Origin of the sequence: Paraburkholderia strydomiana (assembly GCF_046030495.1) — a bacterium.
Lineage (GTDB): Bacteria > Pseudomonadota > Gammaproteobacteria > Burkholderiales > Burkholderiaceae > Paraburkholderia > Paraburkholderia strydomiana_A.
This window is the reverse complement of the sequence record NZ_JAQQCJ010000007.1, coordinates 1-57,671: the sequence shown is the minus strand read 5'-3', so window position 1 is coordinate 57,671 and position 57,671 is coordinate 1. Positions and strand designations below refer to the sequence as shown.

The following is a 57,671-nucleotide window of genomic DNA, read 5'->3' as shown; positions in this document are numbered from 1 at the left end:
GACCGCTTCATCGACGCGTTGCATGAAGACGCGGACGCGCTCGGCATCCAGCGGCCCGATCTCGAACCGCGCGCCACCGACTTCATTCCGCAGATGCTCGACATGATCGGGACGCTCGAAGCGAACGGCTACGCGTACCAGGCGAGCGACGGCGACGTCAACTACGCGGTGCGCAAATTCGCCGGCTACGGCAAGCTCTCGGGCAAGTCGCTCGAAGACCTGCGCGCGGGCGAACGCGTCGCGGCCAACGACGCGAAACAGGACCCGCTCGACTTCGTGTTGTGGAAGCAGGCGAAGCCTGACGAACCCGCCGACACCGGCTGGGAATCGAAGTACGGGCGCGGCCGTCCCGGCTGGCATATCGAGTGCTCGGCGATGGGCTGCACGCTGCTCGGCGATCAATTTGACATTCATGGCGGCGGCCAGGATCTGCAGTTTCCGCACCACGAAAACGAAATTGCGCAAAGTGAAGCCGCTACCGGTCAAACCTTCGTCAATTACTGGATGCACAACGGCTACGTACAGATCGACAATGAGAAGATGTCGAAGTCGTTGAACAATTTTTTTACGATTCGTGAAGTGCTGGCGCAGTACGATGCAGAGGTCGTGCGGTTTTTCATCGCACGCGCGCATTACCGCTCGCCGTTGAACTACAGCGACGTGCATATCGACGACGCCCGCAGCGCGCTCGCGCGTTTGTACACCGCGCTGAAGGACGTCACGCCGGACGCCGCGGAGCTCGACTGGAACGAAGCGCATGCGCAGCGTTTCCAGGCGGCAATGAACGACGACTTCAACACGCCGGTTGCAGTGTCGGTGTTGTTCGAGTTGGCAACTGAAGTGAACCGCACGCGCGACCCCGCGCTGGCCCGTCAATTGCGTGCGCTCGGCGCCGTGATCGGGCTGCTCGGCCGTGAGCCGCGCGCGTATCTGCAGCAGGCCGCGGGCACCGCAGCACAAGGCGCGCTCGAGCCCGCCGCGATCGAAGCGAAGATCGCCGCGCGCGTGGCCGCCAAGCAGGCGAAGGACTATGCGGCAGCAGACCGGATCCGGGCCGAATTGCTCGAGGCCGGCGTTGCACTTGAAGACAAACCCGGCGGGTTGACCGAGTGGCGGCGCGTGTGAGCGCACCTCGTACTTCCCTCTGATCGACTCGCCAGGCAGGAGGCAGGATGGCAACGGCCACGAAGACGCCGGCTAAACGAGCCGCGTCTCAGACAAACGCGGCAGCTGCGGCAAAGTCGACACGCACGTCGGCTCGCGCGGGCAGCGGCGCAGTACAGAAAGCATCGTCGAAAGCCACTGCGGTGGCGGCGAAGAGCGCAGCGGGCGTAGGAGCGTCAGCGAAGAAGGCCACGCTCAAGCGTGCGCTCAACGGGACGTCGGCGCACGCGCCTGTCGCAAAGCGCGCCAAGGCGTCGCGTGTAAAAGGCAATGGCGCATTGCCGGCCGAACTCGCCGGCGACGTGCAGGAACTCGCGCGCGACACCAACGCGGGCGAAGTCGTGCGCAAGACGCGCGCATCGGCGAGCGCCGGTGGCGAAGCGGCGAGTGCGAGCGATGCGGCGGTGCCCGTGCAGATCGGCGGCCTCACGCCCGAAGTCACGCGTCCGGCGTATTGGGACAAGGCGTGTGCGGACCTCGTCAAGCGCGACCGTATTCTGAAGAAGCTGATTCCGAAATTCGGCCCGGTGCATCTGCTGAGCCGTGGCGATCCGTTCGTCACGCTCGCGCGCTCGGTGGTGGGGCAGCAGATTTCGGTCGCGTCCGCCCAGGCGGTGTGGGCGAAAGTCGAGGGCGCGTGTCCGAAGCTCGTGCCGCAGCAGTTCATCAAGCTCGGTCAGGAGAAGCTGACCGCGTGCGGGTTGTCCAAACGCAAGGCCGAGTACGTGCTCGATCTCGCGCAGCATTTCGTGTCGGGTGCATTGCACGTCGGCAAGTGGATGTCGATGGAAGATGAGGCGGTGATCGCCGAGCTCACGCAGATTCGCGGCATCGGCCGCTGGACCGCGGAGATGTTCCTGATCTTCAATCTGTCGCGTCCCGATGTGCTGCCGCTCGACGACCTCGGCCTGATCCGCGCGATCAGCGTCAACTATTTCAGCGGCGAACCGGTCACGCGCAGCGAAGCGCGCGAGGTCGCGGCGAACTGGGAACCGTGGCGCACGGTCGCGACCTGGTATATGTGGCGTAGTCTCGATCCGTTGCCGGTCGACTACTGAACAACAAGAAACGAGGCTATCTCAAAAACTATCGATTGTTAGATTTCGATAGTTGCGAGATGGTTTTGACAGCGGCGAGCGCGGTTAGAATACGCGCTGCCGGTAAGTCCAAGGATTACAACCAATGAAGACCACCTTTCTGGATTTCGAACAGCCAATCGCTGAACTCGAAGCGAAGATCGAAGAATTGCGCTTCGTGCAGGACGATTCGGCCGTCGATATTTCGGAAGAGATCGAGCGGCTGTCCAAGAAGAGTCAACAGCTCACCAAAGATCTGTACGCGAACCTCACGCCGTGGCAGGTTTCGCAAATCGCCCGTCATCCGCAACGCCCATACACGTTCGATTACGTGAGCGAGCTGTTCACCGATTTCCACGAGCTGCATGGCGACCGCAACTATGCGGACGACCTGTCGATCGTCGGCGGCCTCGCGCGTTTCAACGGCCAGGCCTGCATGGTGATCGGCCATCAGAAGGGCCGCGACACGAAGGAGCGCGCGCTGCGCAACTTCGGCATGCCGCGCCCGGAAGGCTATCGCAAGGCCGAACGCCTGATGCGTCTGGCCGAAAAATTCAACCTGCCGATCTTCACGTTCATCGACACGCCGGGCGCGTATCCGGGCATCGGTGCGGAAGAACGCGGCCAGTCGGAAGCGATCGGCCGCAATCTGTATGTGATGGCCGAACTGAAGACGCCGCTGATCGCGACGATCATCGGTGAGGGCGGCTCGGGCGGCGCGCTGGCTATCGCTGTCGGCGATAGCGTGCTGATGCTGCAGTTCTCGACCTACTCGGTGATTTCGCCGGAAGGCTGCGCGTCGATTCTGTGGAAGAGCGCCGCGAAGGCGCCGGAAGCTGCGGAAGCGCTCGGCCTGACCGCGCATCGTCTGAAGGCGCTCGGTCTGATCGACAAGATCGTCAACGAGCCGCTCGGCGGCGCGCATCGCGACCCGAAGGGCATGGCCGCCATGCTGCGCCGCGCGCTCGCCGACTCGCTGCGCCAGTTCCAGGGCATGAGCATCAACGACCTGCGTCAACGCCGTTTCGAACGGTTGATGTCGTACGGCAAGTTCAAGGAAACGACGCCGGGTGCCTGAGCCCGCGCGCGTTCTCTTTCGTCCATCAGCGCTTCGCGCGCTAACGACGTGACTCCCATCGCCGCTTCGCCTGCCGAGCGCCTCGTTATCGAGGCAGTCGGCCTGGCGCTGTCCGCGCTTCCCGCAAGCGCGCGCATCGCGGTGGCATTCAGCGGCGGTGTCGATTCGAGCGTGCTGCTCGATGCCGCAGTGCGTGTCGCGGGCGCGTCGCGTTGTGTCGCGCTGCATGTGCATCACGGGCTGAGTCCTCATGCAGATGCGTGGCTCGCGCATTGCCAGGCGTTCGCGCAGGAACGCGGCGTCGAATTCGACGCGCGGCGCGTCGAGGTGTCGCGTGCTAGCGGCGTGAGCGTCGAGGCGGCGGCGCGCGATGCGCGTTATCGCGCGCTGGATGCGATGTGCGCGGCGCGCGGCATTCACACGCTCTGGCTCGCGCAACACGCCGACGATCAGGCGGAAACCGTCCTGCTGCAACTGCTACGCGGCGCGGGTCTCGCGGGCCTCGCGGCGATGGCGCCCGAGTTCACGGCGCCTGGCGCGTGCGCGGCGCGCGTGAGGTCGTTGCTACATCTGTTGCGCGCGCAACTCGAGCACTATGCGAGCGCGCGCGCCTTGCACTGGATCGATGACGAGTCGAATGCGGACACCCGCTACGCGCGCAATGCGTTGCGTCACGAGGTGACGCCGGCGCTGGCGGTCCACTTTCCCGGTTTTCGGGACGCGCTGGCGCGCACGGCCGCGCATGCTGCGTCCGCGCAGCGCCTGCTCGATGCGCTCGCGCGCATCGACATGGACGCGGTGTCCGCGGACGAAGGGCGCGCGCTGTCGCACGATGCGCTACTCGCGCTCGACGACGATCGTGCGCTCAATCTGATGCGTTACTGGATGCGCACGTTGGGTCTCGCGGCGGCATCGAGCGCGCGTCTGAGCGATGCGTTGCGCCAACTGCGCGAAGTGGACGCGGCGGCCGACGGGCATCGTCTGCGTGTCGATCATGCGGGCCAGGCGTTGCGCAGCTATCGCGGTCTCGTGTATTGGGAAGCGGGCGACAGCAGGGACGCCGCCGATGAAACCGCGCTCGCCGCGCGCGAGATCAGCGAACTCGCGTGGCAGGGCGAATCGATCTGGCGTTTGCTGCAATGGCGGGGCACGTTTGTGTTTGCGCTCGAGGAGCAGGGGACTGCAGAGGCAGGCTCGGATGCCAATGCGACACTCCCCCTCGACGTCCTGCGACGCGCTGTGCTGAGCGCCCGCTCGCGCAGCGGCGGCGAACGAATGCGCACGAGCGACGCGCCCGGCGCACCGACCCGAACGCTCAAGAACCTGTTCCAGGAACGCGGCATCCCGGCATGGAAGCGCGACGTGCCACTGCTCTATATCGGCGACGAACTGCTGTTCGTGCCTTGGCTCGGCGTGAATCGCGCAGCGTTGCCGGCCTCGGCCGACACCGGCGGAGCACGCATCAGAATCATTTGGCGCGAAGACCTGCTGATCGCCTGACCGGCCGGTCGGACTGCGCTGTGAAGCGAGCGACAATCCGGGAAATAGGGCGCAAATCCCCACGAAACAAGCGTTTGCAGCACTGATTTCGCGGCTTTCGATGGCCGCTGCGGCTTGTCTTTTTACGCCCAATCGGGTACGTTTACCTGCTTGCCCGACCCGATTTCGCCGTCGCTTTTGTCGCTATCGCCGGTTGCGAGCGTGATCCGTCGTTTCCCGTTAAGTCACTAGCGATCATTCCCGGGCAAACCCGCGCGTGTTGCACGCGCGCTGCATTTACGCCGCCACACACTTTGCCGTCGTTCACAAGACGTTGCGCTCCTGTGCTTTTGTGCGGTCATCTCCAGCGCGCCAGCGCGGTTTCTCTTCCAGTTCAGAACGACAATGGCACTCATCGTACATAAATACGGCGGCACCTCGATGGGCTCGGTCGAGCGCATCAAGAACGTCGCCAAGCGCGTCGCGAAATGGCATAAGGCCGGCCACAAGATGGTCGTCGTGCCGTCGGCGATGTCCGGCGAAACCAACCGCTTGCTCGGTCTCGCGAAAGAAATCACGGCTCAACCGAGCGCGCGCGAACTCGATATGATCGCCGCCACGGGCGAACAGGCCAGTTCGGGCCTGCTCGCCATTGCGTTGCAGGACGCCGGCGTCGACGCGGTCAGCTATGCAGGCTGGCAAGTGCCGATCAAAACGGATAGCGCGTTCACGAAAGCGCGCATCAGCGAAATCGACGGCGAGCGCGTGTTGCGCGACCTCGACGCAGGCAAGGTGGTGGTGATCACCGGCTTCCAGGGCATCGATCCGGACGGCCACATCACCACGCTCGGCCGCGGCGGTTCGGACACGTCGGCCGTCGCAGTCGCGGCGGCACTGAAAGCCGATGAGTGCCTGATTTATACCGACGTCGACGGCGTGTACACGACCGACCCGCGCGTGGTCGAAGAAGCGCGCCGGCTCGATCGCGTAACGTTCGAAGAAATGCTGGAAATGGCCAGCCTGGGTTCGAAGGTGCTGCAGATCCGTTCGGTGGAATTCGCCGGCAAATATCAGGTGAAGACGCGCGTGCTGTCGAGCCTGACCGATCCGCTGATGCCGCTCGACGCTGAAATGAAGTCGGGCACCCTGATTACTTTTGAAGAAGACGAGACCATGGAAAAAGCAGTCATCTCGGGTATCGCGTTCCAGCGCGACGAAGCTCGTATCGCCGTGATGGGTGTGCCCGACAAGCCGGGCATCGCCTATCAGATTCTCGGCCCGGTGGCGGACGCAAATATCGACGTCGACATGATCATCCAGAACCAGAGCGTCGAAGGCAAAACGGCGTTCACGTTCACGGTCGGCCGTGGCGACTATCAGCGCGCCATGGAGATCCTCACCGGCCAGGTGCAGGGTCATGTGCAAGCCGAAAAGGTGCTCGGCGATCCGAAGGTGTCGAAGGTGTCGGTGGTCGGCGTCGGTATGCGTTCGCATGTCGGCATCGCGAGCACGATGTTCCGCACGCTGTCGGAAGAGGGCATCAACATCCAGATGATCTCAACGTCCGAAATCAAGATTTCGGTGCTGATCGACGAGAAGTACATGGAACTCGCGGTGCGCGCGCTGCATAAGGCGTTTGATCTGGATCAGGCGTAAATGGTTTGAATAACGGGGCGCAACGAAGCGCCCCGTTTGCTCTGGCGCGACCAATGCGAATAAATTGCGTCGGCAATGACAAACCTGGCACAAAAAGTGTTCTTCAGACATTGACCTTCGACGTTCGGCCCGCTATTATCTTGGCTTCGTCGCACTGACTCCCTGTGCGACAGAAAGTTTGGGAGACGTGGCCGAGAGGTCGAAGGCACTCCCCTGCTAAGGGAGCATCTGGGCCAAAACCTGGATCGAGGGTTCGAATCCCTCCGTCTCCGCCAGCAATGGCGGCAAACCCCGCAGAGTCCAGGCTCTGCGGGGTTTTGTTTTTTCAGCTCGTAGTTCAGTGTGGATGCGCGTCGGCACTTGCTAAATGCTGGCGAAACAGCCGTGCTGTTTGTGTTTGCATCGACGATGCCTGTTTGTCGATGCCCATTGTCACAGCGACGAAAGCGCGATAAGTGCATCGCACGCATCGAGCACGCTTGAACGCCGCGCGTACTTCAATTACAACCCTGCCTCGTTTTCACCAGAATGCGCTCGCGTGTAACCAGACGTTACGTAGCCGCCGACGCTGCGATGTTGTGCATCAGTTATTACAAACGTGAAATACGCGGAACGCTGCCTTGCGTTATATTTCCGCCCACAGAACACATTCTTTCAAAGGGTGATCAATGAAGTCCGCTCGTTTAGTTCCACTTCTGCTCGGGGTATTGACGTTGGGTGCATCGGGTGCGGCAATGGCCTCAGGGCTCAACGTTGGGGTCAATATCGGCATTCCCGCGCCGGTCTACGTTGCGCCGGCGCCGATCTACGCACCGCCTCCGCCGCCTCCGCCGCCCGTCGTGTATCAGCCGGCTCCGGTGTACTACGGTGGCCCGTCGATCGTCGTCGGCTGGCATGGCGACCGCTACTGGGACGGCCGCCGCTACTGGGCGCGCGATGACTGGTATCGCCACCATCCGCCGGGCCACAGCGACTACGGCCACCATCACTACGACAATCATCGCGGCTGGCACTAAGCGGTCGAGCGCGATCAGGTTGGCGTCGTCGATTCAGGAAAAAACCGCCCGGCAGGGCGGTTTTTTTTATGCCTGTCACGCATGCACGCCCTGCTTGCGAATAGAGCGGCCGCGACGCGAGCTGCGCCCGCGTGTTGCAGCCTATACGTCATGCCGTGATATTCGTCGCGAAACCGTAGACGCCTTCAATATTCACTCGGCTGCCGCGGCCATCCCGCCCACCACCGCATTGAAGCCGCTATCGACGTGCACGATTTCGGCCGTCACGCCGGCCGCCAGATCCGACAGCAGGAACGCCGCGGTATTGCCGACCTGTTCGATCGTTACGTTGCGTCTGAGCGGCGCATTCTGCTCGACGAAGTCGAGAATCTTGCCGAAGCCCTTAATGCCGCTCGCGGCCAGCGTCCTGATCGGTCCCGCCGAAATGCCGTTCACGCGCACGCCCTTCGCGCCGAGCGACACCGCCAGATAACGCACGCTAGCTTCGAGCGAAGCCTTGGCGAGCCCCATCGTGTTGTAGTTCGGAATCGCGCGTTCGGCGCCGAGGTAGCTTAGCGTCAGCAACGACGCGTCCGGCGTGAACATCGACTGTGCGGCCCTGGCGAGCGCCGGGAAGCTGTACGCGGAGATGTCGTGCGCGATGCGGAAGTTTTCGCGCGTCATGCCGTCGAGGAAATCGCCGGCAATCGCTTCGCGCGGTGCAAAGCCGATCGAGTGAACGAGTCCGTCGAGGCCGTCCCAGTGTTCCTTGAGCGAAGCGAAGAGGGCGTCGATCTGTGCGTCCTCGGCGACGTCGCAGGGAAATACGAGGTTGCTGCCGAATTCGGTGGCGAATTCGGTGATGCGCGCCTTGAAGCGCTCGCCGACATAGGTGAAGGCCAACTCGGCGCCTTCGCGCCGGCAGGCTTGCGCGATGCCGTAGGCAATCGAGCGGTTCGACAGCAAGCCGGTTAGCAGGATGCGTTTGCCAGCGAGGAAGCCCATGACATCTCCTGAACGTTCGGCGCGCCGCGCACGCGAAGATCGCGCGCTCGGGATGCGCGGACCGCGCGGATTAATTGGGTAGAATTCTCTCACACTGCAATTGCCCACTGACCAACAAGGCCCCTATGACAATTGGCTCGCGACGGGTTCAAACGCCTCCTGCATTTCGATGCCGCGTGATTGACGAACCCTCGCACGGCCCCGCGCGTGCCGGGCTGGCAGTGGTGTGCCGTGCATGGCGTCCGGTGCGCGCCGTGGCGACAGCCTGCTTGTTTGCCATGGCTGGATTGCTCGCGGCGTCGCAGGCTCACGCGGCGCATGCGATCGCCCAATACGGCGAGCCGAAATACCCGGCCGGTTTCAAGCACTTCGACTACGTCAATCCGGATGCGCCGAAGGGCGGCACGCTGGTGCTGGCCAACCCGAGCCGTCTCACGAGCTTCGACAAGTTCAATCCGTTCACGCTGCGCGGCAATACGGCGCCCGGCGTGGACCTGCTGTTCGAAAGCCTGACTGTGGGCAGCAGCGATGAAGTCGCGTCCGCCTACGGGCTGCTCGCCGACGACATCAACGTCGCGTCGGACGGCATGTCGGTGACGTTTCACATCAATCCGCGCGCGCGTTTTTCCAACGGCGATCCGGTCACCGCCGACGACGTCAAGTTCTCGCTCGACACATTGAAGAGCCCGCAGGCCGCACCGCAATTCGCATCGATCTTCGGCGAGATCGAGCGCGCGGTGGTGGTCGATCCGCACACGGTCCGCTTCGAGTTTCGCCAGCGCAATCGCGAGTTGCCGCTGCTCGCGGGCGGCATGCCGGTGTTCTCCCGCAAGTGGGGATTGAAGGCGGACGGCAGCCGCATTCCGTTCGATCAGCTCGCATTCGAAAAGCCGATCTCCAGTGGCCCGTATCTGATCGAGCAGTACGACAACGGCCGCACCATCACCTATCGGCGCGACCCGAATTACTGGGGCGTGGATTTGCCGGTGCGCGTCGGCATGAACAACTTCGATCGCATCGTCTACAAGCTGTACTCGGATGCCACCGCGCGGCTCGAAGCGTTCAAGGCGGGCGAATACGATGCGCTGGTCGAATACGTCGCACGCAACTGGGTGCGGCGCGATGTCGGCAAGAAGTTCGATAGCGGCGAGCTGATCAAGCGTGAGTTCTCGCAGCACAACGGCACGGGCATGCAAGGCTTCATCCTGAACACGCGTCGGCCGTTGTTCCAGGACGTGCGCGTGCGCAAGGCGCTCGATCTCGCGCTCGACTTTCAGTGGCTGAACCGGCAACTGTTCTTCAATCAATACCGGCGTATCGACAGCTTCTTCGCCAATACGGATTTGCAGGCGAAGGGCCTGCCTTCGCCGGGCGAGCTGGCCTTGCTCGAGCCGTGGCGAGCGCAACTCGACCCCGCCGTATTCGGTCCGCCGCCGAAGCAGCCGGACACCGATGCACCGGGCTCGCTGCGCGCCAATCTGCTGCAGGCGCGCGAGCTGTTGCAGGAAGCCGGCTGGACCTATAGCGACGGCGCATTGCGTAACGCCAAAGGCGAGCCGTTCCAGTTCGAGATTCTCGACGACTCCGGCTCGGCTGCGTCGATGGAGCCGATCGTCGCGACTTTCATCCGCAATCTGCAGAAGCTCGGCATTACCGCGACGTTTCGTGTGTCGGACTACGCGGTCTATCAGAAGCGTCTGGACGCGTTCGACTTCGACGTCACCACACTGCGCATGCCGGACGTGCAGGTGCCGGGCTCGGAGCAGATCGAGCGCTTCGGCAGCAAGGCCGCCGATACCAAGGGCTCGGACAACGCGATCGGCTTGAAGTCGCCGGTGGTCGACGCCGTTCTGAACGCGCTCGTGCATGCGCAGACGCGCGAGCAACTGGTCGATGCGACGCATGCGCTCGACCGGCTGCTGATGCATGGCTACTATGTCGTGCCGCATTGGTACAGCGGCACGCATCGGGTGGCGTTCAAGCGCGGGCTCGCGTGGCCGAAGACGCTGCCGCTGTACTATGGCGCGGAAGGCTGGATCACGTCGATGTGGTGGCACGAGCAACCGCAGCCCCATGCGCAGCCTCAGCCGCAACCGCACTCGTAGCCACAACCGCAGCCGCGCCAGCGCGCCCCTCACTTATCGTCTTCGCACCGGAACGCCGCCTATGTGGAGCTACATTCTCAAACGCCTGTTGCTGATGATCCCGACCTTGCTCGGCGTACTGACGCTGACCTTCGTCGTGATCCAGTTCGTGCCGGGTGGCCCGGTCGAACAGATGCAGCACGAATTGCGCAAAGGCGCGGAGGGCGGCGCGCCGTTCGGTCTGCGCTCGCATAGCGGCGTCGACGCGCAACAGCTCGCGCAGCTGAAGCAACTGTACGGCTTCGACAAGCCGCCGCTCGAACGTTACGTGCTGATGCTCAAGCGCTTCTCGACCTTCGACCTCGGGCAGAGCTATTTCCGCCATCAAAGCGTCTGGTCGCTGATCGTGTCTAAGCTGCCGGTGTCGATCAGCATCGGCCTGTGGACCTTCTTCCTCACGTACCTCATATCGGTGCCGCTCGGCATCGCGAAGGCGGTGCGCAACGGCTCGCGCTTCGATATCGCGACGAGCCTCGTGGTGCTGATCGGCTACGCGATTCCGGGCTTCGTGCTTGGCGTGCTGCTGCTCGTGCTGTTCGGCGGCGGCACGTTCCTGCAAGTGTTTCCGCTGCGCAATCTCACCTCGGACAACTGGGCGCAGCTGAGTCTCGGCGGCAAGATCGTCGACTATCTGTGGCACATCACGTTGCCGATCACCGCGTCGGTGGTCGGCAGTTTCGCGGTCGTCACGATGTTGACGAAAAACGCTTTTCTCGACGAGATCCGCAAGCAATACGTGCTGACTGCGCGCGCCAAAGGTTTGTCGGAGAAGCGCGTGCTGTGGAAGCACGTGTTCCGCAATGCGCTGTTGCCGTTGATCGTGGGTTTTCCGGCAGCGTTCGTCGGCGCGTTCTTCACGGGCAGTCTGCTGATCGAAACGCTTTTTTCACTCGACGGGCTCGGGCTGCTCTCGTATGAATCGGTGGTGCGGCGCGACTATCCGGTCGTGCTCGGCACGCTGTATCTGTTCACGCTGATCGGCCTCGCGACCAAGCTGATCTCCGACCTCTGCTATGTGTGGGTCGATCCCCGCATCCAATTCGAACAACTGGAGCGCTGATGAATCGAGCCCGTCTTTCCGTCGACGCGGCGGCCCGCACGGAACCCGCGCGCGCGTTCGTGTCGCCGTCGCCCGCGCGCCGTGTGTGGCAGCGTTTTCGCCAGCAGCGCCTCGGCTACTGGAGTCTGATCGTGTTCGTGGTGGCGTTCGCGGCGAGCCTCGCAGGTCCGCTGTGGTCGAACGACAAGCCGCTGGTGGTGCGCTACGATGGCCACCTGTATTTCCCGATGTTCAAGACTTACGCGGAGACCGCCTTCGGCGGCGATTTTCCGACACCGGCGGATTATCTCGATCCGTATATCAAGCACCGCTTCGACGCGCCGGGCAACTTCGCGGTGTATCCGCCGAATCACTATTACTACGACACGCTGAATTACTTCTCGAAGGCGCCGAACCCTGCGCCGCCGTCGCGCGAGAACTGGCTCGGTACCGACGACCGCGGCCGGGACCTGTTCGCGCGGCTGCTCTACGGCTTCCGGGTGTCGGTGGAGTTCGGACTCGTGCTGACGCTGATCGGCACGGTACTCGGCATCGCCGCGGGCGCCGTGCAGGGTTACTTCGGAGGACGTATCGATATCGTCGGGCAGCGGTTGATCGAAATCTGGAGCGCGATGCCGGAGCTTTACCTGCTGATCATTTTCTCGTCGATCTTCGAGCCGGGCTTCCTTCTGCTGATCGTGCTGCTCTCGCTGTTCGGCTGGATCGGCCTGTCCGATTACGTGCGCGCGGAGTTTCTGCGCAATCGTCATCAGGACTACGTGCGCGCGGCGCGAGCGATGGGTTTGTCGAACTGGCAGATCATGTGGCGTCACGTGCTGCCCAACAGCCTGACACCGGTGATCACGTTCCTGCCGTTCCGCATGAGCGGTGCGATTCTCGCGCTGACGAGCCTCGACTTTCTCGGCCTCGGCGTGCCGTCGCCGACACCGAGCCTCGGCGAACTGCTCGCACAAGGCAAGGCGAATCTCGACGCGTGGTGGATCTCGCTGTCCACTTTCGGCGTGCTGGTCGCGATGCTGTTGCTGCTGACCTTCATGGGCGACGCGCTGCGCAACGCGCTCGACACCCGCATCTCCGATGCGATGCGCGCTGGAGGCAATCAATGAGCGCAACGCTTCAGAACGGCGCGCCGCCGCTGCTGGAACTCGAGCATCTGCGCGTGAGCTTCGGCGACACCGTCGCGGTGGACGACGTCACGCTCGCGATCGAGCGGGGCGAGCGGGTGGCGCTGGTCGGCGAGTCGGGCTCGGGCAAGAGCGTGACCGCGCTATCGATCCTGCGGCTCCTGAGCGACGCGCAAGTGAGCGGCTCGATCCGTTTCGACGGCGAGGAGCTGCTGGCCAAAAGCGAACGCGAGATGCGCGGCATGCGCGGCTCGGACATCGCGATGATTTTTCAGGAGCCGATGACCGCGCTCAATCCGCTTTATACGGTCGGCGACCAGATTGCGGAGACCATCGTCGTCCATGACGGCGTGACGGCGAGCGAGGCGCGCAAGCGCGCGGTCGCGCTGCTCGGGCGCACCGGTATCGCCGAGCCGGGCAAGCGCGTGAACAGTTACCCGCATCAACTGTCGGGCGGGCAGCGCCAGCGCGCGATGATCGCGATGGCGCTCGCGTGCCGTCCGCGGCTGTTGCTCGCCGACGAGCCGACCACGGCGCTCGACGTGACGATCCGCGCGCAGATCGTCGACCTGCTGCTGGAACTGCAGCGCGACGAAGCGCAAAAGCGCGGCATGGCCGTGCTGCTGATCACACACGATCTGAATCTGGTGCGGCACTTCGCGCAGCGCATCGCGGTGATGGAGCGGGGCGTGCTGGTCGAGAGCGGGCCGGTTGAGCAGGTGTTCGACGCGCCGCAGCATCCGTACACGGAGCGCCTGCTGGCGAGCCGGCCGCAGCGCACGGTGGTGCCGGTACTGCCGATCTCGCCCGTGCTGCTCGAGGCGCGTGAGGTCTGCGTCGACTTCAAAACGAAGCTGCCGGGCTTTGCCGGCTGGTTCCGCTCGGGACGGTTTCGCGCGGTCGCCGAGGCGAACGTGTCGGTTCGGCAGGGCGAGACGCTGGGGATCGTCGGCGAATCGGGGTCCGGCAAGTCGACCCTCGCGATGGCGTTGCTCGGTCTGCAGCGCACCGTGCACGGCGCGATCGAATTTCAGGGCAGGGTGCTCGGCAGCTATCGTGGCGCCGAGCAGACCGCCTTACGGTCGAACATGCAGGTTGTGTTTCAGGATCCGTTCAGTTCGCTTTCACCGCGTCAGACGATCGAGCGGATCGTCGGCGAAGGGCTGGCGCTGCATCGGCCGCAGATGACCCCGCAAGCGCGGCGCGACAAGGTGATCGCGGTGCTGCGCGAAGTCGGGCTCGACCGCACGGTGCTGTACCGCTATCCGCACGAATTTTCCGGCGGCCAGCGGCAGCGGATTGCGATTGCGCGCGCTTTGGTGCTCGAACCACGCGTGCTGATCCTCGACGAACCGACCAGCGCGCTCGACGTTTCCATTCAGCAGCAAGTGCTGAAACTGCTCGCCGGGTTGCAACAGAAGTACAACCTCGGCTTCGTTTTCATCAGCCATGATCTGGCCGTGATCGGGGCAATGGCGCACCGCGTCGCGGTGATGCAAAACGGTTCGATTGTCGAAAGCGGAGAGGTTGAGAAGATTTTTGCGACACCCGCGCACCCTTACACGCGAAAGCTGCTGAAAGCGGCGCTTGACCGTTGATTTTTCACCCTTTCACCAATTGGGTGCGTATCTCGATTGAATTTTTCTATTTGTTTTGACACGTGAATACTTACTGGCTAGTATCGACCAAACTTTTTTCCGTAGACCCCTGATTTTTTGGCAAAAACTACCGACCAATGCGGCACAGAAACTTAACCCAGGCTTGCACGCGCGTCGTCGCCGGGATGTTCATTGGCGTCTTGATGGCAGCAGCTCCCGGCGCTTTCGCCGACGAAGTAAGCAGTTTCAATCAGAATGCCTCACTTTCGACCTCCACCGGGTCGAATCCCTTGTCCTTCTCCAGCCCGCAAGCAGGCGCTTCCGACAGCGACAGCGGCGCCAAATCGTTCCTGTCCGGCATGGCTGGCAAAGCGGGCGACGTAGTGGTCGGCGCGCTGAACATGATCGGCGTTCGCTACCGTTGGGGCGGCAACACGCCTGATTCGGGGCTCGATTGCAGCGGTTTCGTACGCTACGTGTTCCAGGACACGCTCGGCATGGCGCTGCCGCGCCGCGCGGAAGAAATGAGCCGCGTCGGCGAAAAGGTTCGCGTGAGCGACCTGAAGCCGGGCGATCTGGTGTTCTTCAACACGATGCGCCGTACGTTCTCACACGTGGGCATCTATATCGGCGACAACAAGTTCGTGCATTCGCCGTCCACGGGCAGCACGATCCGCGTCGACGACATGGATAGCGGCTATTGGGAAAAGCGCTTCACCGGTGCGCGCCGGATCGAGGCGTCGTATCAGGAAGGCGAAGATCTGCGCAAGCGCGTGAATGCGACGATCGGCGGGAATAACTGATTCCGGCCGCGTCGGTGTTTTAGCGCGATAAAAAGCCTGCTTCGGATGAAGCAGGCTTTTTGCATTCTGGTGGCGGTTTAAGAGCGGCGAGGTGGTTGTCTTGTGCGATTTTCGGGCCGGATAGGCTGAATTTGCGCCGGCTCTTGCTGAGGGCTCCGCCCGAACTTTGACCAGCTGCCGTGCCGGTGGCAGCCCACCGGCGCCGTCCCAGCCTCCGCCCCGGCCAACTTACGCCGTCGGCCGGCTCGCGGCCAGCTTGCGCTGCAACTCCGGCATCATCTTCGCCACCGCTTCCTCGCCCGCGAGAATCGCCGCGTTGCGCTGCGAAAAATCGCTGCCGCTCATCGCGGCCAGATTTGGCCGGATCACGACATCGGCGTACTTGTCGAGTTCATAGGCCTTGATCGTCTGGCCCATGATGGTGAAGGTCTGCATCAGCACGTCGAACGAACTGGCGGTCAGGCCGCTCTCCGGGCGCTGCGAAATATCCACGGCGATCACGAAGTCCGCGCCCATCTTGCGTGCGAACGAGGCGGGCACCGGGCTCACCAGACCGCCGTCGACATATTCGTGACCGCCGATCTTCACCGGCTCGAAAATCGACGGCACGCTGCACGACGCGCGCACCGCGACGCCCGTGTTGCCGCGCTGGAACAGAATCGGCTGACCGGTTTTCAGATCTGTGGCCACCACGCCGAGAGGCTTCGCCATCTTCTCGATCGGACGGTTGTTCAGCGTCGTGTTCAGATAGTTCTGCAGCGCGATGCCTTGCAGGAAGCCCCGCGTGCGAAATGGCATCGCCCAGTCGCTTATCGACGCCTCGTCCATGGTCAGCGCGAGCTTGTTCAACGCAAAGCCGTTCATACCCGATGCGTACAGCGCCCCGACCACCGATCCGGCGCTGGTGCCAGCCACCAGATCGACATGGATGTTGCGCGCCTCCAATGCCTTGATCACGCCGATGTGCGCGAAGCCGCGCGCGGCGCCGCCGCCCAGCGCCAGCGCGACACGGACCGGCCGCTGCGCTTTGTCGAGCGGTGGCGGGTTGGCGGTGGGCGTGGCGGCGACCGGCGAGTTGTCGGTTTTGCCGCCGCCGGTCGTGGTGCAGGCGGCCAGCACCGCCGAGGCGGCTGCCAATGAAAAGTTGCGGCGGGCGAGACGGGGCGACGAGGGTTTCAACGAGTTCTCCAGCAACGGCGCGGGCGACGCGACCGGCGTCGCCGCGGGCCGCGTTCAGACTGATAGTCAAACGGACAGGATCGCCAGCGGCAATTCCACGCACTGCAGATCTATCGGCAACCGCAGCGCGCGCACATCATAAATCAAAGGCCCACGCGCGCGGCGGCCTGGTAATGAAACGTTGCAGAGGAAGCATTCGAGTGGCTTGGGGCGGTTTCGCCGAGGCTTCAGGGCGGCTGCTCGGGCTCGGGCTCGGCGCACGTGCGCGGCCGGAGCGGTGCGCAGGCGCCTCGGCTCAGCTCGGCGAAACACGCGTCTCGCGCAGCGCGCGAGCGGCTCGGTTGCCTTCAGCCGGTCCCCGTTGAAACATAGCCCTGCGACCAGGCCAGCGGGCGCCGCAGTCCACTGCTCGCACGATACATCCCGGAAGTTTGCCGGGCGCACGCGCGCCGACACCGCCAAGCCAGCCCTTAAAGCCCATTCCACACGCTAGCCGAGGCCTCGCGGACACCGCCATCGTCCATTCGGCCGAGGCCAGGCAACGCGCGCGCGGAAGGTATAATTCGCCTCTCGCATTTAATTCCCTCGTGTCCATGCACGGCGCTTTTCCGCCGCATGGGCGCGGTCCGCTGCCGCGCCTGACGGGCTATGTCCGCCCGGGCGCCGGCGCCAGTCTTCGAGTAACCGCTAATGACCACCTCCGTTCGTACCCGTTTCGCACCGAGTCCCACCGGCTTCATCCACCTCGGCAACATTCGCTCCGCGCTTTATCCGTGGGCGTTCGCGCGCAAGATGAAAGGGACCTTCGTGCTGCGGATCGAGGACACCGACGTCGAGCGCTCCACCAGTGAATCCGTCGATGCCATTCTCGAAGGCATGGCGTGGCTCGGCCTCGATTTCGACGAAGGCCCGTTCTACCAGATGCAGCGCATGGACCGTTACCGCGAAGTGCTCAAAGAGATGCAGGACGCCGGGCTCGTTTACCCGTGCTACATGTCGACCGAAGAGCTCGACGCGCTGCGTGAACGGCAGCGCGAAGCCGGCGAAAAGCCGCGCTACGACGGCACGTGGCGCCCCGAACCGGGCAAGGTGCTGCCGCAGCCCCCGGCAGGCGTGCAGCCAGTGCTGCGCTTCCGTAACCCGCTGACGGGCGTGGTCGCATGGGACGACGCGGTGAAGGGCCGCATCGAGATCTCGAACGAGGAACTCGACGATCTCGTGATCGCGCGTCCCGACGGCACGCCGACGTACAACTTCTGCGTGGTGGTCGACGATCTGGACATGCGCATCACGCACGTGATCCGCGGCGACGACCACGTGAACAACACGCCCCGCCAGATCAACATTCTCCGTGCGCTGGGCGGCGAGCCGCCGGTATACGCGCATTTGCCGACCGTGCTGAACGAGCAGGGCGAGAAGATGAGCAAGCGCCATGGCGCGATGAGCGTGGTGGGCTATCGCGATGCCGGCTATCTGCCGGAAGCGGTGGTCAACTATCTGGCGCGACTCGGCTGGTCGCACGGCGACGCGGAAGTATTCTCGCGTGAGCAGTTCGTCGAATGGTTCGATCTTGATCACCTCGGCAAGTCGCCGGCCCAGTATGACCACGACAAGCTGAACTGGCTGAATGCGCACTACATCAAGGAAGCGGACAACGCGCGTCTCGCGGAGTTGGCAAAGCCGTTCTTCGCCGAGTTGGGTATCGACGCAGCGGCGCTTGCACAGGGCGCGGATCTGACCGCAGTGGTGGGCTTGCTGAAGGATCGCGCGTCGACGGTGAAGGAGATCGCGGAAAACGCCGCCATGTTCTATCGCACACCGGCGCCCGATGCCGAATCGCTGGCGCAGCACGTGACCGACGTGGTGCGTCCGGCACTGGCCGATCTGGCCGCCGCACTGAAGACCGTCGAATGGAGCAAGGAGGCGATCGCCGCCGCGCTGAAGGCGACGCTCGGCACGCACAAACTGAAGATGCCGCAACTGGCGATGCCGGTTCGTCTGCTGGTGGCAGGCACGACGCACACGCCGTCGATCGACAGCGTGCTGATGCTGTTTGGCCGTGACGTGGTCGTGAGTCGTATTGAAAAAGCGCTGGCGTAAGCGGGTGCGTTCATACGCGCGTTGAGAGGGTTTGCATGCGGCTTGAAAAAAAGTCGCATGTAATTGCGCAAAGGGTATTTACAAAGCGCAGATTGGCCTCTAAAATCTCGTTTCTCTGATGTGCAGGGGGTATAGCTCAGCTGGGAGAGCGCTTGCATGGCATGCAAGAGGTCAGCGGTTCGATCCCGCTTACCTCCACCAACAAAAGAGTAAAGTTGTTCAGAAGTCTGGAAGTTGTAGAAAAAAAGACTTCACAAGCGCTTGAAACGTAGTTAGAATATCGGTCTTTGCTGTTGGCGAAACGAAATACTAAGAAGTTAGCGTGAGTTAGCAGCAGATCAAAGACATATCTGAAAAGATTATGTCCCCTTCGTCTAGAGGCCTAGGACATCACCCTTTCACGGTGAGTACAGGGGTTCGAATCCCCTAGGGGACGCCAAACATCAGCGTCGCTTTAGTGGTCGGGTTAAAGCCCGATTGGCAGTAAAGCAATGCAGCTTGCAGAGAAATAACCGACGCTCGCAAGCTTGGGTGTAAAGACTGGAGTGGTAGTTCAGTCGGTTAGAATACCGGCCTGTCACGCCGGGGGTCGCGGGTTCGAGTCCCGTCCACTCCGCCAGACAAAGCCCGTTCATTCAAATCTGAACGGGCTTTTTCATTAAAGGTGTAAGCAGTACGTTGTCCCCTTCGTCTAGAGGCCTAGGACATCACCCTTTCACGGTGAGTACAGGGGTTCGAATCCCCTAGGGGACGCCAAGACATCGGCGTCGTTCGGTTGGAAGTTTGAACGGTGCAGTAGGTGCAAAATCTGGAGCGGTAGTTCAGTTGGTTAGAATACCGGCCTGTCACGCCGGGGGTCGCGGGTTCGAGTCCCGTCCGCTCCGCCAGATTTGAGAAAGCCCACTTCGAAAGAAGTGGGCTTTTTTTATTTCCGCCGACCATCCCGCCTGGTATGCTCCTCGGGACAAACAGCCATTGCCAGCGTGCGCGTGCTGTTTTACCGTTGACCGACCCATCTTCGTGTTCCGCCATGTTCGATCCAACCGAAGCTCCGTCACCGTTTCATCTGCGCAATGCCAGCATGGACGATTTCGAGTTCGCCGAGGCGCTGACTCGCAACAACATGGGCGGCTACTATCGCCGGCACCATCTCGTGTGGCGGGCCGATCTGTTTCTCGGCAGCTGGCGCGAGTCGGAGAATTTTATTCTCGAAGTGGACGACCAGGCGATCGGCGTGTTGCGCATCACGCAGGAGGGCGATTCCCTCCATATCCGCGATGTGCAGATTGCCGAAGGTCATCGGCGGCACGGCGCCGGCACGTATCTGCTCGACATCTCGCATCAATGGGCGCGCGAGCGTGGGCTGCGCGAATTGCAGTTGCGCGTGTTCGTGGACAATCCCGCGGCGCGGCTGTATCAGCGCAAGGGCTACAAGCTCGCGGGGCCGCGTCTGGCACAGCTCGGCGCGATCCGTCATCTCGCGCGGCGGGTCTGAGATCGACACTCAGTTCGCGGCGCCGTTCGACGCGTTCGCGCGATCCTGCGCCGATTCGTCGTCCGTCTCCGCGGTGCCGAGTTCGCCGTCTTCCACGCGATGCTCCGAGCCGCGCTCGATGAATGCGCGCGGACTCTTACCGAACGCGCGCCGGAACATCGCGGAGAATGCGCTTTGGCTCTGATAGCCGAGTTCCCGCGCGACATGCGAGAGCGGCCGTCCCTGGCTCAGCAGCGGAATCGCGCGCGCGAGGATCGCCTGCTGACGCCATTGCGAAAAACTCACCCCCAATTCCTGCCGAAACAGCCGCGCGATCGTGCGCGTACTCGCACCCACGCTGGACGCCCATTGTTCGAGCGACTCGCCGTGAGTCGGATCCGCGATCACGGCCTCGCATAGCGCACGCAGACGTTTTTCATTGGGCATCGGCACGGACAGCGGCAGCGGCTCCGAGCGCGTCAGTTCGTCGAGCGCGAGCGCGCCGAGCAACTGTTCGCGTGCGGCCGAAATGCCGGGCGTATCGAGCGCGGCGATGACTTCGCGCAGCAGATCCGAAACCTCGACGACGCGCGGCGTATCGAGCCCTGCCGGCACCGTGCTTTCGGTGATGTAGAGCGTGCGCAGGAACGCATCTTCGACGGCCACTACCTCGTGCGTCACATGCGGCGGCACCCAGATCGCACGCGATGGCGGCACCATCCAGGTCGTGCCTGTCGTCGCGACGCGCAGCACGCCGCGCGACGCATACGCCACCTGCGCCCACGCATGCGTATGACGCGCGATGCGCCAGCCGGACGGCATTTGCCGCGAGCGCACGCGGATCGGGTGCGTCTCGGTCGGCTGGAACTCGGGCGGAATGTCGGCGAAGCGCACGAAGCTCGACAATTCGGTGTCGGCGGACGAAGTCATGGCGAAGATCGGTCCAGGGAACGGAGTGCCGGAAGTCGGCGCGGTGCGTGGCGATACCGGATGCGCAAGTTCCGCGCTCACAGATCCACGACCACAACTCCGCGACCACACCCCCGGCGGGCCTCATCATTGTAGATGTTGGCCGCAGCCCGCCGTTGCATAATGTCCCGACTGTCCCGCCCTCGAGGAGACCCCCATGAGCTTTGCTACCGCGGATTTGTGCGACGCGCACGAAGACCAGTTGACACTCGGCACGCTGCGCGTGCTCGAGCCGGTCTTTCACCTGTTCAGTCGCACTGAGTGCTTCAGCGGCGAGGCGGTGACGCTGAAGGTATTCGAAGACAACGCGCTCGTGCGCACCACGCTCGAAGAGAAGGGCGCGGGCCGCGTGCTGGTGGTCGACGGCGGCGGCAGCCTGCGTTGCGCGCTGGTCGGCGGCGATCTCGCGCAGATCGCGGAGCAGAACGGCTGGGCCGGCATCGTGCTGAACGGCTGCGTGCGCGACACGCTGGAACTCAACGAGGTCAACGTCGGCGTGGCGGCGCTCGCGACCTGCCCGCGCCGCGCCGAGAAGCGCGGTGCCGGCGAGCGTGACGTGGCGGTGCAGTTGCCCGGTGCGCTGGTGCGTCCCGGCGAATGGATCTACGCGGACATCGACGGCGTGCTCGTCGCGAGCGCGGCGCTGAATTGAATTGAATTGAACAGGAACGCCGGCTGAACCGTGGCCTGACCGGAAGCCACACCCTCATTCAAGGAGAGCGAACGACGATGCAAACCGTCTTTGTATACGGCACGCTGCGTGCCGGTGAAGTGAACGACATCAGCGAAGCCGCGGCGCGCAACGAGATCGACGCGCCGAATCTGCTCGGCACGGCCTCGGTGCGCGGCCATCTGTTCGACTTCGGTCTCTATCCGGGTCTTGTCGTCGACGAAGCGGGCGTCGACGTGATCGGCGACGTCTACGAAATCGACGATGCACTGGTCGCGGTGCTCGACGAAATCGAAGCCGTCTACCCCGGCGTCGAAGATCGCTTTCTCGCGCGCGAAGTGATGGTGAAGGTGGACGGCGACGTGGTGAATTGCCGTTTCTATCCGGTCACGCCGAATGCGGTGAAGGGCCTGCCTGAAATCAAATCCGGCGACTGGGTCGAATACCGAAACTCGCGCTGACTGGCTGAGCGCGCCGTACGGCGAATCGGCGAAAGGTGACAGGCGTGACGCGTGAAAAAAAAGGCCCGGCAGGCTTGCGCCTGGCGGGCCGTGCGGTCGGTCAGTCTTGCGGCTCGAGCCGCCTTGAATCCGCATAGGGGAATGAAGGCACCTCGCTACAGCCGCTACAGCATCACGCGGAGCTTATCCACCGCATAGCGCCACACGCCCGGACGGCAGGACGCGCGTCAGCAACCTCAAAGCTCCTCGTACAACGGCAGCGTCAGGAAGTCGGTGAACTGCTCCGACGTCGACATCTCCTCGAAGATCTGCGCGGCGCGCTCGTACGGCTTCGTATCGCCGCCCACCGCCTGCTTGACCTTATCGAGTTCCTGCACCGCCAGCTCGCGCACGAGTTCGACCGTCACCTTGCGGCCGTCGTCGAGCTTGCCCTTCGGCGAGCGGATCCACTGCCAAACCTGCGAGCGCGAGATTTCCGCGGTAGCGGCGTCTTCCATCAGGTTGTGAATCGGCACGCAGCCATTGCCCGCGAGCCACGATCCCAGGTAGTGAATGCCGACGTTGATGTTGTTGCGCAAACCGCCTTCGGTGATCGGCGTCTCGGGACGGAAGTCCGTCAGGTCGGTGGCCGTGACGAGCACGTCGACGCGTTGCTTGCCGATCTGGTTCGGCTTGTCGCCGAGCACTTTGACGAACTCTTCCATGGCGATCGGCACGAGGCCCGGATGCGCGACCCAGCCGCCGTCGTAGCCGTCGCCGGCATCGCGTGCCTTGTCGGAGCGTACACCGGCCATTGCCTTGTCGTTGGCCGCCGGGTCGTTCTTGATCGGGATCAGGGCGCTCATGCCGCCGATCGCCGGCGCGTTGCGGCGATGGCAGGTCTTCAGTAGCAACAGCGCATACGCGCGCATGAACGGCGAGGTCATCGTGATCTGCGAGCGGTCGGCGAGGCAGAAATCGCGATCGGCCTTGAACTTCTTGATCGCCGAGAAGATGTAGTCCCAGCGGCCGGCGTTCAGCCCCGAGCTATGCTCGCGCAGCTCGTACAGAATCTCGTCCATCTCGAACGCGGCGACAATCGTCTCGATCAGCACCGTCGCGCGAATCGTGCCGCGCGGCACGCCAACCGCTTCCTGCGCGGCGATGAAGATGTCGTTCCACAGACGCGCTTCCAGATGGCTCTCCATCTTCGGCAGATAGAAGTACGGGCCCGAGCCGCGCGCGACCAGTTCCTTCGCGTTGTGCACCATGAAGAGCGCAAAATCGAAGATGCCGCCCGACACGCGCTTGCCATCCACCTTCACGTGCTTCTCGTCGAGATGCCAGCCGCGCGGACGCACGATCAGCGTGGCGACCTTGTCGTTCAGCCGGTACGACTTGCCGTTCTGCTCAAGCGAAATCGTGCGGCGCACTGCGTCCTTCAGATTGATGTGCCCGGTGATCTGGTTGTCCCAGCTCGGCGCATTCGAATCCTCGAAGTCGGTCATGTACGAATCAGCGCCCGAGTTCAGCGCGTTGATGATCATCTTGCGCTCGACCGGACCGGTGATCTCCACGCGGCGGCATTGCAGGTCTTGCGGCAGCGGCGCGATTGTCCAGTCACCCTCGCGCACGGATTTCGTCTCGGCGAGGAAGTCGGGACGCTCGCCGGCGTCGAGCCGTTTTGTGCGCTCCGCGCGCGCCTGCAGCAATTGCTGGCGGCGCGGTTCGAACGTGCGATGCAGCGCGGCGACGAGTTCGAGCGCTTCGCGCGTGAGGATCGCGTCAAAGCCCGGCTTGATTTCAGCCGAGATGTCCATGCCCTGCGGCAGCGACAGTGATGAGAGCGAATTCGCCATGTGTTCTCCTTGGTCGGTCAGATTGTGCAAATCGTGGATGTTGAAAAAGCGTTGGGATAGTCCGTGGAGCCGCCGTCACGTGCCAGGGCTGTGGCGTCTGCGGTGGCTGCCGGGATGGTTCGGAGAACTGACTGAGCGGCGAGGCGATGCGAGGGCCTGCAGAAAAGCAAGCAGGTCGTTCATGCCGCCGCCCGTACCATGCGGCGCGACGCCCAGTTCTTCGACGGGAGCGTTTTGCCGGTTGAGCCAGAACGTGGTGAAGCCGAACCACGTCGCGCCCGCCACGTCCCAGCCGTTCGACGACACGAAGACGATGTCGGGCGGCGGTGCGTCGAAGGCTCGCGTGCCCAGTGCGTACGCGGCGGGCGAGGGCTTGTAGGCGCGCACGGTGTCGACGGAAAGCACGTGGTCGAACAGTCCGCACATACCGGCGCTTTTGAGCGCAATGTCGAGCATCTGCGGATTGCCGTTCGAGAGAATCGCGAGGCCGAGGCGTGCAACGGGTTCGTCGGCGGCGGGCGTCAAAGGCGTCGACGCGGGTTCAGGGCCTGCATCCGCGTCGCGTAACGCGCGCAGCGCCGGCACCGCATCGGGAAACGCGGACAGGCACGCGTATTCGTCCATCAACCGCTTCTCGGCGGCGCGGCCCAGCGTGAGCTGAAGCTTTTTCGCGGCGAAGCGCAGCGCGTCGAGCGTGATGTCCCAGAACGGCCGGTAGTGCGCGCCGGGTGCGTCGGCGGGAGCGGCCAGCGTGCGCAGTTGCGTGTACTCGATCTGCTTCTGGCGCCACAGCTGCGAGAGCGCGTCGCCGTGACCGGGGAATATCTGCTCGGCGGCGGCGATCACCGAATGCACGTCGAAAAGCGTGCCGTACGCGTCGAAAATCACTGCTTGGGGGGAAGGTGTCGTTGTGGCCGACATTGCCGTGCACTCCTGTCAGAGGTCAGGACGGATTGTATTAGTGATACTCGACGCTAAAAAAGAAGCTAAACATCACTTGATCTTTTACTTTCATCCACCTAATCTGACGCGCACCCTCACTTTCACGCGTAGTCCGAGCAATCTCCTTCGGGCCTCGCGGCGCGCATCTCCTATGGATCGTTTCAAGCAGATCGAAACTTTTGTCGCCGTCGCGGCCAAGGGCAGCCTGTCGGCCGCCGCCCTGGCCGAAGGTGTCGCGCCCGCGATCATCGGCCGCCGCGTCGACGCGCTTGAAGAGCGGCTCGGCGTCAAGCTGCTGGTGCGCACCACCCGCAAGATCACGCTGACTTTCGAAGGCTCCGCGTTCCTCGAAGACTGCCAGCGCATCATTCACGACATGCAGAACGCCGAAGCGAGCGTGTCGGAGGGGGGCGTGAAGGCGAGCGGCCATCTGCGGCTGTCGGCGCCGGCCGGTTTCGGGCGGCGGCACGTCGCGCCGCTGGTGCCGGCGTTCACCGTCGCGCATCCGGACGTGTCGATCACACTCGATCTCTCCGACCGGCTCGTCGATCTGGTCAACGAAGGTTTCGATTGCGCGGTGCGGCTCGGCGAATTGCCGGATTCGTCGCTGGTGTCCCTGAAGCTCGGCGAAAACCGGCGCGTGTGCGTGGCGTCGCCGGGCTATCTGAGCCGGCGCGGCGCGCCGCACACGCTGGCCGATCTCGCGCGGCACAACTGTCTTGCGCTCGGTGCGAGCGCCAACCAGCAGCGCGGCTGGATGTTCCAGCAGGGCGACAAGGTGGTGTCGATCAAAGTGTCCGGCACGATGGAATGCTCCGACGGCGCAGTGCTGCACGAGTGGTGTCTCGCCGGCCATGGACTCGCGTGGCGCTCCTGGTGGGAAGTCGGCACCGACATCGCGGCGGGGCGGCTCGTGAGCGTGCTCGACGAATTTGCCGCGCCGCCGATCGGCATCCACGCGGTGTTTCCGCAGCGCCGCCATCTGCCGCTGCGGGTGCGGCTGTTTCTGGACTTTCTCAAGCATACGTATGGCCATCCCGGCTACTGGGGCTGATGCGCGGCGTCGCGAGCAACCCGTTTCCGATATGCGGACAGACCCCTGGTGAATCCATGCCCTCATTTCCGCGACCTACAATCGATTGAAGCGGCTTACAAGCCGAGCCTCGTTGGACGCTCACGCCGCGCTGCGCGCAGCCGGCGACGGAGGGCATCATGTTCAGGCACATCCTGGTTCCGACTGATGGTTCCGACCTGTCACACAAAGCGATAGACGGCGCGATCGATCTGGCGCAGGCCGTCGGCGCGCGGATTACTGCATACGCGTGCCTGCCGCAATATCCGTACTCGCCGTTTTCCGACGTGGTGGTCGAGCCGCCCGCCGAATTCCTGCAGCGCAGCGAGCGCGAAGCGCGCGTGCATCTGCGGGAAGTGGAGATGGCCGCGCGGCGTGTCGGCGTGGTCGTCGACAGCCGGACCAGCGTCCATCCGGCGCCTTACCTCGGCATCATCGAAGCGGCGGAGCAGGGTGCTTGCGACGTGATCTTCATGGCGTCGCACGGGCGGCGTGGCCTGGGCAGTCTGCTGATCGGCAGCGAAACACAGCGGGTGCTGACGCATACGAAGATTCCGGTGATCGTGTACCGCTGAACGGCAGTTGGGCAGCGCCTGGGGGCGTCAAAAAACGCGCCGGCGGTGAAGCCGGCGCGCCACTACTCGCCGGCGCGCTGCGCTGGGCCGGCGCTTTCTCCGCTGCTGCGAGTTTTCTCCCAGACTCCGGCCGCCGGGGCTGAGAGTCGATACCTCCGGCGACGCGGCTCCTCCCTGTGACGGCGGCTCTCTATCGGAGCCGTTTAATCGTCTTCTGCGCTGGCGTTTCGGCGATCAGGCCGCGAGGCCGACATGCTCGGCGACGACGCGGCCTGTCGCGTGGCCTGTCAGGCCACCTTCTTGTCGAAGAACTGCTCGTCTTCTGTCGAGCCGTGCAGCGCGGTCGTCGACGCTTCGCGTTCGACCGTTTGCGTCACGGCGTCGAAGTAGCCGGTGCCGACTTCGCGCTGATGCTTCACCGCGGTGAAGCCCTTTTCGGCTGCGGCGAACTCGGCCTGCTGCATTTCGACGAAGGCCGTCATCTGGTTGCGGGCATAGCCGTGCGCGAGGTTGAACATCGAGTAGTTCAGCGCGTGGAAGCCGGCCAGCGTGATGAACTGGAACTTGTAGCCCATCGCGCCGAGTTCGCGCTGAAACTTGGCGATGGTCGCGTCGTCCAGGTTCTTCTTCCAGTTGAACGACGGCGAGCAGTTGTACGACAGCAGTTGATCCGGGAATTCCTTGTGGATCGCGTCGGCGAATTTCTTCGCGAACTCGAGGTCCGGCTTGCCGGTTTCACACCAGATCATGTCCGCGTACGGCGCGTAGGCGAGACCGCGCGAGATCGCCTGTTCGAGCCCCGGCTTCGTGCGGTAGAAACCTTCGACCGTGCGCTCGCCGGTCAGGAACGGCTTGTCGTTGTCGTCGATGTCCGAGGTGACGAGGTCGGCGGCTTCCGCGTCCGTCCGGGCAAGCAGCACGGTCGGCACGCCGGAGACGTCGGCGGCCAGACGCGCGGCGGTCAGCTTGGCGACGTTTTCGCGGGTCGGCACGAGCACCTTGCCGCCCATGTGGCCGCACTTCTTCACCGACGCGAGCTGGTCTTCGAAGTGCACGCCCGCGGCGCCGGCTTCGATCATCGCCTTCATCAGTTCGAACGCATTCAGCACGCCGCCGAAACCGGCTTCCGCGTCGGCGACGATCGGGGCGAAGTAGTCGATATAGCCTTCGTCGTCCGGGTTCTTGCCTTCCGACCACTGGATCTGGTCAGCGCGCGTGAGCGTGTTGTTGATGCGCTTCACGACGAGCGGCACCGAGTTGGCCGGATACAGCGACTGGTCCGGATACATTTCGCCGGCGACGTTCGCATCGCCCGCCACCTGCCAGCCCGACAGATAGATCGCCTTCAGACCTGCCTTGACCTGCTGCATCGCCTGGTTGCCGGTCAGTGCGCCGAGCGAGTTGACGAACGGCTCGTTGTTGACGCTTTCCCAGAGCTTTTCCGCGCCGCGTTTGGCGAGCGTGTGTTCCACCTGAACCGAACCGCGCAGACGGATCACGTCCTGCGCCGAGTAGGTGCGCTTGATGCCTTTCCAGCGCGGATCGGTATCCCATTGCTGCTGGAGTTGCTTCGCCTGTTCTTCGCGGGTGATGGTCATCGTGTTCTCCTTGGGTTGCCTGTAATGGATGGGTGACTCTGTCTTCGTCGAAGCGGCTGGCGTTATGGCGTTTCGTTTCGTGAAGTCTTATATAAGAGTCTAGGCAAACCGAGGATCCCGCAATAGTCGACCGGAAGTGTTTTTCGTATATTTATTATTGTTTTTATTCAATGCGTTACGATCACTGTTCCACATAGAGAAATGACTTTTCCCCTGTTGCAACGGCGCCTCTTGTGCCTTGCAGCATGATTTTTTACGACGCAAAAAAATTTACCACATCGTGAAATTTAGGGATGCTCAAGCTACGGACGAAAAAAAACCGGTGCCTGAGCACCGGTTTCTTCCGACTGAGTGGGCGGCGCGAAACCGTCCGGAGTCTTTTACACGCTGATCCTGCTACTGCTGCCGGATAGCTTAGCTGCCGCGACGCGCCGTGCGCGGGCCGTCGCTGCGGCGTGCGCCGTAGCCGCCGTCGCGCGAACCGCCGTAGCCTTCACGCGAGCCGCCACCGAAGCCGCCTTCACGCGAACCGCCGCCAGCCGACTTGCCGGCCCAGCCGCCGCCGCTACCGCTACCGCTGCGCGAACCGCCGCCGTTGCCGGCCGGCTTGCCCGAACCGCTGCCGAAACGACGGCCACCGCCGTTACCGCCGCCCGGACGGCCGCGGCCGCCAAAGCCAGGACGGCCGTTGCCCGTCGGCGCCGACTTACGCGGCTCGAAGCCTTCGACGACGTTGACCGGCAGCGGGGTGCGCACGAAACGCTCGATGCGCTTCAGCGCGCCTTGTTCCGCGTGATGCACGAGGCTCACCGCGATACCCGAGCGGCCGGCACGGCCGGTACGGCCGATACGGTGCACGTAGTCTTCGGCGAACTTCGGCAGGTCGTAATTGAACACGTGCGTGATGCCCGGGATGTCGATACCGCGAGCGGCGACGTCCGTTGCCACTAGCACGCGCACGCGACGCTCGCGCAGTGCCTTGATGGTGCGGTTGCGCGCGCCTTGCGGCAGATCGCCGTGCAAAGCGGCCGATTCGAAACCGGCGTCGGCAAGACGTCCTGCGAGCTGGTCGGCGTCCATCTTGGTTGCCGTGAACACGATGGCCTGGTCGAGGCCTTCGTCACGCAGCAGATGGTCGAGCAGACGGTCCTTGTGATCGCGGTCGTCGACGTAGTGGACGGTTTGCGCGATGTTGGTGCGCTGTTCCAGACGCTGAACGATTTCGATACGCTCCGGATCCTTCAGCAGACGGCCGGTCAGCGAACCGATCTTGCCGTCGAGCGTGGCCGAGAACAGCATGGTCTGACGCGTAGCCGGCGTAGCGGCGACGATCGTTTCGATGTCTTCGATGAAGCCCATGTCGAGCATGCGGTCGGCTTCGTCGAGCACGAGAATCTGCAGTTGCGACAGGTCGATACGGCCGCGTTCGAGGTGGTCGATCAGACGGCCCGGCGTGGCAACCAGGATTTCCGGGTTCTTCGCCAGCAGCATCAGTTGTTGGCCGTAAGCGACGCCGCCCAGAATGCTGACGGTGCGCAGGCGCTTGAGGTGCTTGCCGTACGTGGCGGCGGCGGTCGTGACCTGCATCGCGAGTTCGCGGGTCGGGGTCAGGACCAGCATGGTCGGACGGGCAACCGGTTGCGGACGGCGCGTGTTGCGGGCGCCGTCGGCCGGACGCGGTTCACGCGGCTGGCTGGCTTGCGCCTTTTGCAGTTGCGAGAAACGCTCGATGGCGGGCAGCATGAATGCGGCGGTCTTGCCCGAACCGGTCGGGCTCGAGACCAGCAGATCGCGACCGGCGATGCCGGCCGGGATGGCGCGTTGCTGAACCGGCGTCGGGTTCTGGTAACCAGCGGCGGTCAGCGCGGAGACGACATCCGCGGAGAGACCAAGCGACGCGAACGTCGGGCCGGTCGGGACTGCGGCTTCAGCGGCGACGGCTTCCGGAGCGGCAGCAACGGCTGCGGCTTGGGCGGGAGCGTCGGCGAGACCGAGTGCCTGATCGGCGATGGCGTTCAACGGGCTGGAGGTGTTGCTCGAAGTCATGAGAATCCTTGGTACACAGGGAATTAAAACGTCGGCGCCAATCGGCATACCCAAGTCGTCGGATTCAGCGAGCAAAGAAGCAGCGAGCAAATCGAAAAACGGGGGCAGCTCGCGACAATGAAGGCGAGCTTTTCGTTAGAAGCTGTATCGGATGCGACATGCCAACACGGCGTGCCGCCAGCCTGGGACATGATCGCCCGAAGTGGGCTAGGCAGGAGGGGACAGGTTCTAAACTGGATTGGAGCTAAACGCTACGAGGCGCTGCGCCGCAAGGGCCGCTACATGAAGCGGGCAAAGCAGTGAAGCGCAGGCCGCATTATATAGGGTTTTGTTGCACTGCGCCACTATTAGGACATTTCCGAGCCGAAAAGTTTGCGAATCCGGCTGCTGAACGCTGTCGTTCGGACGGCTGGGCAGCGTCGCGGCGCGTTGTCGGTGCTCGAAAGAAAGCCCCGACTGGAGCGTCGCCCGCCGCTTCGCGCGCTCAGGCCGCGGCGCCGTTCTTCAACGATTCGACGAGCTCGACGTATTGCTGCTTCGCAGCGTCCTGCGCGGTGCCCTTGAGCGCGGCCCACGCGTCGTACTTGTATTTGCCGACGATGTCGGTAAAGCCCGGCTTCTCGCCCTGAACGTCGCCTCGGGTGGCTTGCTTGTAGAGCGCGTAGAGGCGCAGCAGCGTGAGGTTGCCCGGACGCTCCGGCAACTGCTGCACTTCTTCGTGGGCTTTGGCGAATTGGGCGTCGATGTCTGTCATGGTGGTGTTGCCCGCCGGGCGGGGTCAGATGAGGATCGGCCGACGATGATAACAACTGCATGCGCTCGCGTGGGCGAGGGCTTATTCCAAACGGCGCCGCCGCCAGGACGCAACGCCAAACCTCATTGACGCGCGCGGCGCCGATTACAATACGGTCCATGACTCAAACTGTGCTCCTTGCCCTCGATACCTCGACCGAATTCTGTTCGGTCGCGCTGCTGTCCGTTCCCGTCGACGCCGCTCAAACTGGCGCGGCCCCCCGGCTCTGGGTTCGCCACGAGCAGACCGGCGCGGTCTCCAGCACGCGGCTGTTGCCCGCCATCGGCGAACTGTTCGACGAAGCCGGCCTGACGCTCGCGGACTGCGACGCCATCGCGTTCGGCTCCGGTCCCGGATCGTTCACGGGCCTGCGTACCGCGACCGGCGTCGCTCAAGGCCTCGCGTTCGGCCTGAACCTGCCGGTCGTGCCGGTCAGCACACTGCTGGCCTGCGCGGAGAGCGCGCGGCTGCGCGACCCGGCGGCGACGCGCGTACTCGCCGCGCTCGACGCCCGCATGGACGAAATCTACTGGGCCGACTACGCGTGGGACGAGGCCCAACAGGAATGGCGCACCGTTCAGACGGCCTCGCTCGATGCGCCAGAGCGGCTGGTGCTGCCCGAGACGCCCTTCACGCTGGCCGGCAACGCCGCCGCGGCGTTCGGCGCGCGGCTGCCTGCAGCGGCCGCCGCGCGGACGGTCGACGGCGAAGCGCTGCCGCATGCGGTGCCGCTCGCGCACGCGGCGCTGCGTGCGTTTCGCGCCGGCCGCACGGTGCCCGCCGACCAGGCCGCGCCGGAATACGTGCGCGACAAGGTTGCGCAGACCACGGCGGAGCGTATTGCAGAGAAAGCCGGGAAGGCAGAAAAGGCCGCGAAGGCCGAACGGGACGCGGGACTCGCGCAGAGCCCTCAGGATGCCCGCGACAGCGCAACCCAGCCCGCGCCCGCCGCCGGCGCACCTCACGGCGAGGGCCGGCAATGAGCGGCGTGTTGCTCGCGGACCGCTACATGTCGCCGATGACCGAAGGCGATCTGGACGAGGTCGCCGCTATCGAAAAGGTCGCGTATGAGTTTCCGTGGAGCCGGGGCAATTTCGGCGACTCGCTGCGCAACGGCTATTTCGGTGTCTGCTTGCGGCACGTGACCGGCACGCTGATCGGCTATTGTGTGCTGATGCCGGTCGTCGACGAAATGCATCTGCTCAACCTGTGCGTCGCGCCCAGCGCGCAAGGTGCCGGTGCCGGCCTCGCGCTGCTGCGCGAGGCGGTGCGCATCACGCACGCCGAAAAACTCGAGGGCCTGCTGCTCGAAGTGCGGCCGTCGAATCATCGGGCGATCCGGCTGTACGAACGCTTCGGCTTCGCGTCGATCGGCCGGCGCAAAAACTATTATCCGGCGCGGCATCGCAGCCGGGAGGACGCCATCGTGATGCGTTTCTCGTTTGCCACGGAGGGCGCAGATGGCGCTGCATGAATCGGTACTGGAAGAGTTCGGCCTGACGACGCTGTGGGTGCGTCGCGGGATGGCGGTGCAGCCGAAGGTCGAGGATGTCGGCGCCGGGCCGCGTGCGGATGCGCTAGCTGCGCATGGTGCGCGTCTCGACGATGTGCACGGGGCAGGGGAAGCGCCGGCGGCTCTCGCACAGGATGCGCAACGGCCCGCGATGCGTGCCGGCGAGGCGCGGCAAGCCGAGCGCCCGCAGATGCCGGGCGAGCACCGCGCGCCGGTTCGCGGCGAGCAGGTGGCTCCGTCGGCGGGTGCCCGGGAGCGGTTCGATGATCGCGCCGCCTCGGCGCGGGCGAGCGAGCCGTCGCGATCCACGCAACAGAGCGAGGGTGATGAGCGTCGGATGCAGCCCGCGCACGATGCCGCGCAGGACCGGCCAGCAACGCCCGTCGAAGTGCGGCAACAGACGCAAACACAGGCGCAAACACAGCCGCCCGCAACACGCGAATCCGCCCAGCAATCTCAGCAGGCGCCGCAGCGCCAGCCAGTCGGGCAGCCGCGCTCCCCGGAGCCGCCGCCATTCGATGCGCCGCCCGACGACGATTTCGCATGGTTCGACGACCTGCCTGCACACGCGCCGTCGGAAGCCCGCCGTGACACGCCTGAACTGCCGGCCGTCCACACGCTCGACTGGGACGCGCTGAGCGAGCGCGTTGCCGATTGCCGCCAGTGCCGTCTGTGCGAGAAGCGCACGAACACCGTATTCGGCGTCGGCGATCGCGCCGCGGACTGGATGCTGATCGGCGAAGCGCCCGGTGAGAACGAAGACCGTCTCGGCGAGCCGTTCGTCGGTCAGGCGGGCAAGCTGCTCGACAACATGCTGCATTCGCTGGCGCTCGCGCGCGACACCAATGTCTACATCGCCAACGTGATCAAATGCCGGCCGCCCGGCAACCGCAATCCCGAGCCGGACGAAGTCCTGCAGTGCGAGCCGTATCTGCAACGTCAGGTGGGGCTGGTCAAGCCGAAGCTGATCGTTGCGATGGGCCGCTTCGCGGCGCAGAGTCTGCTCAAGACCGAAGCGAGCATTTCGGCGCTGCGCGGTCGCGTGCATGAGTACGAAGGCGTCCCGGTGATCGTCACCTATCACCCGGCGTATCTGCTGCGCCGGCTGCCCGACAAGGCGAAGGCCTGGGCCGACCTATGCCTCGCCCGCGATACGTGGCACGCAGCGGGCGGCGCGCCGTCGAACGCGGCGAAGTGATGACCGCCGGTGGACCGGCGGCGCATGTCGCCGCCGCGCCAGGCAACCACGCCGCGCTCCTCGATTCGTTGCTCGGCACCTTGCGCGACCCGGCCGTGCGCGATCTCGCATGGCTGCTGCTGAGCGCCGACCTGTTGCGCCCGCAAGCGCCGATGGGCGCGCTCGCGAATCCCTTCGATTCCCAGCAGGAACTTCAGGCAAGCGTCGCCTGGCTGTGTGCGCTCGACGCCGCGCCGCAGCCGCTGCATCTCGAGCTCGCGGCGACGCGCATCACGCGTCTTGGCCGATACGCCGAACGGCTGCTCGGCTGGTTCCTGCAACACGGGCCGGCGGCGCGGCTGGTCGCGGCCGGTGTGCCGTTGCGGCGCGCGGGCATCACGCTCGGCGAATGCGATTTTCTCGTGGAGTCGCGTGAGGGCGCGCGGCTGCACTGGGAGTTGGCGGTGAAGTGTTATCTGCATGCGGGCGGAGGGCGCGAGGAGGGGCAGGGAACGGCACAAGCGCACGCGCGCCTCGCTGATTACGTCGGGCCGAATCTGAAAGACCGCTTCGATCTCAAGCTCGCGCATCTGCTGAACCATCAACTGCCGTTGAGTGCGCGCGAAGAGTTCGCGTCGGTCGGTTATGCGGGGCCGTGGACGCCGGAGATGTTCGTCAAAGGCTGGCTGTTTTACCGGCATGGCGAGAGGCCGGCGGACCCCGTCGAACTCGATCCGGCGCATGGCCGCGGCTGGTGGACCACGCGCAGCGATTGGCCGGCGTTCGCGGCGGCGCAGGCGCAAAAGTGGCGGCAGTTGCCGCGGCTCGAATGGCTTGCACCGAGGCGCGTTGCGCAGGAAAACGAGCAGGGTGGGAGCGAGGCCGCTGGATCGCTTTGGGTCGACGCGCAAACGCTTGCGGCGCAGATTTCAGCTCAGCATGGACCGGCGATGGTCGTCGCTCTTGTCGAGGATCGTGCCGGCTATCTGGTCGAACGCTCTCGCGGTTTCATCGTGCCGGACGAGTGGCCGGAGCAGGCGTGGAACTACGCGCGGAAGTAGTGGAGTGGCAGACGGTACGACGCAGTCGCTCTCGACGCAGCGAAGCACGTGTCACGATCTCGCCGGGGACGATCGATCGGAATGATTGCCGGATTTGACGGTGCGTACGAGCGGCCCGAGCAGAAGCGAACTACGGCGCGGCAGTAGCGGAGTCGCAGGCGGTATGACGTAGTCGCTTGACACAACGCGAAGCCAATCACGATCTCGCCACTCGCCAGTAACGATCGGTCGGAACGCTTTTGTGGGTTTCACCGTGCCGGACGAGTGGCTCGGGAAAATGCGGAACTACGCGCGGCGTAAACGGAGCAGCAGGCGGTACAACTCACCCGCTCGTCGCTACGCGAACCACGTCACGATCTCGCTGCGCTCCACTGCCGATCGATCGAACGCTCGCGCTGCTTCAGCGTGCCAGGCGCGCGTCCTGACCAGACACAAAAGAAACGCCGTACAAGCAGCAGTGAAACACAGCGGACAGCCAACCACGCCCCCTACACCGCGCCGCTCACCACCACCGATAAAAATGATGCACCGGCCCGACACCTCCGCCTACATCGAGCCGATCACTAGCCTGCAACGCACCGGTCAAATAAACCTTCGCATCGGCCACCGCGCTCGCGAGATCGCCGCGTTGAGGAATCAGCGCCGCAATCGCCGACGACAGTGTGCAACCCGTGCCGTGCGTATTCTTCACCGGCACGCGCGGGCCGCCCAGACGCAATGTGCCGCTGTCCTGTACCAGCCAGTCGGGACTATCCGCCGCGCTCAGATGGCCGCCCTTCATCAGCACCGCGCGTGCGCCGAGTGCGCGCAGCGCTTCGCCTTGTTCGACCATACCGGCTTCGTCGGTGGCCGGCTGCACGCCGAGCAGCGCGGCGGCTTCGGGCAGATTGGGCGTCAGCAGATCCGCGAGCGGCAGCAATTCGTCGCGCACCGCCGCGACCGCATCCGGCAGCAGCAGCGCATGATTGCTCTTCGAGATCATCACCGTGTCGAGTACGACGTGCTTCGGCTTGTGACGACGCAGCGCATCGGCGACCGCGCGGGCGATCGGCGCGTTCGCCAGCATGCCGATCTTCACCGCGTCGATGCGGATGTCGTCGAACACCGCGTCGAGTTGCGCGGTAATGAAGGCCGGGTCCGGCGCGTGAATCGCGGTGACGCCGCGCGTATTCTGCGCGGTGAGCGCGGTGATCACGCTCGCGCCGTAAGCGCCGAGCGCCGAGAAAGCCTTCAGATCGGCCTGAATGCCGGCGCCGCCGCCCGAGTCGGAACCGGCGATCGTCAGCACATTGGGAATCGTTTGCGTCATGGTCAAGCGAGGAAGAAGGAAGGCGCGGGCACGCTCGTGAGCACGGCCCGCGGCAAACTCAGTGCTTGGCTTCGCCGATCAGCGCGACCGAGTCGAATGCGCGCTGGTTGGCCTGGTGGCGCCGCATCACGAGCCACATCATCAGGCACACGAAGGTGCCGAACAGCACGATCACCGCGGTGACCGGCACGTCGAGCCACACCAGCACCGCGTACAGGCACAGCATGACGAGCACCGAGAGATTTTCGTTGAAGTTCTGCACGGCGATCGAGTGACCCGCCGACAGCAGCACGTGGCCGCGATGCTGCAGCAGCGCATTCATCGGCACGACGAAAAAGCCCGACAGGCCGCCGACCACCATCAGGAAGATATACGCGAAGATCAGGTAGCCCGGCATATGCATGCGGCCGATCCGGAAGCCCCAGTGCGCGGGAAACAGCTCGCGCGTGTAGAACGCCATCAGCATCACGGCGATCCCCATCATGATGCCGACCGGCAGCACCGACAGCGACTTCTTCAACGGCACGCGCGAGGCCGCGAAGATCGCGCCGCCCGCCACGCCGACGGCCACCACCGCCTGCAGGATCGCCGCCTCGGAGAGCGACATGTTCAGCGACACTTCGGCCCACTTCAGCACGATGAATTGCAGCGTCGCGCCGGCGCCCCAGAACAGCGTCGTGACCGCGAGCGAAATCTGGCCGAGCTTGTCGCGCCACAGCACGAGAAAGCAGTCGGCGAAATCGGTGATGAGTTTGATCGGGCCGCGTTCCTGTTTCGGATAACGCGCGCCGGTATCGGGAATGCGCAGATTGAACAGCGCCGCGATCACGTAGATGCCCATGATCACCAGCATCGCCGCTTCGGCGGGCGTGTTGACAGTGGGGATGTGCTGCCGCAGGATCGGCGCGGCGATGTGCGGACTGATCAGCGCGCCGCCGAGCACGGTGCCGAGAATGATCGAGCCGACCGTGGTGCCTTCGATCCAGCCGTTCGCGGCGACCAGCCGGTCAGGCGGCAGCAGTTCGGTGAGAATGCCGTATTTGGCGGGCGAGTACGCCGCCGCGCCGAAGCCGACGATGCCGTACGCGATCAGCGGATGCGCGCCGACCAGCATCGTGATGCAACCGACCACCTTGATGGTGTTGGTGACGAACATCACGCGTCCTTTCGGACGGGAGTCGGCGAAGGCGCCCACGAACGCGGCGAGAACGACGTACGACAGCACAAAAAACAGCTTGAGCAGCGGCGTCATCCAGTTCGGGGCGTGAAGATCTTTCAGCAGTGCGATAGCAGCGATCAGAAGCGCATTGTCGGCCAGCGACGAAAAAAACTGCGCGGCCATGATGGTGTAAAAACCTTTTTTCATCTGATGCGATGCTGTCCTCGCTGCGGTCTGTCCGCCCCGGCCGTTTGCAATACGTCCGGGCTTATGCCGTTCGAAATGGGTTGTGCGCACGGCTTTATATCACGAAAATAGCTGAATTCGGACTAGCAGAATCCTTGATCGCACCGCCCAGCGGACTGCCGAGCGTTGAAAACGCCCAGTAAGCCGCTGATTCGCAAGCGTCTTTACGAAAATATCCCATGCCGCGCCCCCTCTCAGCCACGATTCATACCGCCGCACTTGCCAATAATCTTGCCGTCGCACGACGCTACGCGCCAAAGTCCAAAATATGGGCCGTCGTCAAGGCGAATGCATATGGACATGGCCTTGCGCGAGTTTTTCCCGGCTTGCGCGCAACCGACGGCTTCGGATTGCTGGACCTCGAAGAAGCCGTGAAGTTGCGTGAATTGGGCTGGGCCGGGCCGATTCTTCTGCTCGAAGGCTTTTTTCGTCCGACCGACATCGACGTGATCGACCGCTATAGCCTGACGACCGCGCTGCATTCGGACGAACAGTTGCGCATGCTCGAAATGGCGCGTCTGTCCAAGCCCGTCAACATCCAGTTGAAGATGAACACCGGCATGAACCGGCTCGGCTACACGGTGGAGAAATTCCGCGCCGCGTGGGAGCGCGCGCGCGCCTGCCAGGGCGTCGGCCAGATCACGCTGATGACCCATTTCTCGGATGCCGACGGCGAGCGCGGCATCACCTATCAGATGGAAGCGTTCGAGCGCGGCGCGCAGGGCATCGCGGGCGCGCGCAGCCTCGCCAATTCGGCGGCCACGCTGTGGCATCCGGGCGCGCATTTCGACTGGGTGCGCCCGGGCATCATTCTGTACGGCGCGTCGCCGTCAGGCGTGACGGCCGCGATCGAAGGCACCGGGCTGCAGCCGGCGATGACGCTCGCCTCGGAACTGATCGCCGTGCAGATGCTCAATGAAGGCAGCACCGTCGGCTACGGCTCGGCGTTCAAGGCGCGCGGTGCGATGCGTATCGGGGTGGTCGCGTGCGGCTATGCGGACGGTTATCCGCGGGTCGCGCCGGAAGGCACGCCGGTGATCGTCGACGGCGTGCGCACGCGGGTCGTCGGACGCGTGTCGATGGACATGCTCACGGTCGATCTGACGCCGGTGCCGACCGCCAACGTCGGCTCGCGCGTCGAGTTGTGGGGCAACGCGCTGCCGATCGACGACGTCGCGCAGGTGTGCGGCACGATCGGCTACGAGCTGATGTGCGCGGTGGCGCCGCGTGTGCCGGTGCGGGCGGAGTGAGACGCGCAGTCGAGCGCGTGACGAGCGGCGCGTTGGGCGCTGTTGGCGGCCCGGTCGCGCACAGCGTGGCGAATCAGGTAGTGCGCGGCGCGAGGCCGTCGCGGGCGGCTGCGCCAGTTTGCGCCTCGTGATGCGGTTTCCCTGATGCCGTCGTGCTTCGCTTTTTGCGGCGCCGGCTGCATTGGAATGTGCGCTGTTGCTTGCACCGCTGAGCGCACTGCCTGGTGCTCCGCATTGTGCGTCGCGCACTATGCCGCTGCGTGTCGCCGGATTCGCGGCTGCGGCTGGCGCCCAGGCGCGGAGCTGGCCATCGACTGCATCAACCGCATCAACCGCACCAGGCGCATCAACCAGATCAATCCCAAGAACAGCAACACAGGCAATCACGCGTGGCTAAACCGAAGACGTTGTACATCTGCAGTGAATGCGGCGGGCAATCGCCGAAATGGGCCGGGCAGTGCCCGTCATGCAATGCGTGGAACACGCTGGTCGAATCGGTCGCGGAAGCGCCGTCCACGCACCGTTTCCAGTCGCTCGCGAAGAGCGCGCCGGTGCGGCGTCTGGCCGATATCGACGCGTCCGACGTGCCGCGCTTCTCCACCGGCGTCAGCGAGTTCGATCGCGTGCTCGGCGGCGGTCTGGTGCCGGGCGGCGTGGTGCTGATCGGCGGCGATCCGGGCATCGGCAAATCGACGCTGCTGCTGCAATCGCTCGCCGAAATCGCCGCCGACAAACGCGCGCTCTACATCAGCGGCGAGGAGTCGGCCGCACAGATTGCGTTGCGCGCACAACGGCTCTCGTTGCTGGAGCCTGGCTCGAAGGCGAGCGAGCTGCAATTGCTCGCGGAAATCCAGCTCGAAAAAATTCAGGCGACGATCGCCGACCAGCGGCCCGACGTCGCGGTGATCGACTCGATCCAGACGGTCTATTCCGACGCGCTGACCTCCGCGCCGGGCTCGGTCGCGCAGGTGCGCGAGTGCGCGGCGCAATTGACGCGCATCGCCAAGCAGTCGGGCACCACGATCATCATGGTGGGCCACGTGACCAAGGAAGGCGCGCTGGCGGGGCCGCGCGTGCTGGAGCACATCGTCGATACGGTGTTGTACTTCGAGGGCGACACGCATTCGTCGTACCGCCTCGTGCGCGCGATCAAGAACCGCTTCGGCGCGGTCAACGAGCTCGGCGTGTTCGCGATGACCGAGCGCGGCCTGCGCGGCGTGGCGAATCCGTCGGCGCTGTTTCTGTCGCAGCACGAGCAGTCGGTGCCGGGCTCCTGCGTGCTGGTGACGCAGGAGGGCACGCGGCCGCTGCTGGTCGAAGTGCAGGCGCTGGTGGACGCGGCCAACGCGCCGAATCCGCGGCGGCTCGCGGTCGGCCTCGAGCAGAACCGGCTCGCGATGCTGCTGGCCGTGCTGCATCGGCATGCGGGGATCGCTTGTTTCGATCAGGACGTGTTCCTGAACGCGGTGGGCGGCGTGAAGATCACCGAGCCCGCCGCCGATCTGGCCGTGCTGCTCGCGATCCACTCGTCGATGCGCAACAAGCCACTGCCCAAGGGGCTCGTGGTGTTCGGCGAAGTCGGCCTCGCCGGCGAAATCCGGCCGTCGCCGCGCGGACAGGAGCGGCTCAAGGAAGCGGCCAAACTGGGCTTCTCGGTCGCGGTCATTCCGAAGGCCAACGCGCCGAAACAGCCGATCGAAGGCTTACAGGTCGTTGCGGTCGAACGGATCGAACAGGCGATCGACCGGGTCCGCACGCTCGAATAGACGGGGCTGCGGCGCATCAGGGCGGCAAGCGCGCCGTAATGCGCCGTAAATATCGCCGCATTGTCTGTAACCTGAATGGCATTTCTTTTTTCTAAGCTGCGAGGGCAACCATCCCTTCTGATGCTCGAAAAAGGATCGCGCCTTGAAACAGTCAATTGAAACCGTCGCCGAGCGGCCGATACAGGTGCGCGGCTGTCGCGTGTCCGCACCGATCCGCCAGCCATGGGGCGACGCGTGCCGGATCGTCGAGTGGATCGACACGGCGGGACAGATATCGCGGCGCGTGGTGGCCGAGGACGCCACGGCCGCCGAGGTCCGCGCCACGATCAACCGTCACGTCGAAGGCCGCAAGCACCTGCTGTACGACGACGAAAAGACGCCACGCCAGACGTTGCCGCGGCAGACGGCTGTGCGGCGCTGAGGGTAGGGTGGCGGTGCTCAGCAGCTAACGTGCCTCGCGCTAAGTGCTTCGCTGTCAACACCGCATCGGCTGAAACCAGCCGAACGAAGCCGTAGGCAGGCAGACGCTACCCCTTCAGGCCATCGACGGTATCCGCATCATCCGCATCGCCCTCGGGCTGCGCCGCGTACGCCTGCGGATCGAACAGCGGATGCCGCGCCGCTTCGGCCGCCGTCAACACCGGCGACACGCAGCAGTCGAGCGGCTCCAGCAGCAGCACCCAGTCCGCCAGCGCACGCGCGCCGATTACGTCGGCCAGCTCCCGCGTGAGCGCGTCCGCGTCCGGGCCGCCGATCGCCTGGCCAAGGCTCCAGTGGCGCGTCGCCCACTCGGGCCGGTCGAGCGCCATGCACAGCGTTTCCCAGAATTTCAGTTCGAGCGCGCCGACCGCGAGCCAGCGCTGATCGAGTGTGCGGTACAGGTTGTAGCACGGCACGCCGCCGTTCAGCAGGCCGGCGCCGGGGACCGGCGCAGCACCTTCGTTGGCGAGCGCGACTTGCGCGACGATGTTGTGCGCATGCGTGACATGCGTCATCGAGACGTCGACGAAGCGGCCCTCGCCGCCGCGCGACACATGCCATAACGCGGCGAGAATCTGCGTGACCGCGCTCAAGGCGCCGCCGAGCAGGTCGGCGATCTGGAAATTCGGCAGGATCGGCGAGCCGTCGCGGCTTGCCAGTTGGTCGAGTACGCCCGCATAGCCGATGTAGTTCAGATCATGGCCCGCGTGATCGACGAACGGCCCGCTCGCGCCATAGCCGCTGATCGCGCAGTAGACGAGCCGCGGATTGGCCGCGCGCAACGTGGCGTAGCCGATGCCGAGGCGCTCCATCACGCCGGGCCGGAAGCTCTCGATCAGCACGTCCGCTTCCGCCGCGAGCGCACGCAACACATTGCGTCCCGCATCGGATTTGAGATCGAGGCGTGTCTCGCGCTTGCCGCGATTGACCATCCGGTAGAACGCGCCGGGCCGGCCGGCCACGCGGTCGCTCGACGATTGCATCATCGTGCGGGTGGGGTCGCCCGCGCCGGGGGCTTCAATTTTCAGCACGTCGGCACCGAGCTCGGCGAGCCGCAGCGCGGCCACCGGCCCCGGCAGCAGACGCGTCAGGTCGAGAACGCGCAGCCCCTGCAGCGCAGGCGGTACCGCTGTAGCCGATGACATGGATGATGCTGTCGCGGAAGACAAAGCCAACCTCTCGTCGGTGCCGGCGCGGACCGGAAACTGCGTGCCGCTAGCCGATTTGTTCGAGTTCCTCGTGAGTCTCGAGCCATTCGGCTTCGAGCGTTTCGAGGCGCGCGTTCACATCTGCCTGACGGCGGATCGCCTCCGTCAGTTTGTTTTTCTGCTCGGGTTCGTAGCTGGCCGGATCGACGACGAACGCATCCAGCGCCGCCTTCTCCGTGTTGAGCGCGTCCATTTCCTTTTCGATCTTCGTGATGCGGCTTTGCAGCGGCTTCTTCAGATACGCGAGCTTCTGCCGCGTTTCCGCTTCGAGGCGGCGCTGCTCCTTGCGATTCACGCCACTATCGGCGCCGCTGTCCGCGCCGCCGTTCGCGCCATTGGCCGCCGTGCCCGCCTTGAGCGCCGCGCGCTGCTCGGCCGCATGTTGCAGCAGCCAGTCGCGGTAGTCGTCGAGATCGCCGTCGAATTCAGTCAGACGGTGCTTCGCGACCAGCATGAACTGATCGGTGGTGGCTCGCAGCAGGTGGCGGTCGTGCGATACCAGAATCAGCGTGCCTTCGAATTGCGCGAGCGCCATGGTTAGCGCGTGCCGCGTTTCGAGATCGAGGTGGTTGGTCGGCTCGTCGAGCAACAGCAGGTTGGGCTTCTGCCAGATGATCAGCGCGAGCGCGAGGCGCGCCTTCTCGCCGCCCGAGAAAGGCGCGATCTTCGAGGTCGCCATCTCGCCGGAAAAATTGAAGCTGCCGAGGAAATCGCGCAGTTCCTGCTCGCGCGTGTCCGGCGCGAGACGCGCGAGGTGTTGCAGCGGCGTGTCGTCCGCGCGCAGCGTTTCGAGCTGATGCTGCGCGAAGTAGCCGATACGCAGCCCCTTGCCTTCGCGCACGCGGCCGCCGAGCGCTTCGAGCGTGCCGGCGAGCGTCTTGATCAACGTCGACTTGCCCTGGCCGTTCGCGCCGAGCAGGCCGATGCGCTGACCGTTCTGGATCGACAGCATCACGTGGTCGACGATCGGAATCTCGACGCCTTCTTCGCCGTGGTAACCGCAGCGCACGTCTTCCATCACCATCATCGGATTCGGCGCGGAGTCGGGCGCGCGGAACTCGAATGTGAACGGCGACGTTGCATGCGCGGGCGCGATCAGCTCCATCTTTTCGAGCGCCTTCACGCGGCTCTGCGCCTGGCGCGCCTTGGTGGCCTGCGCCTTGAAGCGGTTGATGTAGCTCTGCAGATGCGCGACCGTACGTTGCTGCTTTTCGTACGCGCTCTGTTGCAGCGCAATCTGCTGCGCGCGCAGCACTTCGAATTGCGAGTAGTTGCCGCCGTAACGCTTGATCTGCTGTTGTTCGAGGTGCAGCGTGACGTTGCAGACCGAGTCGAGAAATTCGCGGTCGTGCGAGATCACGATCAGCGTGCCGGCATAGCGATGCAGCCAGTCTTCGAGCCAGACGATCGCGTCGAGGTCCAGGTGGTTGGTCGGTTCGTCGAGCAGCAGGAGATCGGAGCGGCACATCAGCGCCTGGGCGAGATTCAGCCGCATGCGCCAGCCGCCCGAAAAGCTGCTGACCGGCTCGCGCGTCTGTTCGAGCGTGAAGCCGAGACCGAGCAGCAACGCTTCGGCGCGCGCGGGCGCGGTGTAGCCGTCGGCGTCCGCGAACGCGGCGTGCGCTTCGCCTTCGGCCGCACCGTCGTGCGCGGCGGAGGCGGCGGCGATGCGCGCCTCGATCGCACGCAACGCGGCGTCGCCGTCGAGCGTGTAGTCGAGCGCGGTCTTGTCCGCGGCAGGCGTTTCCTGTGCGACGTGGGCGATGCGCCAGGTGGGCGGCATGGAAAAATCGCCGCCGTCCGCATGCAGTTCGCCGAGCAGCACGGCAAACAGCGTCGACTTGCCCGCGCCGTTCGCCCCCACGAGGCCGGCCTTTTCGCCGGGGTTGAGGGTGAACGTGGTGTTGTCGAAGAGCGGCTTGGTGCCGCGCGCGAGGCTGAACTGATTAAAGCGGATCACGAAGAGGCCGGCTGAAGAAAACCGCTATTTTAGACTGCCCGGCGTGACACCGGGCGCTCAGCGGGGATCGGCCATTCGGACGACTGTTGTGGCGCGGCTTTTGGCATAGACTGACGGCTTTCACGGGGAGAGCACATGACATCGATTTATTCGTTTTCGGCACGCACGCTCGGCGGCGAGGAAGTGAGCCTCACGCAGTATCAAGGCAAGGTGTTGCTGATCGTCAATACGGCGAGCGAATGCGGATTCACGCCGCAGTATGCGGGCTTGCAAAAGCTGTATGACGCCTATGCCGCGCGCGGGCTGGCGGTGCTCGGTTTCCCATGCAACCAGTTCGGCAAGCAGGAGCCGGGCGACGCCGCGCAGATCGGCAGTTTCTGCGAAAAGAACTACGGCGTGACCTTTCCGATGTTCGACAAGATCGACGTGAATGGCGCGAACGCGCATCCGCTGTTTCGCTATCTGACGGGCGAGGCGCCGGGGTTGCTGGGGCTCGAGGCGATCAAGTGGAATTTCACCAAGTTTCTGATCGGCCGGGACGGCAATGTCGTGAAGCGCTATGCGCCGCTCACCAAGCCTGAAGCGATTACAGAGGATATCGAAAAGCTGTTGTGAGACGCTGAGGCGGTGGCGCGGCGCTTCCAGGACCCCTAGAGGATCGGTGAAAAAAGCCGCGCCACGTGCATTAGCACGCGCCGCAGCGCGCTCGCGTGCCGGTATTCGTTGCGATCGATTTCGAGCGACTCGGCAAAATCGTTCAGCAACATCGTTTCGACTTCCTGCGCGAAGCCGTGGTCCACGGTCAGCACCATGATCTCGAAGTTCAGCCGGAAAGAGCGGTTGTCGAGATTGGCGCTGCCGATCGCGGCGGCCACGCTGTCGATCAGGATGACCTTCTGATGCAGGAAGCCCGGCTGGTAGCGGAAGATGCGGATGCCCGCGCGCAGCGAGTCGTATGCATACAGCTTCGAAGCGGCGAATACCACCAGGTGGTCGCGCCGGCACGGAATCAGGATGCGCACGTCGACACCGCGCAGCACCGCGAGCCGCAGTGCCGAGAACACTGCTTCGTCGGGCACGAGGTAAGGCGTGGTGATCCAGACGCGCTCGCGCGCCGCATTGATCGCTTCGACGAAGAAGAGTGAACAGGTCTCCTGCTTGTCGGCCGGACCACTCGGCACGACGAGGCAGTGCATGCCTTCGTTCCTGGAAGGGTCGCCGGGTGTCGCTGCGGGCATAGCGAATTCAGGCAACTGTTGGGTGGCCCAGTGCCAGTCCTCGGTGAAAACGAACTGGATGCTCGCGACCGCCGGGCCGCGCACCTCGATATGCGTATCGCGCCACGGCGACAGCGGAGCTCTACCGCCGAGATATTCGACGCCCACGTTATGGCCGCCGACAAACGCTCGCTCACCATCCACCGCAACGATCTTGCGGTGATTGCGGAAGTTCAGTTGCAGGCGGTTGACGAAACGGCGGTTGGTCGCAAACGGATGCATCTCGACTCCGCCCGCGCGCAGCGCCGCGACGTAGCGGTGCGGCAGATCGAAGCTGCCGATGCTGTCGTACAGGAAGTAGACGCGCACGCCCTGGCTGGCCTTGGCGATCAGCGCGTCCTTGAGCATCTCGCCGAGCGCGTCGTCGCGCACGATGAAGAACTGCACGATCACGTAGTGACGCGCGTTCCCGATCGCGTCGAAAATGGCCTCGAACGTTGCGGCGCCATTCACCAGCGTGCGCACGGAATTGCCCGGCAAAAACGGCATGCCGCCCAGACGCGTGAGCGAATGCGCAAACCTGCCGCCGAGCTGCTGCGTCGGCAATCCCGCCGACGAAGCCTGCGTACCCCATTCCGGTGGATGAGCACGCGTGCGCAGCAGTTCATTTTCGACGCGGCGCGCGTCCGCATAGCCGGCGAATTTGCTGCGCCCGAGGAAGAGGTAAGGGACCAGCGTCAGATAAGGCATCGCGACGAGCGACACGGCCCACGCAATCGCGCCTTGTGATGTGCGGGTGTTGAGAATCGCGTGACATGCCGCGATCACGCCGAGGATGTGGGCGAGAGCGACCAGCGGGCCGACGTGAAGCAGGTCGAATTGCATAAGCTCGCGAAGAGTTGGCGAAGCGGCGCGGCGCTACCCGCACCGCGCCTACACCACTAGCCGACGGAACCTCAGACTGGCAGATCCGCCGCCTGAATCAGAAACACGTTGTCGTCGCCGGCACTGGTCGACAGCCACACGAGATCCAGACCGCCAAACGCCGCTTCGACGTGCGCGCGCTCGTTGCCGATCTCGACCACCAGCACGCCGTCTTCGGTCAGCCAGTTGCGTGCCTCGGCGATGATCCGACGCACGATGTCCATGCCGTCCGCGCCGCCCGCGAGCGCCATGTCCGGCTCGTGCTTGTATTCGGCGGGAAGTTCCTGCATCGACGCCGCGTTCACGTACGGCGGATTGCTGATGATCACGTCGTAGCGGCGCTCGGCGAGCGGCGCATACAGATCGCCTTCGAACAGCGCGATGCGGTCGTCGAGCTTGTAGTCCGTCACGTTGCGCGTCGCGACTTCGAGCGCGGGCGCCGACAGATCCACCGCGTCGATATCCGCGTTCGGGAACGCATGCGCCGCGAGAATCGCGAGGCATCCGGAGCCGGTGCACAGTTCCAGCACGGCGCTCACCTGTTCGGGATCTTCCACGTACGGTTGCAGACCGTCCTGCAGCAATTCGCCGATGAACGAACGCGGCACGATCACGCGCTCATCGACGTGGAAGCGAAAGCCGTGCATCCACGCTTCCTGCGTGATGTACGCGGCCGGCACGCGGTCGGCGGCGCGGCGCTCGATCACGTTCAGTACTGCGTCGATCTCGGCCGCGCTCAAGCGCGCGTCGAGAAACGGATCGAGCAGATCGAGCGGCAGATGCAGCGTGTGCAGGATCAGGTAGGCGGCTTCGTCGTACGCGTTGGCCGAGCCGTGGCCGAACGACAACTCGGCCTGGTTAAAGCGCGACACCGCGAAACGCAGCAGGTCGCGGACAGTGGAAAACGGAAGCGTCATCGCGAATAGTCCTTGGTCAGGCGATCAGTTGTTCGAGCACGCGGCGATACACGTTCTTCAGCGGCTCGATGTGTGCGACTTCGATATGTTCGTCGATCTTGTGGATGCTGGCGTTCAGCGGGCCGAATTCGATCACCTGCTCGCAGATGCGCGCGATGAAGCGGCCGTCCGACGTGCCGCCGGTGGTCGACAGTTCGGTGGCCACGCCGGTTTCGTCCTTGATCGCCTTCGCGAGCGCGTTCGACAACTCGCCGCGCGGCGTCAGGAACGGCAGGCCGCTCACGTTCCATTGCAGATCGTATTCGAGGCCGTGTTTGTCGAGGATCGCATGCACCCGTGCCTGCAGACCTTCGACCGTGCTGGCCGTCGAGAAGCGGAAATTGAACATCACGTCCGCGTGGCCGGGGATCACGTTGGTCGCGCCGGTGCCGCTGTGGATGTTCGACACCTGCCACGTGGTGGGCGGGAAGTATTCGTTGCCGTCGTCCCAGCGTTCGGCCACCAGCTCGGCCAGCGCAGGCGCAAGCAGATGCACCGGATTCTTCGCCAGATGCGGATAGGCGATATGGCCTTGCACGCCTTTGACGATCAGCTTGCCCGACATCGAACCGCGCCGGCCGTTCTTCACCATATCGCCGAACTGCGCGCTCGACGTCGGTTCGCCGACGATGCAGTAGTCCATACGCTCGCCGCGCGCCTGCAACGCTTCGACGACCTTGACGGTGCCGTCGGTGGCCGGGCCTTCTTCGTCGCTCGTGATCAGGAACGCGATCGAGCCGCGATGTGCGGGGTGCGCCGCGACGAATTCCTCGCTCGCCACCACGAAGCCCGCGATCGACGCCTTCATGTCCGCCGCGCCGCGGCCGTACAACTTGCCGTCGCGCCGGGTCGGCTCGAACGGCGCCGAGTGCCACTGTTCGAGCGGCCCGGTCGGCACCACGTCGGTGTGTCCTGCGAACGCGAGCAGTTTGCCCCTGGTGCCGTCGACGCCGCGTTTGACGGCCCACAGGTTGGTCACGCCGTTCGATTCGATCGTTTCGTGCTCGAAGCCGAGCGCGGACAGGCGTTCGATCAGGAGGCGCTGGCAATGCTGGTCGTCGGGCGTGACGGACGCGCGCGCGATCAGTTGTTCGGTAAGGGCGAGGGTGCCGGACATGGATTCAATACGAGCCACTTTGAAATGAAAAAATGCCGGCTGGCGGTTGATCACCGCAGCCGGCAACAGCGTTTGACGCACGCGGCGTGTGCCGCGCTTACTGCTTGCTCTTGCTTACCCGTTCCGCGTGTTGCGTTCGGTCACACGCGTCGGATTACGCGAACAGCGCCGCGTACTCGTCCGCGGAAAAACCGAGCGACTTGACGCGCCCGTTGACCACCAGTACCGGCCGCTTGATCACCGACGGCTTGTGGATCATCAACGCGATCGCGCCCGGCTGCGTGTCCGCGGCCGCTTTCATGTCGTCGGACAGACCGCGCCACGTCGTGCCTCGACGGTTCAGCAACGCGTCGAGCTTCACGTCCTTCAGCCAGTCCTGCACGAGCGGCTCGGTCACGCCGGCCTTCTTGAAGTCGTGAAACTCGAACTCGACGCCGTGTTCTTCCAGCCACACGCGGGCCTTCTTCACGGTGTCGCAGTTCGGGATGCCGTAGACGACGGTTTTCGTGCCGCGCGCCATCAATCGCCTCGCAGCAGCTCGTTCAGGCCGACCTTCGCGCGGGTCTTGGCGTCGACCTTCTTGACGATCACCGCGCAGTACAGGCTGTGCGAACCGTCCTTCGACGGCAGGTTGCCCGCCACCACCACCGAGCCCGCCGGAATGCGGCCGTACGTGACTTCGCCGGTTTCGCGGTCGTAAATCTTGGTGCTCTGGCCGAGGTACACGCCCATCGAGATCACCGAGTTCTCTTCAACGATCACGCCTTCGACCACTTCCGAGCGCGCGCCGATGAAGCAGTTGTCTTCGATGATGACCGGGTTCGCCTGCAGCGGCTCCAGCACGCCGCCGATGCCCACGCCGCCCGACAGGTGCACGTTCTTGCCGATCTGCGCGCACGAACCGACGGTGGCCCACGTGTCGACCATCGTGCCTTCGTCGACGTAGGCGCCGATGTTGGTGTACGACGGCATCAGCACGACGTTCTTCGCGATGAACGAGCCGCGGCGCGCGATCGCGGGCGGCACCACACGGAAGCCGCCGGCGGCGAAGTCTTCAGCGGTGTAGTTGGCGAACTTCGACGGCACCTTGTCGTAGAACTGGCTGTAGCCGCCGGCCGGCATCGGCGCGTTGTCTTCGAGGCGGAACGACAGCAGCACGGCTTTCTTCAGCCACTGATTGACGACCCAGTCGCCGTCCTTCTTTTCGGCGACGCGGAGCACGCCCTTGTCCAGTTGCTCGATCGCGTGGGCGACGGCTTCGCGCACGTCGGCCGGAGCGGCTTTCGGCGACAGGTCGGCGCGGTTTTCCCAGGCGGTGTCAATGATCTGCTGAAGTTGTTGCGACATATGCGTGCTTTTCTGAAGAGTTGAAGTCTGAAGAGGGGATGCGATGCGCCGGGAGTTCGGTTGCGAGGTTCCGGGGAACGGACGGCCTCGCGACACTCAACCGGCGAGCGCGCGGCAAAAATCGACGACCCGCTGCGCGCCCTCGGTGCATTCGTCGACGTCGGCGACGAGCGCGAGGCGCACGAAATTGCGGCCGGGGTTCACGCCGTGCGCGGTACGCGCGAGGAACGAGCCCGGCAGAACCGTCACATTATAGTCGGCGTACAGGCGCTGGGCGAACTCGGTGTCCGACAGACCGGTGCGCGAGACGTCTGCCCACAGGTAGAACGCGGCGTCCGGCAGGCGTACGTCGAGCACCCCGGCGAGCATCGGCGTGACGGTGGAGAACTTCTGCACGTACTTCGCGCGGTTCTCGCGCACGTGCGTTTCGTCGTTCCACGCGGCGATGCTGGCGCTCTGGAACACCGTCGAGAGCGCCGCGCCGTGGTAGGTGCGGTACAGCAGGAAGGCCTTGAGGATCGCCGCGTCGCCGGCGACGAAGCCCGAGCGCATGCCCGGCACGTTCGAGCGCTTGGACAGGCTCGACAGCATCACCAGCCGCTCGAAGCCGCGGCCGAGCTTGTGCGCGGCTTCCAGGCCGCCGAGCGGCGGATTCGCTTCGTCGAAATAGATTTCCGAGTAGCACTCGTCCGACGCGATCACGAAACCATAGCGGTCCGACAGCGCGAACAGCTCGCGCCAGTCGTCGAGCGTGAGCACGGCGCCGGTCGGGTTGCCGGGTGAGCAGACGTACAGCAGTTGCGTGCGGGCCCAGATGTCGGCCGGCACGGCCGAGTAGTCGCACGCGAAGTTGCGCGCCGGATCGCTATTGACGAAGTACGGCTGCGCGCCGCCTAGCAGCGCCGCGCCTTCGTAGATTTGGTAGAACGGGTTCGGACAGAGTACGATCGCAGGTTCGCCGCCGCCGTTGCGCTGCGGGTCCAGCACGGTCTGGGCGAGCGCGAACAGCGCCTCGCGCGAGCCCGACACCGGCAGCACCTGGGTGGCCGGATCGAGCGGCGGCAGGTTGTAGCGCTGAGTGACCCAGTTCGCGATCGATTCGCGCAGTGCGGGCGTTCCGAGCGTGGCCGGATACGCGGCGAGGCCGCCGAGCGAGGCCACCACGGCGTCGCGGATCAGCGCGGGCGTCGGATGTTTCGGCTCGCCGATGCCGAAGCTGATGTGCGCGAGGCCGGCGGGCGGCGTAACGTCCTTGAAAAGGACGCGCAGCTTTTCGAACGGGTAGGACTGAAGGGAATCGAGTAGCGGGTTCACTGGGCGGATCGAGCCTGATCGAAGATGGGCGCAGATGGATACTGGAAGAAGCGCTGGAAGAAGCGCGGCACGCGCACCGGTGGCGCAGCCCGGTCAAGCGCGGGGCGGACCGGCCGGTAGCGTCGGCAAGCGGATGATTATAACGTGGCGCGCATGACGCGGCGGACAACGTGGCGGGCATCGCGAGGCGAGGGAAGGCGAGCTGGCCGGCAGGCGGCGCGCGGCCGACCAGCAGCCGTCAGGCAATCGGCGAGCAGTCGTCAGGCATGGCACGGCGGCGCGCGCCGCCAATTGCGGCTGCCTCCCCGCCATGTCGCGCAACACACCGCGCAGCAAACGAAAGACATCGCGCCGCCAGGCAGCGGCGCAACCCGCCAGGCGGCGCAGCGAATGCGTTGCAGCGGGAACGACGCGAGCCGCACACGGTTCGCGCAAGAAAAGCAGCAGGAGCAGCAATGTACGCAGTAGTTCAGGAGACAGCCGCACGACGCGGACGGACACCCGCCGCATTCGTGGACGGCAAGACCGGGAGCCCCGCGCGATGACCCACTGGCTTCGCAACGGCTGGCCGACGCTCGCGATCATGCTGGGCGCATCGGTATGGGGGATGATCTGGTATCCGCTGCGCATGCTCGCGGCGCTCGGCGTCACCGGCACCGCGGCCAGCGCGCTGACAAGCGCCGCCGGCTGCCTGTTCGTGCTGCTGGTGCGCCATCGCGCGCTGAAGACGGTGCGCTGGCACTGGCTGCTGCCGACGCTCGCGCTGGCTGCGGGCGTCACCAATCTCGGCTTCGTGTGGGGCTCGATTCACGGCCAGGTGATGCGCGTGCTGCTGCTGTTCTATCTCACCCCGGCGTGGACCGCGCTCTTTGCGCACTTCATTCTGCACGAGCGGCTGACATGGGCGGGCGCGGGCCTCGCGGCGCTGTCGCTGGCCGGCGCGATGACCATGCTGTGGTCGCCGCAACTTGGCATTCCGCTGCCCGGCAATCTCGCCGAATGGGCGGGCCTCGCAGGCGGCATGGGCTTCGCGATGAGCAACGTGCTGATTCTCAAGACGAGCCGCGTGCTGCCGGACATGAAGCCGGAGATGCGCACCGCGACCATCTTCGGCGGCGCGGCGCTCTTCAGCGCCTGCGCGTCGCTGTTCGAAGCAATGCCCGCGCCGCCCACCGGCGCGCATCTGGGCACCGCCGCGTGGCTCGTGCTCGGGCTCGGTCTGCTGCTGGCGTCGAACAATATGCTGGTGCAGTACGGGCTCGCGCGCGTGCCGGCCAATCGCGCATCGATCATCATGCTGTTCGAGATCGTGGTCACCGCGTTGTCCGCGTGGCTGTTCGCCGGCGAGACGCCGGGCCCGCGCGAATGGGCCGGCGGCGTGTGCATCGTGCTGGCGTCGGCGCTGTCGAGTTGGGTGCATCGGAGCAAGGCCGTGCCGCCCGATCCGGCCACCGGGGACGCGAGCCTCGACGACGCGCGCGATGCCGGTCGCGACGACCATAAGGGCGGTAAGAATCGCCCGCGTGCGATGGTATGATTGCCCCTCATTGGCCGGCGCATGTCTGACCGCGTGCCGCCGGCGCCCGTGTCGCGATGGATCGCGGGCTGCTTCGCCTTAACGGCGAACGGCTCACGCGGCCTTCACGAGCCACTTATCATTTTCCCTTTTCAAACAGCGAAATCGCCGTGCGTCTGACCTCGATCAAACTCGCTGGCTTCAAGTCATTCGTCGATCCCACGCATTTCCAGGTCCCGGGCCAGCTGGTTGGCGTGGTGGGACCGAACGGGTGCGGCAAGTCCAACATCATCGATGCCGTGCGCTGGGTGCTCGGCGAATCGCGCGCCTCCGAGCTGCGCGGCGAATCGATGCAGGACGTGATCTTCAATGGCTCGACCGCGCGCAAGCCCGGCAGCCGCGCCAGCGTCGAACTCGTGTTCGACAACGCCGACGGCCGTGCCGCCGGCCAGTGGGGCCAGTATGCCGAAATCGCCGTGAAGCGCGTGCTCACGCGCGACGGCACCTCGAGCTACTACATCAACAATCTGCCGGCGCGCCGCCGCGACATCCAGGACATCTTCCTCGGCACCGGCCTCGGGCCGCGCGCGTACGCGATCATCGGGCAGGGCATGATCGCGCGCCTGATCGAGGCGAAGCCGGAAGAGTTGCGGGTGTTCCTCGAAGAAGCCGCCGGCGTGTCGAAGTACAAGGAGCGCCGCCGCGAAACCGAGAACCGTCTGCACGACACGCGCGAGAATCTGACGCGGGTCGAGGACATCGTCCGCGAGCTGGGGACCAACCTCGAGAAGCTCGAAGGCCAGGCGGTGGTCGCCACGCGCTACAAGGAACTGCAGACCGACGGCGAAGAGAAGCAGCGTCTCTTGTGGCTGTTGCGCAAGAACGAAGCCGGCGGCGAGCAGGAACGCCAGCAACGCGCGATCGAACAGGCGCAGATCGACCTCGAGGCGCAAACCGCGAAGCTGCGTGAAGTCGAAGCGCAACTCGAAACGCTGCGGGTCGCGCATTACTCCGCGAGCGATGCGATGCAGGGCGCACAAGGCGCGCTGTACGAGGCGAACTCGGAAGTCAGCCGCCTCGAAGCCGAGATCAAGTTCATCGTCGAATCGCGCAACCGCGTGCAGGCGCAGATCGCCGCGCTGACCGCGCAGCGTGAGCAGTGGCAGTCGCAAGCCGAAAAGGCGCAGGGCGACATCGAAGACGCCGAAGAGCAACTGGCCGTCGTCGAAGAAAAAGCCGCGCTCGCCGAAGACGAAGCCGCCGCGAAGCACGACGCGATGCCCGCGCTCGAAGCGCGTTGGCGCGATGCGCAAACGGAGCTGAACGCGGAGCGCGGCGGGATCGCGCAGACCGAACAGGCGTTGAAGCTCGAAGCCGCGCATCAGCGCAATGCCGATCAGCAGTTGCAGCAGCTGCAGCAGCGTCACGAGCGCCTGAAGCTGGAAGCGGGCGGCCTCGACGCGCCCGACGAAGCCCAGCTCGAAGACCTGCGCATGCAGCTCGCCGAGCACGAAGAGATTCTGCACGACGCGCAGGCGCGTCTCACCGACGCGCAGGAAACGCTGCCGCGTCTGGACGCCGAACGCCGCACCGCGCAGGAACGCGTGCAGGCCGAAAGCGCGCAGATTCATCAGCTCGACGCGCGCCTTGCCGCGCTCAAGCAGCTGCAGGAAAACGTTCAGACCGAAGGCAAGATCCAGCCGTGGCTCGACAAGCACGAACTGGGCGGCCTACCGCGTCTGTGGAAGAAGCTGCACGTCGAAGCCGGTTGGGAGACCGCGCTCGAAGCGGTGCTGCGCGAGCGCCTCGCGGCGCTCGAAGTGTCGAACCTCGACTGGGTCAAGGCGTTCGCCACCGACGCGCCGCCCGCCAAGCTCGCGTTCTACGCGCCGCCGGTCGCCGGTCAGCCGGCCGCCGCGCCGCCCGCGTTGAGGCCGCTGCTGTCGCTCGTGCGCATCGACGACGCGGGCATCCGCGCGGTGCTAACCGACTGGCTCGGCCTCGCATTCGTCGCCGACGACCTGCAGCAGGCGCTTGGCATGCGTTCGCAATTGCCGGAAGGCGGCTCGTTCGTCGTGAAGGCGGGGCATGTGGTGACGCGCGTCGGCGTGCAACTGTATGCAGCCGATTCCGAACAGGCCGGCATGCTGGCCCGGCAGCAGGAAATCGAAAACCTCGCGCGCCAGGTGCGCGCGCAGGCCTTGCTCGCGGATGAGGCGAAGGCCGCCGCGATCCGCGCCGAAGCCGCGCACACGCAAGCCGCGCAGGCGCTGACCGATGTGCGCCAGCAGGCCGAGCGCGCGACGCAGCGCGTGCACGCGCTGCAGATGGATGTGCTCAAGCTCACCCAGGCGCACGAGCGTTACACGCAGCGCAGCACGCAGATTCGCGAGGAGCTCGAAGAGATCACCGCGCAGATCGAAGAGCAGCGCGCGATGCGTGCGGAATCGGAGGCGAACTTCGAGCGGCACGACGGCGAACTGGCCGAACTGCAGGCGCGTTTCGAAGATCACCAACTGGCCTTCGAAGCGCTCGACGAAGAACTGACCACCGCACGCGGCCAGGCGCGTGACCTCGACCGTGGTGCCACCGACGCGCGCTTCGCCGCGCGCAACATGGCGAACCGTATCGACGAACTGAAGCGCAGCATCCAGGTCGCGCACGAGCAGAGCGAGCGTGTCGCGGCGTCGCTGGAAGACGCGCGCGCCGAGCTGGAGACGATCAACGAGCAGACCGCGCACACTGGCTTGCAGGACGCGCTCGACATCCGTTCGGTCAAGGAAGAGGCGCTGCACGCCGCGCGCCTCGAACTGGACGATCTGACCGCCAAGCTGCGCGCCGCCGACGAAACCCGCCTCGCCACCGAGCGCGCGCTGCAGCCGCTGCGCGAGCGCATCAACGAATTGCAGTTGAAGGAGCAGGCCGCGCGCCTGAACGGCGAGCAGTTCATCGAGCAGCTCGCGGCGGCGGGCGTCGACGAGGCGGAGTTGCAGGCCAAGCTCACGCCGGACATGAAGCCGTCGTATTTGCAAGGCGAAGTCACGCGCATCAACAACGCGATCGTCGCGCTCGGGCCGGTCAACATGGCCGCGCTCGATGAGCTGAAAGCGGCCACCGAGCGCAAGTTCTTCCTCGACTCGCAATCGGCCGACCTGACGAGCGCGATCGAAACGCTCGAAGACGCGATCCGCAAGATCGACGCCGAAACGCGCACGCTGCTGCAAGGCACCTTCGACGAAGTGAACCGTCATTTCGGCGAACTGTTCCCGCGTCTGTTCGGCGGCGGTCAGGCGAAGCTGATCATGACCGGCGACGAGATTCTCGACGCCGGCGTGCAGGTGATGGCGCAGCCCCCGGGCAAGAAGAATTCGACCATTCACCTGCTGTCGGGCGGCGAGAAAGCGCTGACCGCCACCGCGCTGGTGTTCGCGATGTTCCAGCTGAATCCGGCGCCGTTCTGTCTGCTCGACGAAGTGGACGCGCCGCTCGACGACGCCAACACTGAACGTTTCGCGAACCTCGTACGGGCGATGTCGGACAAAACCCAGTTCCTGTTCATCTCGCACAACAAGATCGCGATGGAAATGGCGCAACAGTTGATCGGTGTGACCATGCAGGAGCAGGGCGTGTCGCGCATCGTCGCGGTCGACATGGAAACGGCGGCCGGTTTCGCCCAGAATATCGTTTGAGTTAACGCCTTCGCGGGCGTCCGCGTTCAGCGCAGCGGCTTGCATGGCAGGCCGCGCGACACGTGGAGCGGGCGCATAGCCGCGCGGATAAAAGAATTGCTGATGGAGCATGCATGGACGAGTTGACACTCGGTTTGATCGGCGCGGGTGCCGTGGTGGTCGGGGGCGTGGTTGTGTACAACGCGTGGCAGAGCGCGAAGGTGCGTCGCAGGATGCCGCGCCCCATGCCGGCCGAGACCGCTGAAAGTTTCGCGCGGGACGATCAGGAGGAGCAGAGCCCGTTCATCGAACCGGCCCGGCCGACTACGCGCCGCGAACCGGTGGTGAATTCCGATGCGCCGACGGAAACGGCTGAGGCGCGCGTCGAGCCGACGTTCGGCGGCAGCCCCATCGCGCCGCTCGACACGCCGGCCGATATTCAGGCCGACACCGTCACGCCGAACGGCTTTCCGGAAGCCGAGGGCGTGGCCGAAGCGGAAGGCGAGCATGTTCATACGGCCGAGGCCGGTGAGGGCAAGCCGGCGCCGGCCGCCCATGACACCGCACGCGAGGACAACGAGCGGGCCGAACCGGTTCTGCCTGCCGCCACGACGATCTCGTCGGCGCCGCCGGCCATCGTCGATCGGCGGATCGACTGCATCGTGCCGATCCGTCTGAACGGCCCGGTTGCCGGCGACAAGGTGATTCCGCTCGCGCAGCGCCTGCGCCGCGCCGGCAGCAAGCCGGTGCATATCGAAGGCAAGCTCGAAGGCGGGGCGTGGGAGCTGCTGCAAAACGGCGCGCGCTATGAAGAATTGCGTGCGGCCGCGCAGCTCGCCAATCGCAGCGGCGCACTCAACGAGCTGGAGTTTTCGGAGTTCGTGACCGGCGTGCAGCAATTCGCCGACGCGCTCGATGCATCGCCGGAATTCCCGGACATGCTCGAAACGGTGGCAATGGCGCGCGAGCTCGACGGCTTCGCCGCGCAGTGCGATGCGCAACTGTCGATCAACGTGCTGTCCGACGGCGCGCCCTGGTCGGCGAACTACGTGCAGGCGGTGGCGTCGCAGGACGGCTTGCTGCTCTCGCGCGACGGCACGCGGTTCGTCAAGCTCGACGCTCGCCAGAGCCCGGTGTTCATGCTGCAGTTCGGCGACACCAACTTCCTGCGCGACGACCTCACCTACAAGGGCGGCCAGATGATCACGCTGGTGCTCGACGTGCCGGTCGCCGACGAAGACATCCTGCCGTTCCGGCTGATGTGCGACTACGCGAAATCGCTGGCTGAGCGCATCGGCGGACGGGTGGTCGACGACGGCCGCCGTCCGTTGCCGGAAAGCGCGCTGCTCGCGATCGAGAAGCAGTTGATGACGCTCTACGCGAAACTCGAACAGGCCGGGATTCCGGCAGGGTCGCCGGCCACCCGGCGCCTGTTCAGCCAGTAACCCGCACGGTTTTCCGGTGTCTCGACCGGCCCCCCCTGTTGGGGCCGGGGGGGTTTTGGGGGGGGGGGGGGGGGGGGCGCCCGCCCCCCCCCCCCCCCCCCCCGCCCCCCGCCCCCCCCCCCCCCCCCCACCCCCCCCC

General features: G+C 64.8%; 46 protein-coding genes and 6 tRNA genes (1 of these 52 running past the window's edge). 34 read left to right on the top strand and 18 right to left on the bottom strand.

The features are described 5' to 3' along the window. The 7 genes from cysS to PQQ53_RS11490 all read left to right on the top strand — a co-directional run. Window positions 1-1,125, top strand: partial view of a cysteine--tRNA ligase gene (gene cysS / locus PQQ53_RS11520; RefSeq protein WP_408144128.1) — the 3' portion only. The gene continues 273 nt to the left of window position 1, outside the view; only the last 1,125 of its 1,398 coding nucleotides appear in the window; its start codon lies beyond the left edge, outside the window; its stop codon occupies window positions 1,123-1,125. Window positions 1,126-1,172: 47 nt separating this feature from the next. After that, window positions 1,173-2,222 carry a DNA-3-methyladenine glycosylase family protein gene (locus PQQ53_RS11515; protein WP_408144130.1) on the top strand — a complete coding sequence of 350 codons (1,050 nt, stop codon included), beginning with the start codon at window positions 1,173-1,175 and terminating at the stop codon, window positions 2,220-2,222. Between the two features lie 124 nt (window positions 2,223-2,346). Then, window positions 2,347-3,318: an acetyl-CoA carboxylase carboxyltransferase subunit alpha gene (locus PQQ53_RS11510; protein WP_042322870.1), complete on the top strand. Its 972-nt coding sequence runs from the start codon at window positions 2,347-2,349 to the stop codon at window positions 3,316-3,318. Window positions 3,319-3,366: 48 nt separating this feature from the next. After that, complete coding sequence (gene tilS, locus PQQ53_RS11505; RefSeq protein WP_408324146.1) at window positions 3,367-4,818, top strand: tRNA lysidine(34) synthetase TilS; 1,452 nt, start codon at window positions 3,367-3,369, stop codon at window positions 4,816-4,818. A 384-nt stretch (window positions 4,819-5,202) separates the two neighbouring features. Next, complete coding sequence (locus PQQ53_RS11500) at window positions 5,203-6,453, top strand: aspartate kinase (protein WP_408144134.1); 1,251 nt, start codon at window positions 5,203-5,205, stop codon at window positions 6,451-6,453. 181 nt (window positions 6,454-6,634) lie between these two features. Then, a tRNA-Ser gene (locus PQQ53_RS11495) sits at window positions 6,635-6,728 on the top strand. A 393-nt stretch (window positions 6,729-7,121) separates the two neighbouring features. Next, window positions 7,122-7,469: a hypothetical protein gene (locus PQQ53_RS11490; RefSeq protein WP_408144136.1), complete on the top strand. Its 348-nt coding sequence runs from the start codon at window positions 7,122-7,124 to the stop codon at window positions 7,467-7,469. Window positions 7,470-7,661: 192 nt separating this feature from the next. Here PQQ53_RS11490 and fabI read toward each other — a convergent pair whose 3' ends face one another. Beyond that, complete coding sequence (fabI, locus tag PQQ53_RS11485; RefSeq protein WP_408157042.1) at window positions 7,662-8,453, bottom strand: enoyl-ACP reductase FabI; 792 nt, start codon at window positions 8,451-8,453, stop codon at window positions 7,662-7,664. A 125-nt stretch (window positions 8,454-8,578) separates the two neighbouring features. Between fabI and PQQ53_RS11480 the strand changes: the two genes are divergently transcribed. The 5 genes from PQQ53_RS11480 to PQQ53_RS11460 all read left to right on the top strand — a co-directional run bounded on the left by PQQ53_RS11480 (window position 8,579) and on the right by PQQ53_RS11460 (window position 15,182). After that, window positions 8,579-10,558 carry an extracellular solute-binding protein gene (locus PQQ53_RS11480; protein ID WP_408324144.1) on the top strand — a complete coding sequence of 660 codons (1,980 nt, stop codon included), beginning with the start codon at window positions 8,579-8,581 and terminating at the stop codon, window positions 10,556-10,558. A 61-nt stretch (window positions 10,559-10,619) separates the two neighbouring features. Beyond that, the gene (locus PQQ53_RS11475; RefSeq protein WP_408324142.1) at window positions 10,620-11,657 is read left to right on the top strand and encodes a microcin C ABC transporter permease YejB; all 1,038 of its coding nucleotides are present in this window, start codon (window positions 10,620-10,622) and stop codon (window positions 11,655-11,657) included. Beyond that, entirely contained in the window at window positions 11,657-12,763 is a 1,107-nt protein-coding gene (locus tag PQQ53_RS11470; protein ID WP_408324141.1) for an ABC transporter permease, read from the top strand. The genes PQQ53_RS11475 and PQQ53_RS11470 overlap by 1 nt, the downstream gene beginning before the upstream one ends. Then, on the top strand, window positions 12,760-14,379 hold the full coding sequence (locus PQQ53_RS11465; protein WP_408157036.1) for an ABC transporter ATP-binding protein: 1,620 nt from the start codon (window positions 12,760-12,762) through the stop codon (window positions 14,377-14,379). The genes PQQ53_RS11470 and PQQ53_RS11465 overlap by 4 nt, the downstream gene beginning before the upstream one ends. 137 nt (window positions 14,380-14,516) lie before the next feature. Next, on the top strand, window positions 14,517-15,182 hold the full coding sequence (locus tag PQQ53_RS11460) for a C40 family peptidase (protein ID WP_408144146.1): 666 nt from the start codon (window positions 14,517-14,519) through the stop codon (window positions 15,180-15,182). Between the two features lie 228 nt (window positions 15,183-15,410). On the opposite strand, the gene PQQ53_RS11455 is transcribed toward PQQ53_RS11460, so the two are convergent. Then, window positions 15,411-16,361 carry a patatin-like phospholipase family protein gene (locus PQQ53_RS11455; RefSeq protein WP_408157034.1) on the bottom strand — a complete coding sequence of 317 codons (951 nt, stop codon included), beginning with the start codon at window positions 16,359-16,361 and terminating at the stop codon, window positions 15,411-15,413. A 690-nt stretch (window positions 16,362-17,051) separates the two neighbouring features. Here PQQ53_RS11455 and gltX point away from each other — a divergent pair. The 7 genes from gltX (at window position 17,052) to PQQ53_RS11420 (ending at window position 19,956) form a co-directional block, all read left to right on the top strand. After that, entirely contained in the window at window positions 17,052-18,461 is a 1,410-nt protein-coding gene (gene gltX, locus PQQ53_RS11450; RefSeq protein ID WP_408144150.1) for a glutamate--tRNA ligase, read from the top strand. Between the two features lie 125 nt (window positions 18,462-18,586). Continuing rightward, window positions 18,587-18,662 (top strand) — tRNA-Ala (locus PQQ53_RS11445). Between the two features lie 162 nt (window positions 18,663-18,824). Next, window positions 18,825-18,900: transfer RNA gene (locus PQQ53_RS11440), tRNA-Glu, on the top strand. 103 nt (window positions 18,901-19,003) lie between these two features. Continuing rightward, window positions 19,004-19,080, top strand: a tRNA-Asp gene (locus PQQ53_RS11435). Window positions 19,081-19,141: 61 nt separating this feature from the next. After that, window positions 19,142-19,217 (top strand) — tRNA-Glu (locus PQQ53_RS11430). A gap of 54 nt (window positions 19,218-19,271) precedes the next feature. Then, a tRNA-Asp gene (locus tag PQQ53_RS11425) sits at window positions 19,272-19,348 on the top strand. A 143-nt stretch (window positions 19,349-19,491) separates the two neighbouring features. Then, on the top strand, window positions 19,492-19,956 hold the full coding sequence (locus PQQ53_RS11420; RefSeq protein WP_408324139.1) for a GNAT family N-acetyltransferase: 465 nt from the start codon (window positions 19,492-19,494) through the stop codon (window positions 19,954-19,956). A gap of 9 nt (window positions 19,957-19,965) precedes the next feature. On the opposite strand, the gene PQQ53_RS11415 is transcribed toward PQQ53_RS11420, so the two are convergent. Further along, the gene (locus PQQ53_RS11415; protein WP_408144154.1) at window positions 19,966-20,865 is read right to left on the bottom strand and encodes an AraC family transcriptional regulator; all 900 of its coding nucleotides are present in this window, start codon (window positions 20,863-20,865) and stop codon (window positions 19,966-19,968) included. Window positions 20,866-21,061: 196 nt separating this feature from the next. Here PQQ53_RS11415 and rraA point away from each other — a divergent pair, with 196 nt between their 5' ends. After that, window positions 21,062-21,556, top strand: a complete 495-nt coding sequence (gene rraA, locus PQQ53_RS11410; RefSeq protein ID WP_408324137.1) for a ribonuclease E activity regulator RraA — start codon at window positions 21,062-21,064, stop codon at window positions 21,554-21,556. 77 nt (window positions 21,557-21,633) lie between these two features. Then, entirely contained in the window at window positions 21,634-22,035 is a 402-nt protein-coding gene (locus tag PQQ53_RS11405) for a gamma-glutamylcyclotransferase family protein (RefSeq protein ID WP_121317490.1), read from the top strand. Between the two features lie 236 nt (window positions 22,036-22,271). Here PQQ53_RS11405 and aceB read toward each other — a convergent pair whose 3' ends face one another. Both aceB and PQQ53_RS11395 read right to left on the bottom strand, forming a co-directional pair. Further along, window positions 22,272-23,873, bottom strand: coding sequence for a malate synthase A (gene aceB / locus PQQ53_RS11400; RefSeq protein ID WP_408144159.1), 1,602 nt, complete (start codon window positions 23,871-23,873; stop codon window positions 22,272-22,274). A 75-nt stretch (window positions 23,874-23,948) separates the two neighbouring features. Further along, complete coding sequence (locus tag PQQ53_RS11395) at window positions 23,949-24,794, bottom strand: (S)-2-haloacid dehalogenase (protein ID WP_408144161.1); 846 nt, start codon at window positions 24,792-24,794, stop codon at window positions 23,949-23,951. Window positions 24,795-24,966: 172 nt separating this feature from the next. Between PQQ53_RS11395 and PQQ53_RS11390 the strand changes: the two genes are divergently transcribed. Together PQQ53_RS11390 and PQQ53_RS11385 are read left to right on the top strand one after the other, a co-directional pair. Next, a complete protein-coding gene (locus tag PQQ53_RS11390; RefSeq protein WP_408144162.1) occupies window positions 24,967-25,869 on the top strand; it encodes a LysR family transcriptional regulator in 903 nt (300 codons plus the stop codon). A 158-nt stretch (window positions 25,870-26,027) separates the two neighbouring features. Beyond that, window positions 26,028-26,462, top strand: a complete 435-nt coding sequence (locus tag PQQ53_RS11385) for a universal stress protein (protein WP_408144164.1) — start codon at window positions 26,028-26,030, stop codon at window positions 26,460-26,462. A 287-nt stretch (window positions 26,463-26,749) separates the two neighbouring features. On the opposite strand, the gene aceA is transcribed toward PQQ53_RS11385, so the two are convergent. The 3 genes from aceA to PQQ53_RS11370 all read right to left on the bottom strand — a co-directional run bounded on the left by aceA (window position 26,750) and on the right by PQQ53_RS11370 (window position 30,860). Next, window positions 26,750-28,054, bottom strand: a complete 1,305-nt coding sequence (gene aceA / locus PQQ53_RS11380) for an isocitrate lyase (RefSeq protein WP_408324271.1) — start codon at window positions 28,052-28,054, stop codon at window positions 26,750-26,752. Between the two features lie 420 nt (window positions 28,055-28,474). Next, window positions 28,475-30,106: a DEAD/DEAH box helicase gene (locus PQQ53_RS11375; RefSeq protein WP_408324136.1), complete on the bottom strand. Its 1,632-nt coding sequence runs from the start codon at window positions 30,104-30,106 to the stop codon at window positions 28,475-28,477. A gap of 484 nt (window positions 30,107-30,590) precedes the next feature. Further along, a complete protein-coding gene (locus PQQ53_RS11370; RefSeq protein WP_408144167.1) occupies window positions 30,591-30,860 on the bottom strand; it encodes an acyl-CoA-binding protein in 270 nt (89 codons plus the stop codon). Between the two features lie 158 nt (window positions 30,861-31,018). On the opposite strand from PQQ53_RS11370, the gene tsaB reads away from it, so the two are divergent. The 4 genes from tsaB to PQQ53_RS11350 are packed head-to-tail and all read left to right on the top strand — an operon-like array spanning window position 31,019 to window position 34,650. Further along, entirely contained in the window at window positions 31,019-31,882 is an 864-nt protein-coding gene (tsaB, locus tag PQQ53_RS11365; RefSeq protein WP_408144169.1) for a tRNA (adenosine(37)-N6)-threonylcarbamoyltransferase complex dimerization subunit type 1 TsaB, read from the top strand. Beyond that, a complete protein-coding gene (gene rimI, locus PQQ53_RS11360; RefSeq protein WP_408144170.1) occupies window positions 31,879-32,373 on the top strand; it encodes a ribosomal protein S18-alanine N-acetyltransferase in 495 nt (164 codons plus the stop codon). The genes tsaB and rimI overlap by 4 nt, the downstream gene beginning before the upstream one ends. Beyond that, window positions 32,360-33,610 carry a uracil-DNA glycosylase gene (locus tag PQQ53_RS11355; RefSeq protein ID WP_408324134.1) on the top strand — a complete coding sequence of 417 codons (1,251 nt, stop codon included), beginning with the start codon at window positions 32,360-32,362 and terminating at the stop codon, window positions 33,608-33,610. The genes rimI and PQQ53_RS11355 overlap by 14 nt, the downstream gene beginning before the upstream one ends. Then, window positions 33,610-34,650 (top strand): DUF1853 family protein, encoded by a 1,041-nt coding sequence (locus tag PQQ53_RS11350; RefSeq protein ID WP_408324133.1) that lies wholly within the window; start codon window positions 33,610-33,612, stop codon window positions 34,648-34,650. Before PQQ53_RS11355 ends, PQQ53_RS11350 begins: the two co-directional genes overlap by 1 nt. A 502-nt stretch (window positions 34,651-35,152) precedes the next feature. On the opposite strand, the gene thiD is transcribed toward PQQ53_RS11350, so the two are convergent. Further along, window positions 35,153-35,959: a bifunctional hydroxymethylpyrimidine kinase/phosphomethylpyrimidine kinase gene (gene thiD, locus PQQ53_RS11345; RefSeq protein ID WP_408144174.1), complete on the bottom strand. Its 807-nt coding sequence runs from the start codon at window positions 35,957-35,959 to the stop codon at window positions 35,153-35,155. A 58-nt stretch (window positions 35,960-36,017) separates the two neighbouring features. Continuing rightward, window positions 36,018-37,325: a lysophospholipid transporter LplT gene (gene lplT, locus PQQ53_RS11340; protein WP_408144176.1), complete on the bottom strand. Its 1,308-nt coding sequence runs from the start codon at window positions 37,323-37,325 to the stop codon at window positions 36,018-36,020. A gap of 218 nt (window positions 37,326-37,543) precedes the next feature. Between lplT and alr the strand changes: the two genes are divergently transcribed. The 3 genes from alr (at window position 37,544) to PQQ53_RS11325 (ending at window position 40,801) form a co-directional block, all read left to right on the top strand. Further along, on the top strand, window positions 37,544-38,614 hold the full coding sequence (alr, locus tag PQQ53_RS11335) for an alanine racemase (protein ID WP_408144178.1): 1,071 nt from the start codon (window positions 37,544-37,546) through the stop codon (window positions 38,612-38,614). A 389-nt stretch (window positions 38,615-39,003) separates the two neighbouring features. After that, the gene (gene radA, locus PQQ53_RS11330) at window positions 39,004-40,380 is read left to right on the top strand and encodes a DNA repair protein RadA (protein WP_132373910.1); all 1,377 of its coding nucleotides are present in this window, start codon (window positions 39,004-39,006) and stop codon (window positions 40,378-40,380) included. 142 nt (window positions 40,381-40,522) lie between these two features. Continuing rightward, the gene (locus PQQ53_RS11325) at window positions 40,523-40,801 is read left to right on the top strand and encodes a DUF2866 domain-containing protein (protein WP_408144181.1); all 279 of its coding nucleotides are present in this window, start codon (window positions 40,523-40,525) and stop codon (window positions 40,799-40,801) included. Window positions 40,802-40,907: 106 nt separating this feature from the next. On the opposite strand, the gene PQQ53_RS11320 is transcribed toward PQQ53_RS11325, so the two are convergent. Continuing rightward, entirely contained in the window at window positions 40,908-42,005 is a 1,098-nt protein-coding gene (locus PQQ53_RS11320) for a CaiB/BaiF CoA transferase family protein (RefSeq protein ID WP_408144183.1), read from the bottom strand. Window positions 42,006-42,075: 70 nt separating this feature from the next. After that, window positions 42,076-44,028 (bottom strand): ATP-binding cassette domain-containing protein, encoded by a 1,953-nt coding sequence (locus PQQ53_RS11315; protein ID WP_408157016.1) that lies wholly within the window; start codon window positions 44,026-44,028, stop codon window positions 42,076-42,078. A 135-nt stretch (window positions 44,029-44,163) separates the two neighbouring features. Here PQQ53_RS11315 and PQQ53_RS11310 point away from each other — a divergent pair, with 135 nt between their 5' ends. Continuing rightward, on the top strand, window positions 44,164-44,643 hold the full coding sequence (locus PQQ53_RS11310) for a glutathione peroxidase (protein ID WP_408144187.1): 480 nt from the start codon (window positions 44,164-44,166) through the stop codon (window positions 44,641-44,643). A gap of 35 nt (window positions 44,644-44,678) precedes the next feature. Here the strand turns inward: PQQ53_RS11310 and cls are convergent, their stop codons facing one another. From cls to dapC, 6 genes are all read right to left on the bottom strand, one after another. Then, window positions 44,679-46,130, bottom strand: a complete 1,452-nt coding sequence (gene cls, locus PQQ53_RS11305; protein ID WP_408144189.1) for a cardiolipin synthase — start codon at window positions 46,128-46,130, stop codon at window positions 44,679-44,681. Window positions 46,131-46,201: 71 nt separating this feature from the next. Further along, complete coding sequence (gene prmB, locus PQQ53_RS11300; RefSeq protein ID WP_408144191.1) at window positions 46,202-47,086, bottom strand: 50S ribosomal protein L3 N(5)-glutamine methyltransferase; 885 nt, start codon at window positions 47,084-47,086, stop codon at window positions 46,202-46,204. A 16-nt stretch (window positions 47,087-47,102) separates the two neighbouring features. Next, window positions 47,103-48,242: a succinyl-diaminopimelate desuccinylase gene (dapE, locus tag PQQ53_RS11295; RefSeq protein WP_408157096.1), complete on the bottom strand. Its 1,140-nt coding sequence runs from the start codon at window positions 48,240-48,242 to the stop codon at window positions 47,103-47,105. A gap of 154 nt (window positions 48,243-48,396) precedes the next feature. Next, the gene (locus PQQ53_RS11290) at window positions 48,397-48,762 is read right to left on the bottom strand and encodes an ArsC family reductase (RefSeq protein ID WP_006053008.1); all 366 of its coding nucleotides are present in this window, start codon (window positions 48,760-48,762) and stop codon (window positions 48,397-48,399) included. Next, the gene (gene dapD, locus PQQ53_RS11285; protein WP_201643054.1) at window positions 48,762-49,589 is read right to left on the bottom strand and encodes a 2,3,4,5-tetrahydropyridine-2,6-dicarboxylate N-succinyltransferase; all 828 of its coding nucleotides are present in this window, start codon (window positions 49,587-49,589) and stop codon (window positions 48,762-48,764) included. Before dapD ends, PQQ53_RS11290 begins: the two co-directional genes overlap by 1 nt. 96 nt (window positions 49,590-49,685) lie before the next feature. After that, window positions 49,686-50,903, bottom strand: a complete 1,218-nt coding sequence (dapC, locus tag PQQ53_RS11280; RefSeq protein WP_408324131.1) for a succinyldiaminopimelate transaminase — start codon at window positions 50,901-50,903, stop codon at window positions 49,686-49,688. A 541-nt stretch (window positions 50,904-51,444) separates the two neighbouring features. Here dapC and PQQ53_RS11275 point away from each other — a divergent pair. From PQQ53_RS11275 to PQQ53_RS11265, 3 genes are all read left to right on the top strand, one after another. Further along, window positions 51,445-52,440 (top strand): DMT family transporter, encoded by a 996-nt coding sequence (locus PQQ53_RS11275; protein ID WP_408144197.1) that lies wholly within the window; start codon window positions 51,445-51,447, stop codon window positions 52,438-52,440. A 149-nt stretch (window positions 52,441-52,589) separates the two neighbouring features. Then, window positions 52,590-56,108, top strand: a complete 3,519-nt coding sequence (smc, locus tag PQQ53_RS11270) for a chromosome segregation protein SMC (RefSeq protein ID WP_408324129.1) — start codon at window positions 52,590-52,592, stop codon at window positions 56,106-56,108. 113 nt (window positions 56,109-56,221) lie between these two features. Further along, a complete protein-coding gene (locus PQQ53_RS11265; protein WP_408324127.1) occupies window positions 56,222-57,532 on the top strand; it encodes a cell division protein ZipA C-terminal FtsZ-binding domain-containing protein in 1,311 nt (436 codons plus the stop codon). Window positions 57,533-57,671 lie beyond the last annotated feature (139 nt).

Coding starts and splice junctions, on each gene's coding strand:
- PQQ53_RS11515 (WP_408144130.1), top strand. CDS start 1,173: ATGGCAACGGCCACGAAGACGCCGGCTAAACGAGCCGCGTCTCAGACA.
- PQQ53_RS11510 (WP_042322870.1), top strand. CDS start 2,347: ATGAAGACCACCTTTCTGGATTTCGAACAGCCAATCGCTGAACTCGAA.
- PQQ53_RS11500 (WP_408144134.1), top strand. CDS start 5,203: ATGGCACTCATCGTACATAAATACGGCGGCACCTCGATGGGCTCGGTC.
- PQQ53_RS11490 (WP_408144136.1), top strand. CDS start 7,122: ATGAAGTCCGCTCGTTTAGTTCCACTTCTGCTCGGGGTATTGACGTTG.
- fabI (WP_408157042.1), bottom strand. CDS start 8,453: ATGGGCTTCCTCGCTGGCAAACGCATCCTGCTAACCGGCTTGCTGTCG.
- PQQ53_RS11480 (WP_408324144.1), top strand. CDS start 8,579: ATGACAATTGGCTCGCGACGGGTTCAAACGCCTCCTGCATTTCGATGC.
- PQQ53_RS11475 (WP_408324142.1), top strand. CDS start 10,620: ATGTGGAGCTACATTCTCAAACGCCTGTTGCTGATGATCCCGACCTTG.
- PQQ53_RS11470 (WP_408324141.1), top strand. CDS start 11,657: ATGAATCGAGCCCGTCTTTCCGTCGACGCGGCGGCCCGCACGGAACCC.
- PQQ53_RS11465 (WP_408157036.1), top strand. CDS start 12,760: ATGAGCGCAACGCTTCAGAACGGCGCGCCGCCGCTGCTGGAACTCGAG.
- PQQ53_RS11460 (WP_408144146.1), top strand. CDS start 14,517: ATGCGGCACAGAAACTTAACCCAGGCTTGCACGCGCGTCGTCGCCGGG.
- gltX (WP_408144150.1), top strand. CDS start 17,052: ATGACCACCTCCGTTCGTACCCGTTTCGCACCGAGTCCCACCGGCTTC.
- PQQ53_RS11420 (WP_408324139.1), top strand. CDS start 19,492: ATGTTCGATCCAACCGAAGCTCCGTCACCGTTTCATCTGCGCAATGCC.
- PQQ53_RS11415 (WP_408144154.1), bottom strand. CDS start 20,865: ATGACTTCGTCCGCCGACACCGAATTGTCGAGCTTCGTGCGCTTCGCC.
- rraA (WP_408324137.1), top strand. CDS start 21,062: ATGAGCTTTGCTACCGCGGATTTGTGCGACGCGCACGAAGACCAGTTG.
- PQQ53_RS11405 (WP_121317490.1), top strand. CDS start 21,634: ATGCAAACCGTCTTTGTATACGGCACGCTGCGTGCCGGTGAAGTGAAC.
- aceB (WP_408144159.1), bottom strand. CDS start 23,873: ATGGCGAATTCGCTCTCATCACTGTCGCTGCCGCAGGGCATGGACATC.
- PQQ53_RS11395 (WP_408144161.1), bottom strand. CDS start 24,794: ATGTCGGCCACAACGACACCTTCCCCCCAAGCAGTGATTTTCGACGCG.
- PQQ53_RS11390 (WP_408144162.1), top strand. CDS start 24,967: ATGGATCGTTTCAAGCAGATCGAAACTTTTGTCGCCGTCGCGGCCAAG.
- PQQ53_RS11385 (WP_408144164.1), top strand. CDS start 26,028: ATGTTCAGGCACATCCTGGTTCCGACTGATGGTTCCGACCTGTCACAC.
- PQQ53_RS11375 (WP_408324136.1), bottom strand. CDS start 30,106: ATGACTTCGAGCAACACCTCCAGCCCGTTGAACGCCATCGCCGATCAG.
- PQQ53_RS11370 (WP_408144167.1), bottom strand. CDS start 30,860: ATGACAGACATCGACGCCCAATTCGCCAAAGCCCACGAAGAAGTGCAG.
- tsaB (WP_408144169.1), top strand. CDS start 31,019: ATGACTCAAACTGTGCTCCTTGCCCTCGATACCTCGACCGAATTCTGT.
- rimI (WP_408144170.1), top strand. CDS start 31,879: ATGAGCGGCGTGTTGCTCGCGGACCGCTACATGTCGCCGATGACCGAA.
- PQQ53_RS11355 (WP_408324134.1), top strand. CDS start 32,360: ATGGCGCTGCATGAATCGGTACTGGAAGAGTTCGGCCTGACGACGCTG.
- PQQ53_RS11350 (WP_408324133.1), top strand. CDS start 33,610: ATGACCGCCGGTGGACCGGCGGCGCATGTCGCCGCCGCGCCAGGCAAC.
- thiD (WP_408144174.1), bottom strand. CDS start 35,959: ATGACGCAAACGATTCCCAATGTGCTGACGATCGCCGGTTCCGACTCG.
- lplT (WP_408144176.1), bottom strand. CDS start 37,325: ATGAAAAAAGGTTTTTACACCATCATGGCCGCGCAGTTTTTTTCGTCG.
- alr (WP_408144178.1), top strand. CDS start 37,544: ATGCCGCGCCCCCTCTCAGCCACGATTCATACCGCCGCACTTGCCAAT.
- PQQ53_RS11320 (WP_408144183.1), bottom strand. CDS start 42,005: ATGTCATCGGCTACAGCGGTACCGCCTGCGCTGCAGGGGCTGCGCGTT.
- PQQ53_RS11310 (WP_408144187.1), top strand. CDS start 44,164: ATGACATCGATTTATTCGTTTTCGGCACGCACGCTCGGCGGCGAGGAA.
- cls (WP_408144189.1), bottom strand. CDS start 46,130: ATGCAATTCGACCTGCTTCACGTCGGCCCGCTGGTCGCTCTCGCCCAC.
- prmB (WP_408144191.1), bottom strand. CDS start 47,086: ATGACGCTTCCGTTTTCCACTGTCCGCGACCTGCTGCGTTTCGCGGTG.
- dapE (WP_408157096.1), bottom strand. CDS start 48,242: ATGTCCGGCACCCTCGCCCTTACCGAACAACTGATCGCGCGCGCGTCC.
- PQQ53_RS11290 (WP_006053008.1), bottom strand. CDS start 48,762: ATGGCGCGCGGCACGAAAACCGTCGTCTACGGCATCCCGAACTGCGAC.
- dapD (WP_201643054.1), bottom strand. CDS start 49,589: ATGTCGCAACAACTTCAGCAGATCATTGACACCGCCTGGGAAAACCGC.
- PQQ53_RS11275 (WP_408144197.1), top strand. CDS start 51,445: ATGACCCACTGGCTTCGCAACGGCTGGCCGACGCTCGCGATCATGCTG.
- PQQ53_RS11265 (WP_408324127.1), top strand. CDS start 56,222: ATGGACGAGTTGACACTCGGTTTGATCGGCGCGGGTGCCGTGGTGGTC.